Below are 57,671 nucleotides of genomic sequence, written 5' to 3' on the forward strand. Positions count from 1 at the left end.
ACCCACCGCCGTTTCCTGCTCCCGGACAGGCTGATGGGCCTGATGGTAGCTCAAATTCGGGGGATTCTTCGAGGGAACGGGAGACCAATGGCCAAGACCGCCTCTTTTTTTCCACTCCTCCGTCAAAAAAGAAGGCTCCGCTCCCCGCTGGTCAATAAAATATTGAGCCAGCTTCAGGTATTTCTCCACACCTGTGGCCTGATAAAGCTTCACCAGCGCCAGCTCGATCTCCTGGTGCCCGTCATAGCCGGGAAGCTGTCCCTCTCCGGTACCGAATACCTCCGCAATATGATCGGCAAAACGGCACATCGCGTCCAGCAGCTTGCGTTTGCCAGTGGCCCGGTAATAGGCGGCAGCCGCCTCCATCATGTGCCCAGCGCAGTATAGCTCATGGCAATCCGTCAGATTGGTCCAGCGTTTGCCCGGCTCCTTCACCGTGAAGAAGGTGTTCAAATACCCGTCCGGCTGCTGCGCCCGGACAACCAGGTCGATCACCTCATCGGCCCTTTTCTCCAGCCCCGGATCAGGGTGCACCGCCAGAGAATACCCTACCGCCTCCAGCCATTTGGCCACATCGCTATCCTGAAAAACAAAGCCGTAAAACTCCCCCTGCTCCTCACCCGCCGCAATCCGGAAGTTGCGGATGGCATGGCTGGGCTCCACTCCCGGTACCCGGTCATGGAGCGTCTCGTACTGGTAAGGGATGACGACCTCCCTGACCAGCTTTACATAATCCGACCAAAACTCGTCGGTGATCTTCACATGTTCCAATTGAACCGGCTTACCCGTTGTTTGAATACCTGCTTTCATTCTTGCACAGCCTCCCCTTTGACCTAAAATGACCTTCATATAGTGATTTTTCCTCGACTTTCTTCATTTTAAGGGGTAAAATGACAGGCAGCTATAGCGAGATTCCCTGAGTTTTTTATACAATTTCACACAACGAAGGAGACATTCTTCATGGCTTCCCCCACCGAAATCCTGAGCCTGCCCTCCACTCCGCTGCCTTTTTATTTGGAGAGCGGCATTTCCCTCTATAACCCCGGGGATCATCATCCCAACCGCCGCAGCTTGGGCATGTATGACCTGATTGTGGTTACGGAAGGTGCGCTGTTAATGGGGGAGGAGGACCGAGAATGGACGGTGGAGCCCGGTCAGATGCTGCTGCTGCATCCGCAGCGCTACCATTATTCCAGAGGACCGTGCCAGACGGAAACCCGGTTTCACTGGCTGCACTTCGGCACAACCCGCCTCTCCTCCGACCTGCTTCGGCAGCCCTATGAAATCCATCTCCCCCAATATTGGAACCTGCCTTCCCCTGCAGGAATCGTTCAGCTGTTGGAAGGTCTGCTGAAGCTTTCCGCCGCTCCCCGGTCCGGGGCTTTTTGGCAGGAGCAGACACTGTTTCTGGAACTGTTGAAGCAGTTGGACGAATCCCGCTTCCAGCGGGAGGGCTCCCAGGCGCTGGTTGTAGCCGAGGCTACAGAGGCCTTCATCCGTGCCCGCTACCAGGAGCCGCTCACCAATGGGCGGCTGGAGGAGGAGCTGCACTATCACCACAACTATCTGGCGCGCTGTCTGAAGGAAATTCGGGGAATCACGCCGATGGAATATGTGATGCAATACCGTCTGGAGCAGGCCAGGCTGCTGCTGCTCAAAACCGACTGGTCCATGGCCCGCATTGCGGAGGAGGTAGGCTTCGTCTACGCCTCCTACTTCTCCCGCTGCTTCACCGCCCGCAATGGCATCACCCCGCTACAGTACCGCAAGCAATACTCGCAATAGCCTAGGCGGCCAGCTGCGAGGAGTTTAGTTGACGGAGAGGTGACGTTTAGCCAGTGTGGATGGAGTGCCGAAACACCGCAATATGGACGAATTCACTCAAAATGGACGTTTTTTTAAATATGGATGGATTTCCGCATGGATGGAACGCCACAAGGTTCACAACCACTGGAACCCTCCAGCCCAACGGACTGACGATCCGTTATTTGGGCGTTTTGCTCGTTTTGGTTGGTGTCACGGACAGAGGGGACGCTATTCTCCGTTTGGGGCTTCCCAACCCCCACTTTTCGTGCAAATAAGGGATCTGCGGTCCGTTCAAAAGGAAAAACGCCGGTTTTGCCTCCAATAGCGGATCCATGGTCCGTTAGGGACCCACCGCGCCTTATCCGGCGGCATAGGTTAGGCGAGATGGGGAATGAGACGGCATAGGTTTGGCGGGATGGGCATAGGTGGGATGGGAGGAGGCGGCGGGATGGATTAGCCGGCATGGGCAAACGCTCCCCGCAACAAAAAAAACCGTCAGGAAGACATTCCCCTGACGGTTGAGGCCGTTTAAACACTATTCGTCTTCTCGCTGGAAACCTTGGAAAATCTGCTGTGGGTGCTGCTTGTCCGACAGAGAAACCCATTCGCTTCCCTCGGCCACCTCACCGGCTATTCCAACACTACCCCCGCAACTTTTCCGCTCACTTCACCTGCTCTTCGCTCACTTCACCTGCTCCTTCGCTCACTTCAACTGCTCCTTCGGCCTCTTCCCCAGTTCCTCCGGTTCTGGCAGCTTCTACGGTTTTCCTGTTCCGGCCAGGCGTTTCCCCGCCCGGCCCGGTGTATGAGACAGTCCCCAGAGTTGTGATGTTGCCGCCCACATTAGCGCATTCTACATGGCCCATGGCGCTGACGCTGCCGCCCACTTCGGCGCAGGTTATATTGCGCCCGGCCCCCGCATCACCGCTTACGTTGCCGCACCTAACATCCTGGCCGGCGGTCACACTGCCGTCCACATCCGAGCACTGCACATCGCGCCCTGCTCCAGCATCCCCCTGTACGTCGAAGCACAATACATCCCGCCCGGCGTTAGCACCTCCGCCCACTTCGCCGCACCGGATATCCTGGCCCGCATGAACATTGCCCTCCACATTGCCGCACTCTACGGATACCCGGCTTTCCACATTCAGCGCCGCCCCTTCATAACGGAACACCATCTTAGGCGCCTCCGCATCATCGGACTGAAGCAGCGTCCTCCCTTTATACAGCACCACCCGGAGGTTACCGTCGTCCTGCCAAGGCAGCTCCTGCAGGCTTATCTCTATTGCAGCAGTTGCAGACTCCACCGCCTGAAGCGACCGCTCCTTCTCCGCCGGTTCCGGCTTCTCCAGACCAAACAAGCGGTCCACCGATACCTGAAAAATCTCCGCCAAACGGGGCAGCAGCTGGATATCCGGACTGGACTGGAAATTCTCCCACTTGCTCACCGCCTGAAAGGTCAACCCTAACTGTTCGGCCAAAGCCTCCTGAGTCAATCCAGACTGCTTGCGGAGGCTGCAAATATTTAACGCCAAATTCTGAAGATGGCCCGTCTCACCCACATGGACTCCTCCTTCCAAAAGATACAGCCATTATAGCCTGCACGACCGGGGCGGTGTAATAACCTGTCCGTTGAGAATAATGAACTGTACTCAACCAACAGTTGAATGCCCTTATTTTCTTATCTGCGCCTCTCTACCGCTCACTCCGCCACTCACTGTCCCTCCAGCAAAACCAGCAGCCGCTCTCCATGTTTCTCCACCTGTCCCAACCGGGCAGCGGTATCGGGAATTTGCCGCAGCAGCATGGAGGCGTCGTCCACTCCATCCCGGTACCGGCCGAGAAAATGCAGGAACACATCCAGGCTGCGCAGCTGCATCAGCTCCGGAATCACCCGGCATTCCGCCGCCGAAAGCGGGCGCACCTCGATAAAGCCCCGCCAGAATGCCTCCAGGCTAACCCATGCCCGAGCTTCCGCCTGCTCATCCGCACCGGCCTCCGGCAGCAGCCCCCACAGACAAACAGACGGCTCCATGGCCTTCAGGTCCCGGGTAACAAACTCAAAATCCAGCAGCGCAGCGATCTCTCCTGACGGGGTCACCAGCGCATTGGAGGCATTCAAATCCCCATGAATCAGCTGGTGCGGCAAAAGGGCCAGCTTGTCCAATACGGGGATTACCTTCTCCAATTGTCGTCCCAGCACATCAAGCGCTTCCATACAGCCTGCAAACTCATCCGAAGGCTCCCAGCAAAACCGGAGCACCTCATACAGCGGGCAGGAGGGGTGAGCCGCTGCCAAGGCGTAATAAGGCGGGTACGCAGGCAGATCCAGCCCGGCCTCCTGCTGCTCCACCTGCTCCAGCGCTCCGGATAATTGACCTGCCGCCCTGCCGAAGGCCTCAGCTTGTGCAGGCAGGCCAAAGTCCGGCGCCGCCCCGTCCAGATACCGGAACATGGCGGCCAGCTTACCGTTCTCCAACCGTATAAGCCCCACTCCGGCCGCTCCCATCTCAGGCTGAGGAATCCCAAACGGCAGCCCTGGCATAAGCCTCCTCAATGCTATCAGGAGCTGGTGCTCGAAGGCTGCCTTTTCCCATTCCTCATGGGTATTATATAACCGAAGCATATAGGCCTGGCCTGCATAGGCCAGATGTCTGGTCGTATTGTTGGTTCCTCCGCCGCAAACCTCGAGACGGTAATCCGCCGAACCGCAGAAACGCAGCGCCGCCTCATTCGCCAACGTATCCTCGTTAGAATGTTCCACTATTATTTCCTCCTTACATAAAGGTAAGCAAGGCAACCTTTTTTCAGTCCTTTTCCTGTCCTTCCCTTTTGTTTATAATAGCCTCGTACCCTATTACTCTGCAATCCATGAGTATGAATCAACAACAGATGCCTACGAAGCCGGTTTTTCGGATTGGCCACAACAGTGGCAACCCAACTCAAACCTTTTAGGAGGATACTTGCATGCGCTATCAAGCGGCAACAGAACGGTACGGCTCGATGAAATACAACCGGTGCGGACGCTCCGGCCTGAAGCTGCCCGCCATTTCCCTGGGGCTGTGGCATAACTTCGGCGGTACGGACACCTTTGAGAACGGACGGGCGATGATCCGCAGGGCCTTTGACCTGGGCATCACCCATTTTGACCTGGCCAACAATTACGGGCCGCCTCCCGGCTCGGCGGAGCTGATGTTCGGACAGCTGCTGAAGACGGACCTCGCCCCTTACCGGGATGAACTGATCATCTCCACCAAAGCCGGCTACCACATGTGGGAGGGTCCTTACGGCGACTGGGGCTCCCGCAAATATCTCCTGTCCAGTCTGGACCAAAGCTTGAAGCGGATGGGCCTGGACTACGTGGATATTTTCTATTCCCACCGTCCCGATCCCGAGACTCCTATTGAAGAAACCATGATGGCGCTGGACCATGCGGTCCGTTCCGGCAAGGCGCTGTATGTGGGCATCTCCAACTATACTGCGGAGCAAACCGCCGTAGCCGCCAAGGTGCTGAAGGAGCTGGGCACGCCGCTGTTGATCCACCAGCCCAAATATTCCATGCTGAACCGCTGGATTGAAAACGGTCTCCAGGATGTCCTGGAGGAGAATGGCGTAGGCAGCATCGCCTTCTGCCCCCTGGCACAAGGATTGCTTACCAACAAATATGTGGCCGGGATTCCGACCGATTCCAGAGCGGCCCGCAACGGCTTCCTGAAGGAGCGCGACATTACCGAGGAAACCATCACCAAGGTGAACAAGCTGATCCAGGTGGCGGCAGCCCGGGGACAATCCCTGGCCCAAATGGCCTTGGTCTGGGCGCTCCGCGGCGGCAGACTGACCTCCGCTCTTATCGGCGCCAGCCGCGTCAGCCAGATTGAGGAGAATGTGGCTGCCCTGGCCAATTCTGATTTTACCCAAGAGGAGCTTGACCTGATCGAGGAAATACTGAAATAAAAGCGGATCTTCCACCGCAAGCGACAAAAACACCGCCTTAGCCGCAAGGGAAACCTTCCCCCGGTAAAGACGGTGTTTTTTCTCTGCAAGCTGTTATTTCTCCTTGCTGTTCATGGGCAAACTGGAACCCGACTGCTCCTTTAGCTGGGGCAGGGACACGCTGGGCGGCAGAGCTGACGATCCGCCCACAGGATTGCCCTTGTTGTCCATATAATACATGGGTGTTCCGCCCACCACCAGCACGTAAGTCACCGGAATTTCCGTTTCCACCACCTCGGGTTTGGAGTCGAAAGGAATAATGACGGATACCTCGGCGATAATGCGGATGTACACCTCCACCAGAATCATGTTGATGCCGGCATTTTCGTAGCGGGTGTTCAGCGATACCTGGGCGCTGCCCATGGGAACCAGCCGCACCGGCACCTTCGGGCCGAAGGAGGCCAACAGCGCGCTGCCCATAGCCTGCCCCAATGGGATATGCTCCGGCATGGACTTCAACTGCAGCAATTGGTTCTGGACGGTGGACACCGTATCGGCGGTAATCCGCATATGCTCCGCATAATTCAGCACGAAGCTGGAAACATTGCCATTGTTATCCCGCTGCCATTCGATCAGCTTGTCGTAGTTGGCCCCCTGGGACAGGCGGTCGGTAATGGCGCTGTTGATGGCCTGGGTGGCAATCTGCTTTACCCGCACCTTGGCCAGGTTCATCAGCGGCGGCTTCAGGTTTTTCTCCACAAAAATAAAGGACTGCAGCGCAAACGCCATCGTGATCAGAAGAAGGAGAAAAACCACCCGCCTCCGCCGTTTTCTCCTGGGGGGACGGCCGTAAAATCCGCGTTTTTGCATAGGCTTGCCTCCTGCGGCTTGATCCGTTGGAAGATCTGTCGGAACGGCCAACCCGTCCTGTGGGGGACGGCCGGTACACATTCTCGTATAAGCCTATGCGCGGGAAACGGAAAATATTGCCCTGTGTTATTCCTCTCTCTGCCCTTCTCCCGGATGGCCGGTACGGTAAATAGAGGGGGAGAGCCCCCGAATTTTCTTGAAGCTTTTGCTGAAATGGAACTCGTCATAAAAGCCGCAGGCCGCAGCAATCCGCTTCAGAGGCTCATCCGTATGCTCCAGAAGCCGCAGGGCATGCTCATAACGAACCTTGTCCAGATATTCCTTGGGGCCAGCACCCAGCTCCTCCAGAAAACGCCGCCTTAGCTGACGCAGGCTGATGCCGCAATCCTCCGCCACTTGTGAGAGCCGGATATCCGCATAATAGTGGGTATCCAGATAACGTTTGGCCGCCTCCCAAGGCGGCGGTCCGCCCGTGGCACCGTTTCCTGCTCCAAGGATAGTGCGCTCCTGCCCTCCACGGCCTGCCCGGTGTCCGGAGAGGGACCGGATCAGTCTCATAAGCAGGTTATTCGCCGCCGCTTCACGGCCGTCGTCGCCCGGAGCCCAGGCTGTCCGCAAGGCCTTGATTCGGGCCTCACAATCCTCTTGGCCGGGACCGCGCAGGTTTTGGACCTCCGCTGTTTCCAGTGCAGCCAGCTCCTTTGCCTCCCATACGCCATTCCGGTGGGTGACCGCCGCTGCCTGGAACAGGATCATGGTCATGTGCAGCGGATTAGCCGTATCCGAGGTCATCCACAGCTCACGCCCCGGACGCAGATACAGGAGGCTGCCTGGACCCACAGCTATCTCCGGCCCGTCCAGCGTAAACCTGCCTGTTCCTTCGTGCACCCAATAGATGCTGTGGAGATGGACACTCCGCCGTGTATCCTGCCAGCCCGGCAGCGGGGGTTTGTCATAAATCAGCTCGATTTTGAGCATCAGCTCGGAAAAACGGATGGCCATCCTGTCATCTCCTGTTCGGTGTGCCTGTTTTGTACATGTACACTATCCCAATTGTACATGATCTCTGTCCCTTTTTTACATGTAGAATCAAAGAACCGGGTGATATGCTTTCTATAGAAAACAAAGGAGGCAAAATCAATGAATCGCGCATTTATGGATCATGCCGTACGGCAGTGCAGAAATTTGGACGGACTGTGGGATTTCGCCACAGATCCGGAGGATATCGGGCTTTCGCAAGATTGGCAAAAGCAGTTTCCGGACGACCACGGACAGATGTATGTACCTGCCTGTTGGAACAATGAGCTGGGACTGTACGATTACCGGGGCGCTGCCTGGTACCGCACTCAAGTGAACCTTTTGGAGGAACAAAATCTGCAGATAACCTTCCACGCTGTGCAGGGATTTGCCGAGGTATTTTGGGATGGGGAGCAGGTGGCAAGTCACTTCGGAGGGTTTACGCCCTTCTCCTTTATCGTGCCCCATGCTGTCCCCGGTGTACATGAGCTGGTAGTCCGCACCGATAACCGGCTGGGTGAGGATACGATCCCTTATCATGTGGTGGACTGGTTCCATTACGGCGGCATTATCCGCCCAGTGGAGGTGCAGGTACTGCCTGATGTATTTATTGAAGAGTTAAAGATGGACTATAGCCAAGGGGAAGGCGGACAGCTGGAAACCTCCTGCAGGGTAACACTGCGTTCCTTGGGGGTGACGGCGCTGGTGCCGGTGTCCTTGACTCTGGAGGAGGAGACCATCGGCAGTCAAACGGTGGAGGTGCCTGCCAACGGCTCGGTCAGTCTGAGCTTCTCCCATACGGTGAAAAACCCCCGACTGTGGGACGTGGGCAAGCCGGAGCTGTATCTGATCCGTGCCGCAACACCAGAGGATGATCTGGCAGACCGCATCGGCTTCCGGTTCATCCGGGCGGCGGAGGGCAAAATTTATTTGAACGATAAGGAAGTTAGCTTCCAGGGAGTCAACCGCCATGAGGAGCATCCCGAATGGGGCTTCGCCTTCCCTCCCAAGCTGATGATGAAGGAAATCGGCATCCTGAAGGACCTGGGCTGCAATTCCGTCCGGGGCAGCCACTATCCCCAATCTCCTTACTGGATTGATCTCTTGGATGAAAACGGGCTGCTTTACTGGAGCGAAATTCCCATCTGGGGGGCGCTGCTGCCGGTGCCGGTGATCGGCAATCCGGTGGTGGAGGAACGGGCCAAAACCATGATCACCGAAATGATCCAACGGGATTTCCATCATCCGTGCATCCTGTTCTGGTCCGTCCACAACGAAATCGACACCCGCAGCCAGGAAGCCTATCATTTAAGCCGGTCCTTGTCCGGTCTCGTCCGGGAGCTGGACACAAGCCGTCTGGTGGCGTATGCCACGATGCATCCGCTGGATGATATTGTGATGGGCTTCTTTGATGTTATCGGCATCAATTATTATCACGGCTGGTATAACGGCAAGGTGGAGCAGTTCGAGGATATGCTGCAGGGTTTCCACAAACAAGCCGCCTCCTTGGGCTGCGCCGACAAACCGGTGCTGATGACGGAATTCGGGGGAGCGGGCATTCACGGGGATACCGGCTGGGAGCCGCGGCTGTTCAGCGAGGATTACCAGGCGGAGATTCTGGCAACGGCCCTGCGTATTTTCCGGACAGACCCCAAAATAAGCGGCACCTTCATCTGGCAGTTCGCGGACATCCGGGGTGACCTGCGCAGTGAACGCGGCTTCTTCCGGGACCGGGCCAGAAGCTTCAATAATAAGGGGCTTCTGAACGAATACCGCAAGCCCAAGCTGGCTTACCGAGTGGTGCGGGATATTTACCGGGCGGACCGGTATCCGCTGTCCTGACCGAAGGAGCGAATGTAAATCCCGGGCAAGGAAATGATACACCGCCATAAAAAGCTATGCTATAATCGCTTCAGAGGCTTGTACGACCATGGAGCGTGATGAATGTGGAAGAACTGATGAAGCAGATCCTGCTTGAGATGCAGCAGCTTAAAGCTGAGGTGCAGGGAGTCAAATCCGAGGTGCAGGAAGTCAAATCCGAGGTGCGGATGTTAAGTGCCAAGGTGGACCGGATCGAGACGAAGCTGGATGCCACTTTTGGAAAAGTAAGATATGTGAACCGCCGGATTGCTGATGTGGAGCTGGAGTTTTACGGCCAGAAGGATCAGCAGTAAATTCTTATATAGAGTAGACCATTATCCTTTGCGGGAGATGGTCTATTTTTTGTTATGGCTGTAACTTCCCGTATTTGGATGAAGGACTCTTTTTGTTGATTACCGCTCCACTGTGGTATAATGAAATATCTGGCCCGTCTATACTTGAACGGCCGGGTTACAATTGAATAGCAAATCTGCACCGCTAAGTATGCGTATAGCGCTTAAGCTGCAGGAGAGGTTCGCGAACTCCCTCTAAAAAAAACTACAGACACCTTCGGGCCGGCTTTTTCGCCGCGTACCCTGAGGCTTGTTTTTTGCGGATATCCGGTCCTCTCGTTTTTCCAACATTATTTGGAGAAGGAGAGATTTTTTTATGCTTAAAAATGAAAAGGCCTTTGTTGTTTTCAGCGGCGGTCAGGACAGCACCACCTGCTTGTTCTGGGCCAAGTCCATGTTTGCCGAGGTGGAGGCCGTCACCTTCGATTATGGCCAGCGCCATAAGGCGGAGATCCAGTGCGCTACAGAGATTGCCAAGGAGCTGGGCATCCGCCAGACCATCCTGGATATGTCTCTGCTGAACCAGCTGGCTCCCAATGCGCTGACCCGCCAGGATATCGACATTGACCAGAAGGAAGGCGAGCTGCCTACCACCTTCGTGGATGGACGAAACCTGCTGTTCCTCAGCTTCGCCGCCATCGCTGCCAAACAGGCCGGCGCCCGGCATCTGGTCACCGGCGTATGCGAAACGGACTTCAGCGGATATCCCGATTGCCGGGATTCCTTCATTAAGTCACTGAATGTGACCTTGAATCTGTCCATGGACTACCCCTTCGTGATCCATACGCCCCTGATGTGGCTGGACAAGGCCGAAACCTGGCGTCTTGCAGATGAACTGGGAGCCTTCCAATTTGTCCGCGAAAAAACACTCACCTGCTACAACGGCATCCCCGGGGACGGCTGCGGGGAATGTCCCGCCTGCAAGCTGCGCCGCGCGGGGCTGGAGAAGTATCTGCAGGAAAAAGGAGGCACACAATGACCCACAACAATCATACCTGCGGTCCGGGAGCCTTTGCCATTCCGGAGCGTGTCCAACGCCTGGGCGAGGATATCCGCCGGGACCAGCTGCAATATCACCAGCGCCGGGTCATGGTGGTGAAGGAGTTCACCTTTGATGCCGCCCATCACCTTCACGCTTACGAGGGCAAGTGCATGAACCTGCACGGCCATACCTACAGGGCTGTGTTCGGGATTAGCGCGATTCCCGGAGAGACGGGGCTGGCGATGGATTTTGGGGATATTAAGGATATCTGGAAAAGCTCCATCGAAGGTTGGCTGGACCACCGTTATCTGAACGAAAGCCTGCCTCCCATGAACACCACTGCCGAAAATATGGTGGTTTGGCTGTTCAATAAGATGGAGGAGGCCCTGCACTCGGAGCCCTACCGCGGGCAAATCCGGGAGGGACGGACGGAATTCGTCCGCCTGTTCGAAACCCCTACCAGCTATGCCGAGGCCAGACGGGAGTGGATGGTGGATGAGTAGCATTTACATGGAGACCACCAACACCGGAGCCACAGCCAAAGCAGCTATCCCGGTTCTGGAGATTTTCGGTCCGACGGTGCAAGGTGAGGGGATGTCCATCGGTCGGCGCACTATGTTCGTGCGGACGGCTGGCTGCGACTACCGCTGCTCCTGGTGCGACTCGGCCTTCACCTGGGACGGCAGCGCCCGGGAGGAGCTTAAGAAGCTTAGTGCGGAGAATGTCTGGACGGAGCTTACAGCCCTGGCAGAGGGCGGCTTCGACCATGTAACCCTGTCCGGGGGCAATCCCCTGCTTCTGCCGCAGTTGGGCAGTCTGGTGGAGCTTCTGCGGGCCAAGGACATCCGCATCGCGGTGGAAACACAAGGCTCCGTCTGGCAGGATTGGGTCCTGCTGACGGATGAGGTGACCCTTTCGCCCAAACCCCCCAGCTCCGGCATGAACACGGATCTGGCGCAGCTGGACAACTGGGTGTCCCGGCTTAAAGAGGGCCGTCCGCCAGTCAACGCGGGATCAAATGCCAACCCCCCCCGCACGGGACCGGCCTACACACTGAAAATTGTGATTTTTAACCGGGAGGACTTGGACTATGCCGCCAGGCTGCATGCCCGGTACCCGGAGGTTCCCCTGATCCTGCAAACCGGCAATCCCGAACCCGTCGGCGGCGAAACGGGAGATACCGCTCTGCGGCTTTTGGCAGCCTATGAGAACCTGTTGGGTCTCGTCATGGAACGCAAGGAATTGAAGGACGTGCGAGTGCTTCCGCAGCTGCACGCTCTGGTTTGGGGCAACAAACGCGGGGTATAGCTTTACACAAGGAGGATCATACAATGGCAGGAAGACAATCGGATGAACTGCAGGATTTGACTCTGCTCGGCAATCAGGGGACCCGTTACCCCCAAGACTACGATCCCTCCGTATTGGAGAGCTTCGATAATAAACATCCCAACCGGGATTACTTCGTGAAATTCAACTGTCCCGAATTCACCAGTTTGTGCCCCATCACCGGTCAGCCGGACTTCGCCACCATCTACATCAGCTACATTCCCGATATCAAAATGGTGGAAAGCAAGTCGCTGAAGCTGTATCTGTTCAGCTTCCGCAACCACGGGGATTTTCACGAGGACTGCATGAACATCATCATGAACGATTTGATTGCCCTTATGCAGCCGAGGTATATTGAGGTATGGGGCAAATTTACGCCGCGCGGCGGCATTTCCATCGATCCTTATTGCAACTATGGCAAACCCGGCACTCCCTTCGAGGAAATGGCCCGCCACCGGCTGATGAATCATGATCTGTACCCCGAAAAGGTGGACAACCGATAATGGAATCCAAAACACGCAGGATTGCCGGCATATCCTTATTTGTGATGGGAGCCGGCTTTGTGGCTATGCTCCCGTTTCAGGAATATGCCGCTGCCCGGCTTCTGGCAGGGGCTTTTGAGGCAGGGCTGGTGGGCGGCCTGGCCGACTGGTTTGCAGTAACAGCCCTGTTCCGACATCCGCTGGGCATCCCCATTCCGCACACGGCCTTGCTGCCCCGGAACCGGGAGAAGATGACCCAGGCACTGGTCACCATCGTGCAGAATAATCTGCTCAATAAAGAAAGCCTGGTGGACAAGCTCCGGGAGCTGGAGGTGGCGGAGCGCCTGATGGGCGCAGCCCGGAAGGGACTTTCCTCCCCCCGCTTCAAGGACACCGCCAAAGCCTGGGTGCTCTCCCTGCTGTCACGCCCTTTGGACAAGGCATGGGGCGCTGCACTGCCCCAGCTTTCCCGCTTCGTCCGGTCCCGGGATTGGGCCGACGGACTCCTCTCGGTGGCCGGAGGCGAACCTGCCGTACGGCAGGCAACTGAGAAGCTGCTGGACCTGGCCGTGGACAAAGGAACCCACTGGGTGGTTACCGATGACGCCCGGCGGATGATGGGGAAGCTGGCCATCACCGCCATCGGCGGCCTCAAGATGAACGGCCTGATGCAATTTGCCGTGAATGCGGCGTTGAATTATTTTGACGAAGACCAGATCGGCAGCGCTATTCAGCTTGCTCTGGTCACCAAGCTCCGGGAGATTAGCCTGGAGGGCCATCCTACGAGGGAATCCATTCTGGCCTACCTGAAGAAGGAATGGGATGTCCATGTGCAGTCGCCGGACAACCGGGACAAGTGGAATGCCAAGCTTCAGGAGCTGCTCGGCAGCTGGGTGGAAAGCGACAAACCGCTTGCTCTTCTGGAGGAGCTGCGGGCCAAGCTGCATGATCAGGTGGAAAACGGCGGGCTGCTGGAGAAGCGGGTGTTCCCCTTTGTGGAAGACACCGCGGAGAAGCTCAGCCGCAACGATCGCCTGTTGGGCAACGTGAACAGCTTTCTGCAGGACACGACAGTCCGGTTCCTGGAAGCTAATCATTCCCGCATCGGCGGCCTGGTTCGCGAGAACATCGAGAAGATGGACAATGACACTCTGATTGCTCTCGTGGAGGACAAGGCCGGCAAGGATTTGCAGTGGATCCGGGTAAACGGCGCCGTCTGCGGCTTTTTCCTGGGGCTGGTGTTCACCACCGTGCGGATGCTGCTGGCGTAGGGCAGGAGTTACTCTTGTTGTCCTGCTGCTCAGGAGGCTTATATGGTTGGCCTGCCAACAGCCGTGATAGCGGACCACAAATGTCTGCTAATCGGAGATTTTTCATATTTTGGCTTCAATAGCAGATATAAAATGTCTGCTATTTTTGTTTTCAGATCCCTTTTTGAACAACATCAGGCCATTAGCAGACATTTGATGTCGCTATTTCCAAAAAAATAACCACCTCAGCGTAATAGCAGACATTTTCTGCCGCTTACATGTCCCCTCTCTCCGCCGGGCAGCTGGGTTTACTGCTCATCGCACCAACACAAAAAGACCATTCCATAAGTTGCCCCGAGGCAGCTCACAAAATGGTCTCCCTTGCCATTAGATTCTTTACTTGTTCAAGTGGTACGGCACGGTGGAGATGGTGACATCCTTATATTTGAACAGGTAATAACGAATCAGCAGGCTGGTTTGATTATGCAGGATATTCTGCCACCAGTGTTTAGGAATAAACTGCGGGATCAAGATGGTGATGTGCCCCGTCTCCGAGTTTTTCCATTCCACCGTTTCGATGAATTTCACCAGGGGTTTTATGATGCTTCTATAGCGGGAACGCAGCACGATAAGACGCACGCCGCAATCCCATTCCTCCCACTTCTTTTCCATCTTCTCGATATCCTCATCGTCAAAGCCAATGTATACCGCTATCACATTGTCAGTCATGGACTTGGCATAGCTGATGGTATTCATGACCACCCGTGTAATGCCCGCCACCGGAATGACAATTGTGTTGCCCTTGGCTTCCGGCTTGTCGGTAGCCAGATCAATCCGCAGCTCATCCGCAACTGCCATGTAGTGGCGGTGAATCTGCTGGAACATAACGTACACCACCGGCAGGAAGATAAACACCATCCACACCTGGCTGAACTTGGTGAACAAGAAAATCAGTGTTATCGACAGTGTGGTCACCATGCCGACTCCGTTAACCAAGAACCGGATTAGCCAGCCCTGAGGCTTTAACCGGTACCATCTGCGCATCATTCCCAGCTGCGAAAGCGTAAAGGGAATGAACACCCCGATAGCGTAGAGGGGGATCAGGTTCTCCGTGTACCCGTTGGAAACAATGGCAAGAACCCCTGCCAGGAGGCCCAGCACGATAATGCCGTTGGAGAAACCCAGCCGGTCGCCGCGGATCATAAAAGCGTGAGGCATGAACTTATCCTTGGCCAGCATAAAAGCCAGCAGCGGAAACGCAGCATAAGCGGTATTGGCTGCCAGGAACAGGATCAGGGCAGTGGTGCCCTGAATGAAGAAGTAGATCGGTCCCCGTCCGAATGCCGCTTCGGCAATCTGTGAAACCACCGTGACATCCTTCATGGGAGAGATGCCGTAGAAATAAGCCAGCAAGCTGATCCCCAGGAACATGGAGCCGAGGATAATCCCCATCAGCGCCAGTGTGGACGCCGCATTCTTCTCGGAAGGAGCCTTGAAGCTGGGGATGGCATTGGATACTGCCTCTACCCCGGTAAGGGCCGAGCAGCCGGAGCTGAAGGCCTTCAGCAGCAGGAACAGGGAGATGCCGGAAACATCCAGACCAAACTCCGCAGGAGTGGCCTGCACATCCCCTGTAGCCACCCGGAAGAGGCCTACAATAATCATCAGGAAAATACCCGCAACAAACAGGTACACGGGGTAGGCTAACACCTGGGCGGACTCCGTAATGCCGCGCAGGTTCATAATCGTAAGGAATAATATCATCACCAACGCAATTTCAATCCGGTACGGATGCAGATTCGGGAACGCCGAGGTCACCGCATCGGTAGCCGCAGAGGTGCTTACCGCCACCGTCAGGATATAGTCCACCAGAAGCGATCCGCCTGCTACCAGGCCGGTCCGGACGCCCAGGTTATCCTTGGCCACAATATAAGCGCCGCCGCCGGTGGGATAAGAGAATATGGTCTGCCGGTAGGACAGCACCAGTATCGTAAGCAGAGCCAGTACCGCAATGGATATCGGGATGGAATACCATAAGGCCGCAAAGCCCAGCGTAATCAGCACGATCAGTATTTGCTCCGTACCGTACGCTACCGAAGATAAGGCATCCGAGGACAGGATAGCCAGTGCCTTCAGCTTGCTGAGCTTTTCGTCTCCCAGCTCATGGGATTTCATAGGTCTGCCGATCAAAAACCGTTTTAAGCGCAATAACATCGTTTTTCCCCGCCTGTGCTGTTTAATAGGTATCAATAAGCTGTTTGTAAACGGGAAATCAGGAAGTGAACCATTCATCTTGGTTAGAATTTGTTCTACCGCCGCATCATATCCTCTTCCGCTGTCCAAAGTTCCTTCCATTTTCAGACAGCAAAAAAACACCACGAAGAGCCGTTCTCCGTAGTGCCGACGCACCAAGAGCCCCCTTCCCCTTATCAACGCTTGCGAGGTTAGCTGCCGGATTCGGACGGCAAGAGTCGCCCTACCCGTACGTCTGGACAAGCCCGCACAGGATTCACCCCGTTGTTCCCGTCAGGCCGTTAAGCCCTCATAAGAACAGTTGGTTCCCCCGTATCCCGCCAGCCGCGGGACTTCAGCGATACACCAGGAACATCCATTTGTGATTCCTCAGTTACAGAACGTATGTTACTCGTTTCGGCCTTCCTTGTAAAGGTTCGGATTCAAAGGGAAAGGGGCCAGATTTCGCTTACCGGTGTGGTTGGAAGCGATTTCTGTCCCCTAATTCAGCCATTCTCTTCATTGTTCTGGCTGTATCTCCGTTTATCGTTAAGGAAGAATTTCGAATACGTTGTTCAGACGGGTCAGTTGAAACACCTTCAGCACATTCGGCGCCAAAGCCTGCAGTCTGATCTTGCCGCCGGCCTCTACGCACTTCTTGTAGGCACTGACAATTACCCCTAACCCCGTACTGTCAATAAACCGGCAATCGCTGAAATCCAGAAGAAAATGTGTTGTCCCGTTGCTCACATATTCCCGCATACTCTCTCTGAACAGGGACGCTTCCTCAATGGAGAAGGTGGGAGGAATACGTATGACCTTTTCCTGCTGCATGTTAGTCACCTCTTAATTTGATATTCTCAACCATACCCTCCAGCTCATTGGCCATCGCACTGATCTCTTGCGCGGACGAAGCAAGGTTGCTGACCGTGGAGGACTGCTCTTCGATGGCGCTGGACACACTTTCGCTATTGGACGCGGTTTGCTCGGATATGCTTCCCATGGAATCAATAAGGCCGATAATCTGGTCGGAGGTGGCCACCTCGTCCCGGGTAATCTCTTCAATTTCCTTCACATTATGGGTGATCACCTGAACAGTGTCAATAATATGCATGAAGGCCCGGTCCGTTTCCTGGACAATGTCCACGCCTTGGGTAACCGCGGAGGAGGCTCCCTTCATAGCACCCACGGCTTTGCCGATCTGATCCACCATCCGTTCCACCAGCTCCGATATTTCATTGGCCCGTTTGTTGGATTCCTCGGACAGCTTGCGGACCTCTCCGGCCACCACTGCAAAGCCTCTGCCGTTTTCCCCGGCACGGGCGGCTTCGATCGCGGCATTAAGCGCAAGCAGATTGGTCTGCTGGGCGATGGCGTTAATTACAGCCACAATTTCCGTCACGGTGGCGGATTGGGTATTCAGGGAGGCCAGAATGGCTTCGGTTTCGCCGGTGCTAATGCTGATGGTCTCCATGGCTTTCACCGTTTCCTGGACGCGTACGCGGCCGTCCTGGGCGGCTTTGTCGGAGATGTCCGCATTTTCGCTGGCAGTAGAGGCTTTGTTCAGGGCCAGCTGCACCAGACTGGACAGCTGCACCAGCACCTGCGACGCATTAACAACAGAATCGTTATTGTTCTCCGCCCCTGCTGCAATCTCCTGCATGTTGGCGCTGATCTCCTCGATGGAGGCGTTGATTTCCTCCGAGGAGGCGGCCATTTCCTGGGACATATTCATCAGCAATTCGGAGCCATCGCGGATTTTGCGGATCATCAGATCCTGCTTGTGGATCATCAGGTTGAAGGATTCGCTCAGCTCCTGGAACTCATCCTTGGAGCGGATGGACGTATGGGCCGTCAGATCCCCGTCCCCTGCCTGCGCCATAGCCTTCTGGAGCTTCCGGATTGGCCGGATGACACCCATTTCGCTCATGAGATACCCGAGAAGCAGAGCGGCCAGGATACACACCAGGGTAATGACGATGGTATCGTTGCGGATGCTGAAGGCAGGCGCCATGTAGTCGTCGTAATTGGCCGTAGTGGCGACAATCCAATTGCCGGCTGGCTGGAATACAACATATTTATAAATGCCTTCAAAGGTGTAAAATCCGGCTTTTTTCTTGCCGGCCAGGACATCCTTCACCAGATTATTCAGCTCGGGAAAACCATTGTCAGCAGCATTCTCCTTCAGCACCTTGTCTTTGATGGGATGGGACACCAAAAGACCGGTTTTATCCACCATGTAGGCGTACCCGCTTTCACCGATTTTGACGTCGGCTACGGCTCCCGTAAGGGCCGGGAAGGAAACGGTGGCCAGAAGCACACCAGAGGTTTTCCCTCCGCTGGACAACGGCAGGGCGATGACAACGACAGGCTGGTTGCTGTCCTTGGAAATCAGCACCTCGCTGGTGACTGCAGTGCCGCCCAGAGCCTGCTTGAAATAATCACGGTCAGACACATTCAAATCCGGCGCTGCCGAGGAACTGGTTACAATGGCCTTGCCTTGTGCATCCGCAACAGCCAGCAGCTCGGTGAGTCCGCCGTTGTCCTTGTGCACGTTGACCAGATATTGATACGCCTCTGTCTTCAGCGGGGCATCCGCGGGCTTCAGAGGCAATTGGGACAGCGCCGTATTGCGCGCGGCAATCTGGAGGCTTTGGTGGACCTGCGTCAGCCTGCCCTCCACCTCCTTGGAGGTGGAAGCGGTAGTGGCCGCCAGCTGCTCCTCTATCGTGGACTGGAGGGCATCAGACGACAGGTTATAGGACAGGGTACCGGACAAGACCAGCGGGATACAGATCAGCAGGAACAAGAGCGTACTTATTTTGACACGTAAACTCAACTTCATTTCGTTCTCCTCCATCTCCACGGGACATTCAAATTGGGTCTATTGGCATTCCAGGATTTTCACAATGTTAATCGTATTGTCCACCATCTCCACATGATCGGAGAAACTGCGGATCAGATACAAACCTCTGCCTCCTTCATCCAATAGCCGGCTTTCGTCAATATCCAGCGGAATGTCCCGGTAACCCGACTTTCCCCCCGTGTCCTCCACCTGCAGATTCAGATGGGAGCCGTCCAAGGAATAGCGGATATAGATGGGTTTGGTGCAATCCTCGCTGTTTCCGTGAAAATAAGCGTTGGTCACGGCTTCGGCCAGAATCAGCTTCACATCAAAGGCCACCTGCTCCACTTCGGGACCCAGGTCACGGATAATCCCGTCGATCAGGCCCTGATGGTGATCCAAACCGAATAAAACCACTTCTTTTACACAAACTTCCATCCGTATCTCCCTGCCTTCACCTGATTGTCAACTCCAGCCATGTGCAGTCATCCTGCAGGATGGAGTCCTGTGTCGAGCGCTTCAGCGCTTCATATTCCCAATACGCAGTCTCCCCGCCTTCAAGCAGCTCCAAACCGTCCGTGTAAAAACAAAACCGGTCACCGGAGGAAAAGGGAATCTGTACAGAATCAAATCTGCTGTTCTCAAACATTCCGACGGGGGCACCCTTCACCTGCAGCCTGGTCCATTGCCCGTCCGCCCTGCAGTGGTCAAATTCGTTGATGCCCGCCGCCGCTGCAGTCAGCAGCCCTTCTTCAAAGTCAAGCAGGAAGCAGCAGACCGCTATATAGTCCTCGTCCAGATGCCGGACAATTTTGAGATTCAAATCCCGCAGGACCTCCTGGGGATGGGCATGCTCCTGCACGCTGTCGAAGAATAGCAGGCGCATGGCGGAGATATTCAACGCCGCCGTTAACCCCTTGCCGGTTACATCGCCGATGATGCCAATGACCTTGTCCGAACTGATCCGGTGAAAAAAATAAAAATCGCCGCTTAGGGTTCCGGCAGGGACATAGAGCTTCTGGAAGCCCGCCCGTTCCGGCAGGGGGAAATCCGCAGCCAGCCGGCGCTCCTGGAGCTGCACCGCACGCTTAATTTCCTTCTTGCTGTCGGTCACATCCCGCAGCAGCAGCTGGGTAGCGCTGACTCCGGCGAAGCTTACGGGAGCGCAGACAATGTCCAGATCGGCAGCCCGCCCGTCGTTCAGCACCGCCTTGATCTCCACCCGCATATTCTCTGTGGACTGGTCCAGATAGTTCAGAACTTTATTTTCCTTGCTTTTGAGAAACCCCCGATGAAAGAAGCTCTGCAGGCTGCAGCCTACCATCTGCTCCCGGTCCAGGCCAAACAGCACCTCCGATTGTTTATTGGCGAACAGCACCATGTCCTCCCGGAAGACAATAATCGCATCGGGACACAGCTCCACCAGATTCCGGTACCGCTCCTCGCTTTCCTTCAGAAGCAGGTCCGCCCGGACCCGTTCGGTGACGTCATGGACAACGGAATAGATGCAGTTGACTCCAAGCATGGTGATCATGCCGGTATGTATCTCCACGTACATGGTGGCGCCGTCGGCTCTTTTGTGACGGTCCATCAGGATCTGGTTAAGCTCCGTCCCTTCCTTCACTCTGTCCACGAAGGTTTTGTCCAGCGGGATGCCCGCCATCCGGGCTATACCGTCCTGGTCCTTAGCCTTCAAATCCTCAATGCTCAACGCCCGCAGCTCCGCCAGTCGGTACCCGTAGAAGTCCAAAGCGGCTTTGTTGGCGTCCACTATATTCCCGTTAGCGGGGTCGACCAGAAGCGTAACCAGATGGTTATTGTCGTAGATGCAGCCGTAATGCTCCATACAGGTTTGGGCTGAGGGATTGTTTTGCAGATTCTTGCATGAATGGTGGTTATTCATCGGGGGCCACACTTTCCCTGAATAGGTTATTTTAATCAGTATAACATATTTTTTATTTCATATGTCGTCCTAAATCGACATCCGATGACAGTGCTTTTTACTGGAAATAGTTCAAACAGCGGTCTACGGACAGCAAAAAACCGGCATTCGCATGCCGGTTTGTCCCGCGTTTAATAGGTATGGACGAACTCTCTGAAGCGGCTTCTGGAGGAGGCGTAAATGGCGTCCAGAAGTCCCATGGAGGCTGCCGCATCGCTTAATTCCGTATACTCCTTAACGCCTGTTTGTCTGCTCCTGTAGTACAATGCCACCAGCTTGGCATGGCCTTTGCCCCAGTAGGATTTGCCCAGCTCGGCCGCCGTATCGCTGGCCAGCACCTCCTCGGTGCCATCCCGGATCAAGAGCAGGCGGTTATCCGTGTAGCGCAGAAGCCCCTTCTCCATATGCATCTCCACAAAAAACGGGCTGTTGCCGGAATAACCGTTGGTGGCATAGAAGAAGCCCTTCTTCCCATCCTTGTAATACAGAGTGGCCTCCGCCGTATCCTCCACCTCAATCACATCCTGAAGCACCCGGGTATCGGTGGTTCCTTTGACCGATTCCACCTGGCCGCCCAGATGATAGAGCATATCCAGCATATGCACTGCCTGGTTGATCAGGAGCCCGCCGCCTTCGGTGGCCCACTTGCCGCGCCATTCCTCGGAGCGGTAATATTCCGGTGTCCGGTGCCAGGTGAGAATGCAGCGCAGACCCAGCATCCGGCCAAGCTCTCCTTTATCAATCCACTCCTTGGCCTTCTCCACGGAAGGGTTGAAGCGGTTCTGGAGGATGACACAGCAGGTGACACCTGCCTTCTCCACCGCACGGACGATGCCTGCAGCTTCCGCTGCATTCAGGGCCACCGGCTTTTCCAGGACGATGTGTTTGCCCGCCTCCGCGGCCCGGATGGCCATGGGCGCATGGAGATAATGGGGAAGGCAGATATGGACGGTGTCCACTTCGGGGTCTGCCAATACCTCATCCGCACTTGTAAAGCTCTTGCAGCCATATTGCCCTGCCAAAGCGGCACTCCGCTCCGGCACGATATCGCAGACGCCGTAGAGCCTGGCATCCGGCGCCTCCGCTATAGCTGCGGCATGCACCGGTCCGATGGCTCCGCAGCCAAGAATGACGGCATTCTTCGCATCCATGTTATGCGAAACCTTCCTTCTTCAGGTTGTTGTAGCTGATGGTCAGGCTGTCGAAGGCTTCGGTAGGACCGGCATCCCGTTCGATGAGGTACCACTTGACCTTGGCTTCCTCAGAGGCCTTGAAGATTTCCGGCCAGCTCAGGTTGCCCTCCATCACCTCGGACATAATCTGCTTGTCGTCGATAATCGCCAGATCCTTAAAGTGGATAGCATCCACCCGTCCGGCCAGCTTGCGGATCCATTGCACCGGATCTACGCCGCCGTATTGCAGCCAATAGGTATCCAGGGTGAACATGAAGGTTTCCGGATTGGTTTCCTCCACAAGAACATCCATACCAAATTTGCCGTTAAACTTTTGGAATTCAAAATGATGGTTATGGTAGCTGAACTTCAAGCCGTTTTTACCCAATTCATCGGCAATGGCGGAGAATTTCCGCGCGAAGGCGGGATACCCCTCCGCGCTGCGGAATTCGGTGGGCAGGCCGCCCAATCCGGCGATGCCGCAGCCCAAGGTATGGTGATCCTTAATCAGGGTGTCCAGCTCATCCACGAATTTGGAATAAGGCGTATGGGTAATCACAATCTTCAGGCCGTGGGAATCAGCGATGGCCTTCAGCTCCTCCGCCGGCAAGGCAACCTTGATGCCCGAGGCCTGGATGGTAGTGTAGCCGATCTCGCGGACTTTCTTCAGCGTCGCATCCAATTCCTCTGCGGTATTGGTGTAATCACGCAGGGTGTACATTTGGGCGCCCAAAATTTTGGTCATGGGGATCGTCTCCTTTATTAGTGGGTTCCGGCTACATCGGCCACGTTCTGAACAACATCAGGCTTGACGTATGTGGAGGTTTTGATTTTGTCCTGAAGCAGGTTATAGAACCCGTCATGGTCAAAATTCTCCAGATCCGCCCAGCTGTCAGTCCAGGCCGAATAGTGGATGCCGTTGGAGATGAGCAGGCCGAGAACTCCTTCTTCCCCGGGGGCCAGCAGCTTCTCGCCCTTCAGGATGGCGTTGGTGAAGTTCTTCATGATGCCCACATGCTGCTCCCCGCCATTGGTATCTGCAGGAACCTCGCACTTCCAGGCCTCAGGACGGCCGAAGGGAGCGGTGTTAGTCTTGTTAAATTCCCGTTCCGACACACGATTGCGGTGGAAAGTAATCACATTCTTCTCTACGACAATCTTGCCCATGTCGCCGGAGATTTCCAGGCGGTTGGTGCCCGGAGACTCCGCGGTAGAGGTAATATATACGCCGCTGGCGCCGTTTTCGAATTCCATGTAGGCGGTGACATCGTCCTCCACCTCAATATTGTAAAACTTGCCGAAGCCGCAGAAGGAACGCACCCGTTTGGGCATGCCGAGAATCCACTGGAACAGGTCCAGGTTATGCGGGTTCTGGTTAATCAGGGTGCCGCCGCCTTCCCCCTCCCAAGTGGAGCGCCAGGTGCCGGAATCGTGGTAGCATTGGGGACGGTACCAGTCGGTGATGATCCAGACGGCGCGTTTGATGCCGCCCAGTTCCCCGCTTTTCACCAGGTCCCGGACCTTCTGGTACACGGGGTTGGTGCGCTGGTTGTACATGATGCAGAACAGCTTGTCGGACTTTTGGGCAGCTTCGTTCATTTCCAGAACCTGCTTGGTATGCACACCCGCCGGCTTCTCCACCAGCACATGCAGCCCATGCTCGAAACCTTGGATAGCGAGAACCGGATGGTCGTAATGGGGCACCGCGATAAGCACCGCGTCGATCAGGCCGCTTTTGTACATGGACAGGGCGTCCTCGAATACAGGGACCTCCGGCAGCGTGTTCCGCGCCCATTCCCTTCTTTCCTCACTGATGTCGCATACGGCGCCGAGAACAAGATTGGGCACCCGCTTCTCCAAATGAATATGCTTGGTATGGGATGAGCCCATGTTGCCCAGGCCGATTACACCAATTCTGACTTTATCCATAAGCTGACGCTTCCTCCTTGGGATTAAAACGGTTTCAATTTTCCCTTTCACTGTACCATTTATGGGTTCCGCGATCTATACAATCCTTGTTTGATACTATGCAAATCTTGCGGTAATATGGGGAGGGGTGAAACATGTGAAAACAGAACACGGCAGAATCCGGTACGGGGCCGCAGACGGCTCCTTTTCGTTCCATCATACCCGTGACGAATCGCCCAATCCGGAGCATTTTAAGCTGCATTATGAAGTGGGCTATGAAATTTTCCTGTTCCTGGAGGGGAACGGAACCTATATTATTGAGGGCAACCGGTATGAATTGTCCCCCAATTCTCTTCTGATTATGAACTCCAATGAGCTTCACGTCTTGTCCATTTCGCCGGATCACCCGTATGAGCGCATTGTGCTGACGCTGAAGAAGGATTTTCTGCCTCCCTTTTTGTCACACGGGGTGGACTTCCTGCGTTCTATTAAATACCGGAAGCTGGGGCACGGCAACCTGATCCAGGGGGAGCTGGTGGTGAAAAACGGTCTGCTGGACTATTATCATAAGCTGCGGCGCTTGCTTGCCCGTCCCGGTCCGGAAGAGGAGTTTATGGCCAAATGTGTCATTGTGGAGCTCCTGGCCGCTATCAACAGCATCAAGGAAAAGGAGCTGCTGGATGCCCAGCTGCATAAGCCGGCCATGACCAAGGTAAGCGAGCTGCTGGAGTACATCAACGGGAATCTGAATGAAGCGCTGACCCTGGACGCCCTGGCAGAGCGGTTTTTCCTGACCAAGTATCATCTGTGCCATATTTTCAAGGAAGCCACCGGTTATTCCATTAACCAATATATCTCGTACAAGCGGATTCATATGGCGGATGCGCTGATGCTGGAGGGCTACACCCCTACCCAGGCCTGCTTTATGTCCGGCTTCAACAGCTACTCCAATTTCTATAAATCCTACCGCAAGCTCACCGGACGTTCGCCCCGGCATACCAAGGAGGAATGATTTTTTTTAGTAAGCATGCCAAAAAGCTCTTGAACTCTATCAAGAGCTATAGTAGTTTTATAGATGTAAACCCATTTCCAATTGAAGGGAGGCGACGGCATGGAGAAGATGATGAACATGATGATGTGTATGTGTATGGACGACATGATGTGCAAGATGCGTTCCATGAAGATGATGATGGAAGAAATGAAGGGTATGGACATGAAGGACTGCGGAATGGACATGGATATGATGATGGCCAAAATGCAGGAATGCGACGAAATGACCACCATGATGATGGACATGATGCGCGACATGAAGAAGGTTTCCATGTAATTGGCTTCAGGTTTGCGGGAATCTGACCATTCCGGCAAACAGCACGACTATTGTCGGGCAAGCGGACAGCCGCGGTACCCGGCAGGTTGATAAGGCCCAGCAGACCGCTGCACGGCCATTCATATTTTCCCGGTTAGCGGACAGCCGCATTCCCGGGGACCCATTGGAACGTTTCGGTTAAGCAGACAGCTGCAGACCGGCGTTTTTTTATTTGGGGCGGATTTATCCCAGGGTGTGTTTGAAAACTCCGAGGGGAGCAAATTTTAGCGAATTTTCGTTCATGGCAAGGCAGTTACACGCAGGCGTACCGGGGGTACGTCAAGGGGAAGTAACGAAGTCAGGGACGAAAAGGCGTGAAAAGGTGCCCTCAAGCGAGTTTTCAAACACACCCTAGCTGCCGGAGCCGGATGCCAATCCGCGTACGCTGCCGCTTCAGCTCCAGCGCCTCTTCACGCAGCGCCTGCTCCGTGCCGTAGTGGCCGATGGAGCCTATTTCCCGGTACAAGGCCAGCATTCTGCCGTTGATCTCGTCGAACCGGCGCCACAACTCCTCACGGGTCCGGAGCTCCGTTTCCTGCCGGACCAGCCGTTCCCCGTCCAGAAGTTTCGCAAGAACCTCCCGCTGCCATGCCATATCCCCCAGACTGACTGCCAAATTGTACAAATCCAGCTGATCGTTCACCCATGTTTCGGCAATTGCCTGTGCAGATATCATGACCAACAACTCCGCTCTTTTCCGATTTCAAGCTTTATACCTAGTATTATACTAGGTTTTTAAGGTTTTGCAACAATAAATCCACACTGAGCGTTGGGTCCTGCGCCGGGGTTGTGTGAAGCTTGCTGCGGAATAAGGGGGGTTGTTCCGAAAGCTACCCTTATATGAGGAAAAAGGATGGAATAGCGGAAAAATGCTTCCGTTATTCCATCCTTATGGTGAGTTAGCGGTGGAATAGCGGACATCATGTTCCGCTATCCTGCTAACCCAACTCCAACACCGGCCGGGCAGGCTGTGTTATTCCTCCAGCCAAAGAATCGAGGTTACGCCCCGGGGATAATACTTGCTGCCTTTGGCGAACCCGGACAGTATCTGGTCGCTCCAGCTCCAGATGCCGTTCCGGGGATCGGTCAGCCAGGCCGCATGTGCAGCGTCCGCCCTCCGGCCTGCCTCATCCCGAGGCAAACCCAGGATATGCCGCGCAATAAATTGGCACAGGTAAATTTTGCTGAGCCAGGAGTTATTGCTGGTGGATGAAAGCTTCCAGCCGCCGTCTTCGAAGAGGCATACCCTCTCCACCAATACCGTCCGCAGATGGCGGTCCAGCGCATCCAGATATGCCTTATACGGCCCTTCGCGATCCAGGGCCAAGGTGCAGCCCGCCGCATAGGGAAAGACCAGCCCCTCTATGGCGGGGATAATCCGTGAGTCATTGTCTTCATGAATGACCGCCGGGATATATCCGCCCTCCGTCATTTGGGCAGTCAGCGTGCCCGCACAGCGTCCTGCCTGAAGCTCTGCCAGGGCAGCCGCTTCGGCCAAGCCGTTAGAGCGGAAAATCTGCTCCAATACCACATAAGCCGCCCAACATTTGCCCGCCAAATAGATATTGTTCCGCGCTTGTCCCAGGGATACATCCAGACTGTCGTAGGTGGTAATTTCCGCGCCGCTTCCGCAGCGGGAGCTGTCCAGGCCCATGATGCCGTTGCGCTGCTCCGGATCGGGATGATCCCGGTTGGCCATGCTGACCAGGCATTGCTCCAGCAAGGGCAGCTTCCCTTCCAGCCAGGCGTTATCCCCTGACTGGTGGGCATAGACGGCGGCGCACAGCACCCAATTGACCAACTGCTCATGGGTCATATACGAGAAGCATCCGGTCAGGTCCGGCTGTTCATAGGTGGAATACCCCGGCACCGAAAATGCATTGGCTACCCCCATATCATGGGTGAAGCTGATGCCGCCGGGATAAAGCCGCTCCTCCCCGGGGAAACGGACCTTATCGGTATAGCTGAACCGTTCGGCGAATACGTCCAGCTCATTTTTTACCGTCCAGGGATTCATCCGCATCTCAAAAAACAGCTGGTCCACGGTCAGGTCAAAGGTATTCATCATCCGGTATTGGCCTTCGTTCACCACCCAGAAGGGGCGTCCCGCCCAATCCAGCAGCTGGGTATTGCCGTAATAGCTGCGGATGGAATGGATCAGCATAAACCGCTGGTCGTCCGACAGTTTGCCGTCGTTAAGCAGGACATCCGCATCGGTGCAGCTTTTGCTGATGGCTTGGTAATGGTCCAGCGCATAGTGGGCCACCTGCTCGATATCGGCGAAATAGCGGGTATACCAATAGCTCATGTCTTCTCCGGCGGTAACATAACCGCCCCTGTAAAAGCAGAGGGCAAACCGGAAGGTCCGGACTTCCCCTGCCGGGGTTTCCATTATAAAAGCGGCGACGCGGCCCAGGCCGTTTTGGGCGGGATGCCCGGCTGCGCTTTGCAGGATGATCTTCTCAATGGTGTTGTGCTGGGTGGAATGGACATTACCGTCCAGCGTGGCGATAGCCGTATGGCGTCCCTGTCCGATCCCCTTCATCCCGGACCCGGTCTCGAAACGCCGCATATTGGAGTAGGGGTCCGTCCCCTGATAGCCCAATATAGCCTTGCGCGGGCGGCTGCGTTGGCGGTTGTCCACGGTAATCTCGGCTAATACCGCCGGCACCAAGGCTTCCCGGAGCTCCGCTTCTTCGGCGGTTTCAGGATTGGGCAACGGGCGAACCTGGGACAGGATGCGGAGGGTCAGATCCCCCGCCTGCCAGGTATCCGTCCCCAGCCGGAGCTCCCGGCGGATTTCGTCCTGCCGGAACGGGCGGAGCAGCGTTTTGCTCTCCTCCTCCGTGTTTGACGCGTTCTCCGCCAGCGTAAACCATTTGCTTTCGTCAAAGTTGTCGCCGAAGAAAGGAAGGCCTTCATAGCCTTCACCCTCGGGGCATTCCAAAATGGCATAGACATGCTCCCGGGGCGGCTTAGCCTGCTCCAGGTCGAAGCCTCCCGCAGCTCCCGGATAACCCAGGGTAAAGCTGGCATAAGCCCCTATTGGGGAGTGATGGGCGTTGAAAAACTGGTTTTGCGGCATTGGACAGTCTCCTTCCAAACATCTGATGCCCTCATCCTACCCCATTCCGCCGCCGGTGCCCATGGACAGAACCAGCCGGGATTTGTACAAATCCGAAGTAAAGGGAGTGTGAGTTCAGCTGTCTATCGGGGGCGACTGTAATTAGGAGGGAGAAGCGGAATGATAGCGGACCGCAAATGTCTGCTATTTTAGAAATTCCTCTTCATTCAGCAAAATAACGACATGAAATGTCTGCTATTCCTTCTATCCCCCCGATTTCCAGGCGAATTGAATCGAATAACATACTTTTTTTGTCGTTATTTTGGCTAAATGCGGATTTGGGAGCAAATAGCAGACAATGTTTGCCGCTTACATTCCCTCCGGATGATGTTCACCTAGAAATCACACCGCCAGAACTCGAGAGGGTGGTGCTCACCAGTGCCTGGGGGCTGTTACCCGGGGGGCTCCCCCAAAAGTAATCGGACTATGCTGCGGAAGTTCTGCTTCACTTTTGGGGGTCCATTAATGCATGTGCCGGTATTCCGACGGCGACAGCTTCGTCCAGCGTTTGAACTGCTTGCTGAAGTGGGCGGCATCCCGGAAGCCCAGCCGCTCCGCAACCTGCTCCATGGTTAGCTCCCGGTTCAAAAGCAGCAGCTGGGCTTCCCGCAGCTTAACGGTGGAGAGGTACTGGCGGGGGGAAACGCCATATACGCTTTTGAACAGCCTGGCGCAATACGCCGGGCTGTAGCCCAGCTCCCGGGCGATGCCAGCGATGCCCTGCTTCATCAGCTCCTCCCCGTCGAGACGAGGCTGCTCGGACGCAAAGCTGCCGATTCGATCGGCGATGTCCATAGCCAGCCGGTCCCACCGCCCCGTCTCCCGCAGGAAACCCTCCGGCGGATCGGCCAGCAGCCGGCTCAAGGCGGAGACCAGCTCCAGACACAAGGACAGGCTTTTCATCTTGTTCCCGCCAATCTCCCGCTCCATCATCCCCGGAGCCCCCAAATGGGCCAGCAGCGGGTAAAGCATCTCCCACAGAGGGCTTCCCGGTCCATGCAGGGAATGGCCGATCCGCCCCAGCTGCAGCTTTAGCTCCGGCTCATCCACCCCGAAATGGATGCATAGATAGGTCATGCCCTGTCCGGGTTTGGTGTAGCAGCTGTGGGACTCCCCAGGCTTCAATAGCAGGATGTCTCCGGCGCCCACCGTAATGTCCCTGCCATCCACCAGAAAATGCTGCTCCCCTTCCAGCGCCATATTCAATTCAAACAAGGGATGGTCGTGAAGCGGATACGTCCAGCCTCCCTCCACCTCCCGGCGGTGAACCGAATAAAAATCCATGGCCATGCGGAAGCCTGCAATAGAGGTGTGGCGGAGGCTCTTCTCCTGGTGGCGGGGCAGCTTTTTCATGTCCGTCTCCTTCCTTTCTTTCTCTGGTCTGTGCCGGAACAGCGTTGGAAAACAGAGCCAGGAACCGCCTCTCCCGGCTGCTACAAGCCGGAAAGGCGGTTCCTGTCGTTACTGGTTATGCTGCTTCCTTCGTTTATGCCGCTATGCTTTATTTCTTGCTCTTCAGGTAAGAGGCTTTATATTCCTCCATCATCTTTTCCCCGCCGTTTTTCTTCCACTTCTCCACTTCCGCCTTCCAGCCGGCTTCATCAATTTTGCCCATGATGAACTTGGTTTCGGCGTCGGTGATCTGCAGCTCCAGCTCGCTGCCCCGCTCCGTGTAGGTGACGGAGGCAAGGGTCAAAGCCGGGTTCGGTACGGCATACTTGTCATTGTCGGAGACAATCTTGTTATTTTTCAGGAACAAATCCGTTTGCTTCATCGGCTTATCCATGTTGTAAGCTTCGCCGCGCTGGAGCAGGGTATCCCGGTACGGCTTCACTTCCTTGGCGTCGGCGTCCTTATCCAATTGGACGGTAAATTCGCCTTCCACCTTGTAGTGCTTGCCTTCGATGCCCTTGTTCAGCAGATTCACCATTTCCTTGTCCAGCAGCTGGTCCAGGAAGGTCAGGATCCGCTTCATCTCGGCTTCAGTTTTAACGGAGGATTTCGGGATGGCCAGAATACCGGCGTTGCCGCTTTCGCCAGGCACCCGGATGCCGCCTGCCCCTTCCATCGGAACCGCATCCATAGCTGCTGTCGGGACCACCTTGACCAGGTTGGTCAGCATGGATTGGGCGTTACCGCCGGAGATCCGCAGCGCCACACGGCCGGATTCATAGGTTTTGTCGATGGTCAGCGCATCGGTAACGGCAAAATCCTGATTGATCAGCTTTTCATCATACAGACGTTTGAACAGCTTCAAGGTGTTGGTAAATTCATCCGTCATAAATTCCGGGGTGAAATTGCCCTGAGCATCTACCTTCCACTTGTTCGGGCCGCCTTGGGCCACACTCAGACGGGTCAGGGTGGAGGCAACCCCTTGGTTGTAGTTCTTATCAAGCATCAGACCGTAGGTATCCTTCTTGCCGTTTTTGTCCGGGTCGGTGTCTGCTACCGTTTTCAAAACATTATACCACTCATCCAGAGTTTTCGGGACCTTCAGGCCCATAGCGTCAAACCAGTCCTTACGGTAATGGAGCACGGCACGGCCAATGCCGCGGTAAACCGGAATGCCGTACAGCTTGCCGTCTACTCTAATGTTGTCGTAGTAGATTTCCGATTGGGCAGCCAGGTTTTTATAATCCTTCAGGTACGGCCCCACTTCCCAGAACACACCGGATTGCATGGCACTGACAATGGTAGGCACGTAGCTGACCTTCACCAGCTTGGGAAGCTCGCCGGAGGCGATCATAACATTAATTTTCTCGTCATAGCCGGAGGTGGGGATCCATTGGAAGCTCAGATTGGTGTTGGTATATTTGGCAATACCCAGCTCCATGGGATTTCCCTTTGCCGGAATTTCGCCGGGCTGGTGGACGGCAATGGTAAGGTCAAGGGGCTTCAGTTCCTCCTTAGCTGCTTGGCTGGCAGCAGGACTGGCGCTGCCCGCCGGGCTTGCAGTGCCTGAACCTTGCCCTTCGTCGGAACCGCAGGCTGTTAATACAGTGGTGGCCAGCATAACGCCGCCCACAAGACATGCCGTTTTTTTCATCATTTTTTCTACCCCTCCGGTATTTGGTGGTTTTGGACCTATGGGAAACCCGGGCCGGTCCCGCCGCTATAAGCAGGCCGGCCGGATAATCATAGCGGCTATCTGCTGCCGGGCGGCCTCAGCCTTTGACCGAGCCCAGCATAACTCCTTTGGCAAAATGCTTTTGCAGGAACGGATACACCAGCAAAATCGGCACCGTTGCAAACACGATTACCGCCATGCGGATGGTAAGCGGCTGGATCTCCGTGGTATCGATGGAGGTGTCGCCGATGCTGCTTTGGGACAGGATGACAATCTGGCGGAGCAGCACCTGAATGGGATACAGGTGGCTGTCGTTAATGTAGAGAATGGCGTTAAAGAACTGGTTCCAGTGGCCCACGGCATAAAATAGCCCGAAGGTTGCCATGGCCGGCAGGGACAGCGGCAGCACAATGCGGAAGAGCACACCCACATCCGTACAGCCGTCGATCCGCCCGGAATCCTCCAGCCCGTCGGGAATCTGCTGGAAGAAGTTCTTCAATACGATCAGGTTGAATGCGCTGATGGCCCCGGGAATCATCAAGGACCACAGGGAGTTGGTCAGATGCAGTCCCTTTACTACAAAATAGGTGGGGATCATACCGCCGCCGAACAGCATGGTGAACAGCACACCCAGAAGAATCAGCTGGCGGCCCCGCAAGCGGGTTTTGGCAAGGGGATACGCCATCAGAGAGGTAAAGAACAGGTTGATGATGGTGCCCACCACCGTTATATAGATGGAGACCAGCATGCTCCGGAACAGAGTGTCCGTGGAGAAAATATAACGGTAGGACGCCAGGGACCATTCCTTGGGCCAAAGAATCAACCCGCCCTTGGCTACCTCCGCCGGGCTGGTAAACGAAACGGCCAATACATAAACAAAAGGCAAAACACAGACGGCCGCGATCAGAATCAGGAGCAGCGCGTTGACAATATCGAAAATCCGGTTGCCCAGTGTCTTATCATGATGCATTAGTAAATCCCCTCCTCACCGAATTTCTTGGCCAGCCAGTTGGACCCGAGGACCAGCACTAGGCCTACGGCGGATTTGAACAGCCCTACCGCTGCGCTGTAGCTGTATTGGGCCTGAGTCATGCCCTTGGTGTACACATAGGTGTCGAAGACCTCCCCGACCTCCCGGTTGGTGGGGGTCAGCATGAGGAAGATATGCTCGAAGCCGGAATCCAGGAAGTTCCCCAGACGCAGAATAAACAGGATGACGATGGTGCTGCGGATTGCGGGAAGCGTAATATGCCATAGCTGGCGCCAGCGCCCTGCCCCGTCGATCCGGGCTGCCTCATACAGCTGGAGATCCACGCCGGCCAGTGCGGCCAGGAAGATAACCGTGCCCCAGCCCACCTCTTTCCAGATGGATTGAGTGATAATCATGGTTCGGAACCATTCCGCTTCCAGCAGGAAGGCAATTTTCTTCCCGGTAATCTGGTAAAGAAGCTCGTTCAACACCCCGTTCTCTGTAGTCAGTAGGATATAGAAAATCCCGACCACCACCACCCAGGACACGAAATGGGGAATATACACCAGGGTTTGGATGAAGTTTTTAAATTTGGCCTGCCGCACCTCATTCAGCATCAGGGACAGGATAATAGGCATGGGAAAAAAGAAAACAAGGTTATACACCGCCAGAATAACGGTGTTGCGGAACAGCATGCCGAACTGCGGCTCCGAGAAAAACCGTTCGAAGTGTTTAAGACCGACCCACGGACTGCCCAAAAATCCGGTATAGGGCTTGTAATCCTGGAAGGCCATGGTTACCCCGTACATGGGCACATATTTGAATACAATAAAGTAGATAATGCCGGGGAGCAGCATCAGATACAGCCATTTGTCCCTGACGATGTCCCGCAGCAGGATGCCCAGCTTGCCCTTTTTGGCCTGCAGGCCAGGAGCCCCCGCCGGAGCAGCCATTTCCTGTTTCATCTTCGCAACCTCCTATGTGATCTCTTTATGTTCTGATCCCCATCTTGAAGGAAGACGCCATGACAGGCTATAGGGCTGACAAAACCATGTTGCCGACGGTGGCAGATTCCGCAGCAATATGCAGGTCATAACCTTAGGCATACACAAGATAAAACCATAGAAGAGCCAGCCCACACGCATAAAAAGAGCCGGAAGCAGCAAAAAGGCCCCGCCGCTGCAACATGCAGGACGGAGCCGCAAAGCCAACAAGCTGTATAGATGACATCTTATTTCCTGTTCTGCCTGCTGTAGGACTCCTCATATTCACGAATCACCCGGTCGCCGCCGGCATGCCTCCATTTGGCCAGCTCAGCCTCCCAACCCGCTTCATCGATCAGACCCATAATAAATTTGGTTTCGGCATCCGTGATCAGAGTATCCAGCTCCTTGCCCAGCTCGGCAAAGGTATCCGATTCCAGAGTCAGTGCCGGATTCTCCACAATATAATCCCGGTTCTCTCTGTTGATCTGCTGGCTTTTCCGGTAGAGCTCCGGCTGGGAGCTGGGTTTCACGGTTTCCGGCTCCTCCACCTGACGAAGGAGCATATCCCGGTAGGGTTTTACTTCCTTCAAGTCCAGGGTGCGGTCCAGCACCTCCGTAAACTCCCCCGTGTCCTTCCAATGGCGGTTCTCCACTCCTTTGGAAATGACCGTTTGCATAGGAGGCTCCAGCAGCTTGTCCAGAAACTCCAGGATCCTTTTGGCCTCCTCCACCGTTTTAACGGAATCCTTCGGCAGAGCAAAAAATCCGGAATTCCCCGCTTCCCCCGGCAAACGAATGCCCCCGGGACCCCGGAGGGGAGCCACATCCACCTCCGCCTGCGGAACGGTCTTGCCCAGCTTATCCATCCAGGTCTGGGCGTTGCCGCCGTTAATCTGGATGCCGGCGCGGCCGGAATCATAAATTTTCGCCGTTTCGTTGGTATCCACCACAGCAAAATCCGAATTGATCAGCTTCTCCTGATACAACCGCCGGAACAGCTTCATGGTCTCCAAAAAAGGCTCCGTCATAAATTCCGGGGTAAACCGCCCGTTTTGCTCCAGCCACTTGTTGGGGCCGCCCTGGGATACGGAGATCCGGGTCAGCAGGGAGCTGACATCCTGATTGTACTTTTTTTCCAGAGCCATGCCGTAGGTGTCCTGCTTGCCATTGCCGTCGGGGTCCTCCATGGTCATGGCCCGCACTACCTTGTACCAATCCTCCAGGGTAACCGGCAGCTGCAGGCCCAGCTTGTCCAGCCAGTCCTTGCGGTATTGAATCACCGCACGGCCCAGCTCCCGGGCAATGGGGATGCCATATATTTTGCCGTCCACCGCGATGTTGTCATAATACTGCCGGTCCACCGCAGACAAGGAGGGGTAATCCTTCAAGAGCGGGCCCAACTCCCAGAACTGCCCCGCCTTCATGGTGGCAATGTACGTAGGGGAATAGCTGATTTTGATCAGCTTGGGCATTTCGCCGGAAGCGATCATCAGGCGGAGCTTATCATCGTAGGCGGACAAGGGAATCCACTGGATTTGCAGATCGGTATGGGTATAGGCTTCAATGGCTTGCTCCACTTCATTGTTCTTCGGAGGCAGTTCTCCGATCAGCGGAGCGCCGATGGATAGATAGAACATGTCCTTCTTTTCGGAGCCTCCGCCGTTTTTTGCCCACGGGCCGCAGCCCGCCAGCATCACCGCCACAATCAGAACCACACAAACCGCAGATCCCCCTCTTTTCATCCGGCCCCACCTTTTCCCTTTAGGATTGGTTTGTTTTGTTATAATGCCATACATTCATCTCGTACACAGTCAATTTCCGGGGTTCCTCGGTGCCTGTGAATACCACCTTCACATAACGCGCCGTCTGCTCCGGGAAAACCGCCCTGGTTCCAGCGCTGTCCGCCTCTCCCCGGCCCGATGCCACAGCCGCACCGAAGTCCGTACCGTCATCCGATACATAAACCTCGAAAACACCGGGTCCCTCCTCCAATTGATGCTGAAGCGTAATGCCGTTGAAGCATTGCCGGTCCTGCATATCGATCAGAATATGGGCCCCCTCCGAACGGAAGGTAATGCCCCAGGCCGTGGAAGTGTTCCCGTCCAACAGGGTGTGCGCATTCAGGCCGTTCCGGGAGGTTCTGGCGGTCCAGCCCGTCCGGTCCAATCTTCCGTCATCCTGCAAAAATTTGAATTTATCCAGGTTCAGCAGATTATCCTCGGAATTGCCGTAGAATTTAAGAACCACGTGGTGCCTGCCTGTGGTACGGGCAATAGGACAGGTGACGGTTTTCCATTGTTCATGGCCCACGGTATGGGGCACCGAACATTCTCCCACCACCCGGCCGCCTACACTGTCCAGCACAATCTCCATTCTGGACCCTTCCGCCGTACTGGCCACCTTGGCAATAAAGGCTGCGGAGCCGACCTCCCCGAACTCCACATTGTTTAGCTTGATATAGTCGAAATTATGGCAGTCCGTTACGTACCAGGTGCCTCCAACAGGAGTCACCAGAGTCACACCCGCCGTTTCATCGGCGCTCTCCGCTTCCATATAACCGTAAGCATCCCGCAAGGCAGAAGGCTTCGCCCCGTCCGCTCCGGTAGCCGGTTTGGCCGGCAGCGGCGGGGAGGCCGGACCGGTATCGCCACAGACTACGATTCGGATGCCGCTGCTGTCAACAATTCCTTCCCAGGTCACGGTCAATTCCCGGGCATAACCCGTTCCGGTGCGCAAACAGGGGCAGGGTTGGCCGTTCACCGTGACTGTAACCTCCGCTCCATAACAATCCGTCAGATGAAGGGTTCCAATCTCCAGAGGGAAGTCCGTGTGGAAGAGTATTTCCCGGTTCTGGCGGGCATCCCCGCTTAGGAAGCAGCTAATGGTGCCGTATCCCTCAGGCATCATCACCGCAGCCTCCGTCAGCTTATGGTTCATTTCCTCCAGGATAATGGGTTGGAGCCAAATTTCCTTCCGGTTTTTATTCCGTTGAAAGCCGATGATATCATAATAATTCCGCCACAGCCCCGGCATGCTGATATATTGCTTGTCCCCCGAGATTTCGGTGGCCAAATAATGGGGCTCTCCCGCGGCCGGAAGTATATCCAGGGGATGGTTGAACACATAGTCTCTGTTGCTGTACTGCCGGGTGTAAGCATCCTTTTGCATGGCAAGCCATTGATTGGCCCTCCGGGTAAGCAGCAGCAGTCCGCCGTAGTGGGTCAGCAGATAAGGCGTCCACTCGTTGTAGGTCCCCCCGAGATTGCCCATCCCCCAATAATACGGGTGATAATAGCTGTCCAGCTGCTCCAGCACCCGGTCTGTTTCTTCGGCGCTCCATATTTCCCCCAGACGCAGATGCAGGGAAAGCCACTGTCCGGCAAAATAGGATTCACAGCCCCTTCCCGTTGGAATGCCCTTCTCCAAATAACGCTGCCTGTAGGAGGACACCACCGTGGCATAGGCTGTTTCATAAGCTTCAATGAAGTCTTCGTTTTCCCCGAATTCACCGCCCAGAAGCAGCATAATCCGGTACGCTACCGCCGACAGACTGGCGTTGAAGGGATTGGGATCGCCGCCCGCATCATAGGAATTCTCCGAATCCTCGAAGGTATACGGATATTCAGCGCTGCCGTACAGCTCCACCTGTTCCAAAATCCGCTGCCCCGCTTTTTTCAGATACGGCCAAAAGTAGTGAAGCTGCTCCCCGTTTCCCGTAGCCAGATAGGTCTCATAAACAGAGATGATAAGGCCGCAGTTCAGATCCACCCACTTGTCGATGTTCCGGTAATCGGCATGCTCCCGGTCATCCCAGTCCACCAGCACGGATTTATCCGGTCCGCTGCTGTTGAAGTCATGATGGATCTGACCGTTCCCCTTCTGGGTCCTGGCCCAATACTGCAGCTCCTGCCAGGCGAAGGACGGAATCAGCTGGTTAATGATCTGCCTGGCATGCCACATTTGGTCCATGGTGCCGAAGCAGGTCCACTCTCCTTCGGCGAAGGCGAGTCTGCCGTCTTTTTTGTAGAGGGAATTATTGGTCAGATTGACCAATGTGTTCAGGGTATGGGTCACCAGCCACTCCGGCAGGTTGGAGCTCCTCATCCGGTCCACCAGCTTAACAGCCTTTTCCTTCAATGTGTCAAAATGCTCCAGGCCCAGCCCGGCAATGGCGGCGGAGCTGTCATAACGGCCCAGATAATAATGCCGCTCCGGATCAGTGTCGTCATACCAGGCCAGCACAAAACGGATGGTTTTCGTCTCGCGGGAAGCCAGCTTCACCTTCACCGCCACCCGGTTCAGCGTATCTGCCAGAGGCTGGCTGCATAATCCATCCTCCAGAAATCCTTCGCCGCCGCCCACCGTCAGAACCGCACCGGGATCACTGCTTCCGGCCAAAACCGTCCAGCCCCGGGAGGCAAACCCTCTGCCGACGGCAGAATAGGCCGAGTCCATCTTCATATCCAATTGGAAAGCGCAGGCCGCCTCAGCAGCTCTGTCCGCTTCATTGGTAAGCTCCAGCTCATAAAAAGCGCAGGGCAGAGACATCAGCTCCACATTAGCCGGGTCAAAAGGGGCAAAAGCCAGCATGTGGATCCGGATATCCTGAACGGTCCCGAAATAAGCACGGTGCAGCGGCCATATGGCATCATCGGCAGAACGGCCGTTGGCCACCTCCGACTTCAGGGTTGACACATTTGCCTTAAGGCCGTTCCGGCTGGTATAGAACTGGAGCCGGGTCTCTCCCATGGGCATATAATCATTTTGATCCGCAGGCGCTTGCGTCACCGCAGCGAAGGTGCCGGTATGGGCGCAGAATTTCACCGCTCCCGTCCCAAATCCCCCCAGCGGTGTTCCGGTTGTGCCGTCAACAGCCGCATCGGAGGCTGCTTTGGTTTTGAACATCCTTCCACATCCTTGTATAATCAGATTGATCTGCAGCGCGCATACAGAAGTGATTCCCATTATAGCCTTCGCCTGCAAAGCCAGACAGTAATTAATTGCCCGGCACTGGACAAAAATTGCTCCGTTTCCCCTCTGCCGCTGACTGCCGGCGAGCCCGCACAAAGGAGGACTGCCCGATGAAGGCCTATTACGAAAAACGCTCCTATCCCCCCGAATTGCCCTTGCGGATTTACAGGCATGAGCGCAACTCCTTCTCCTTCCATGCCCATTGGCATCCGGATGTGGAGCTTGTGCTGGTCCGGGAGGGCACCCTGCGCTTCGGCATCAACCGGGAAATCCAAACCCTGCAGAAGGGCGAGGTAGCCGTTTGCTGCAGCGGCGATATCCACTTTTATGACAGTGTGGACAAAAACTCCACAATCGATATTCTGATTTTCCAGCCCAGCCTCATCGGCTGCCACGGGAACTGGCCGCAGCATCTCCGCTTCGATCATTCCTTCATAACAGGCTCCATGCTGCGGGAGCAGGGGCTTCCCCTCTCGCTGCTGGACGGGATTCGGGATATCTTCCAGGACGTCCACCGGGAAATGGCGGAGCGCAAGCCGTATTACTCTATGTTTGTTACCGGCAAAATGCTGGAGCTATGCGGCCTTTTCCAGCGCACTCTGCCCGCATCCCCCTTGGACCCCCGGCAGGAAAACAAACGGATTACGGGACTTAAAACCATGCAAGATATTATCCAGTATTTGGAGGAGCATTACAGAGAAGCGCTGACCCTTCCGGAAACCGCCGCCCATTTTAACATGAGCGAGTTTCATTTTTGCCGGCTATTCCAAAGCCTCGTAGGCACCAACTTCAAGGACTACCTGAACGCCATCCGGGCGGATGCCGCCGAGGAGCTGATTCTCTCGGGAGGACAATCCATCACCACCGTGGCTATGGAATGCGGCTTCAATAATATCCGCACCTTCAACCGGGTGTTCAAAGCCGTCAAGGGATATACCCCATCAAGCCTCCGGGCTTAGGGCCTGTCTTCAAACCCACTTAAGGGGCTTTCACCCTCTTTTTGCCCTTTTACTCCAGCTTCTCCTTGAGAATTTTGTCCCGGTACTGTCCGGGTGTGAGATGATACATTTTCTTGTAGCTCCGGATAAAGGAGCTGACGTTATTGTAATGCAGCCGTTCGCTGATCTCGGAAATCTTCAGGTCCGTGGTTTCCAGCATGGCTTTGGCCATTTTCATCCGGTAATCGGTGAGATATTCACTGAAGGGAATGCCGATCTCCTGCTTGAAAATCCGGCTCAGATAAACAGGATGGTAATTGAGAATCTGCGAGCAGGATTCCAGGGTAATATCCCGGTCATATTGTTCCTGGATCATCTGCACCAGCTTGTCTGCGATCTTGATATATTGGCTCTCCGATTTTTCGGATAAGGCCTTGATCATCGGACCGAACAGCTTGAAATCGAACCAATGGATAATTTCCTCCCGGGTCTGCAGGTGGAACAGCCTCTCCATCACCCCTTCATCCCCCCACACCTTCTGCAGGGAAATTCCCTGCTCCTGCACCAGCTGGATCAGCCGGGAAGCCAGCTGGACAAGCAGGATTTGATGCTTCTCCAGATGCCCCTCCTTGTACAAAAGCGCATTCAAATATTGCTGGAAAACCGTAGACGCACTTTTGGGCTGCAATTCCTTAATGGCATACACCAGCCGTTCCTCCAGCACCTTCAGATGGGAATTTTCGTAATGGTCCGTCCCCGGATTGTTCTCGATATCCCCGTAATGCACAATGATCTCCGGACCCAGGTTGATCCGTGCCTTCAAGGCGGTGAGACTTTCGCCGAATGCCTTAACCGTATCGGTCAGCTGCCCGTACGGATTGCTGATGCCGATGCTCACCTTCAGCTGCAGCACCTGGTCGGCATACCGCTTGATGCCTTCCGCCGCTTCATAGAACAGGCGCCGGACCTCCTCCCGGTCCTCCTGTTCCGCAGCCAGCAGCGTCACTTGGGACTGGTTGATGGTAATCGGGGGAAAACGCATGGAGGCCGGAAGCACCTCCTGGGCAATGTTGCTTATGGCATACAGCAGCAGCTCCCGGTCCTCCTCGCTGTAGCGGGTTTCCTGGAGATTGTCGATCTGGAGCGCCAGCACCCCCAGCCACCTCCAGCCTGTGGGGAAACCCTCCCGGGAGGAACGGAACAGGTAATCGTTCTCCGTCATCTGGCCGGTAAACAGCTTCAGCACAAAAAACTCCTTTAGATGGCTGGCCTGCCCCAGCATCTGCTGCTCCACCCGGTCCCGTGACACAGCCAGAGATTGCATGCTGTTCTTGATATACTCCAGCTCGTCCTTCTTGGGCTGGCCCTGATGCTCCTGGCCGGATGAACCCAGCCTGCTGGCTACCTCCAGCAAGTTGCCGATGGGCTTATACATCCGCCTGCTGCCATACAGCGCCGCGGCAACCACGATCAGGAGAATGAAGGCGCAGACCAGGAAGGTCAGCTGGGCGATTTTGGCCGTTTCCTTCTTCAGCTCACCAATGGATACCACCGACACATACGTCCAGCTGTTGTAGGTGGAGGTACGGTACAGCACAGCTATTTCCTCACCGTCCAGCTTCGTATTGAAGAGTCCCTGGCCCTGGCGTTCATCCTGGGCGGTCTTGAGACGCTGCTCCACGGCCAGGCTCACGGCGGCATAACGGTTCTCCTCCGTCCCGGAAGCTAACACATCGGCTCCATTCCGGTCGAGGATATAGTTGCGGTTGGATATATTGGACGAGGCTAACGCCTCATTGATTTCCGATGCAACGATCCGGATCACCAACAACCCCTGGGGTTTGTCGGTCTGGGGCAGGATGGGGATTTTGTGCACCAGGGTAATGGATTCCACCGAATCGGCAAACTCGTCCCCATTGGAGGGAGCCATCCCCGTATACCACAGAATACTCTTTGGCTCCTTGGCATACCGGGCGAATTCCTGATTATCCTCAAAGTGCTCCAGCGGCTTCAGGACATTGAGGTTCAGTACCCAGTTGCGGTTAAAATTCACCAGATACGCCTGGGTAATGACCGCGTCGCCGGATTGCAGATTGTAAAGCTCCTTGGAGAGCTCCCGGACCGATTCAAAATCTGAATTGCTGTACGCTGTGTTCATGGATGCTTTGACCAAAGAGGAGTTGGCGAATTGGGTGGCGGACTTTTCGATGGACTTGAGCATCTGCTCCACCCGCATCTGGGTTTGCGCCAGCCACTCCATATTCACCTCTTTTACCTTTTTCTCAATATCCCCGGAAGCCATGGAATGGGAAACGAAACCGATCAGCACCGCGGGGAGCATGCCTAAAACCAGACTGTACGAAAGTAAACGCAGCGAATATTTGCTCAATCGGATTCCTCCTGAATCTGTAATCACATAGTCGTTGCCGATAAAGCCATATGGAGGTTAGGCTTGGTATACGAATTCACTTCAGACAACCTGAACAGGCCGTTTGCGGCCATAAATCTTTCATCAGGCTTATATAAGCATCATCTCCCGCCGGGAAATTGCACGCAATATACCTGATATAACTTTTTCCGGCGCAAAATCCGTTCCTAATGAAATGATTGGCGTATTATTCTCCGCCGGCAGCATAAAAGCCTGCAGGAAATTCCTGCAGGCTAAAGTGGATAACCTTTAGACGGATGGAAGCTTGGAGAAATGCCGCTGCCGCACTGCCTCGTACAGTAGAATGCCTGTAGCCATAGCTACATTAAGAGACTCCGCCTGGCCGGGCATCGGGATGATGATGTCTTCGTTGACGTATGGGGCAAGCTCCGGTGACAACCCGCTGCCTTCATTGCCCACCAGAAACCAGACTGCCTGGGTCAAATCCAAGTCGTAACAATGCTGCCGCGCATCAAGCCGGGTACCCACCAGCCGGATTCCTTTTTGGCCTGCAGAAGGCAGCAGCTCCTTCAGGTCGCATTCTGCAATGGGCAGATGAAATAGGGAGCCCATGGTGGAGCGGACTGTTTTGGGGTTGTACAAATCCACCGTGCCCCGGCCCAGCAGCACGCCGGTTGCTCCCGCGGCATCGGCCGTGCGAATGATAGTCCCCAGATTGCCGGGGTCTTGGACACCGTCCACCGCTACCACAAGGGCTAGTTTGTGCTCCAGGAAAGCCGCGGCGTCATACTCCGGTTTGGCGCAAACCGCAACAACACCCTGGGGGGTTTTGGTTTCCGTACATTTAGCCAGTACCGCTTCACTTACCCCTACCCATTCGATATTCTTACCCTGCTCCGCCCTGGAATGGCCAGAACGGTAGTCGTCCAGTTCAACAGGCAGCTCCCGGTCCATATTGTACAGGATGGTCCTTACCTTCGCTTGGGAACGGAGTGCCTCCTCGATCAGATGCACACCCTCCAGAAGGAAAGCGCCCTGCTCATCCCGGCCCCGTTTGGTCAGAAGAGCGCTCCAGCCCTTTACACGGGGATTGGCCGCCGAAGTAATCATCATGCTTAGTTCCACCTTTATGTCATTGTTTTTTCAAACCGGTTCAGGTTAGCGTTCTCCCCGATAATCACCAGAATGTCCTGCTCCTGCAGCTTTTCATCGGCGTTGGGGGCAATATTAAGCTTGTCTCCCCTGCGGATGCCCATCACATTGCAGTTGTACCTGGCCCGTATATCCAGCTCCCGCAGGGATTGTCCCGCCATTGCCTGTCCGGCCCGGATCTCCACAATACTATGCTCCTCCGACAGCTCGATGTAATCGAGGATATGCGGCGAAATCAGATGATGCGCCACCCGTTTACCCATATCCCGCTCGGGAAAAATGACTTTGTCGGCGCCGATTTTGGCCAGCACCTTACCCTGGAGCTCGCTTGTTGCTTTGACGATAATGTTGGGAATATTCATTTCCTTCAGAATCAAAGTGGTCATGATACTGGCCTGGACATCCTGCCCGATGGCCACCACCACCACATCAAAATTGCGAAGCCCCAAGCTGCGCAGAGCATCCTCATCGGTAGAATCCGTCTGGACGGCGTGGGTCACCCGGTCGCTGATCTCCTGGATTCTGGCTTCATTTTCGTCAATGGCCAGCACCTCATACCCCAGCTTGTTCAGATATTCCGCCACACTGGAGCCGAAACGCCCCATTCCGATCACCGCAAACTGTTTTTTCATCCTCCTGGCTCCCTTCGCCGCGGTATGCTTTATCTCTTCATTGTAGCATAACCCGGACCCTGCCGCTGGAACCACCTGTAAACCTTCAGGTAGCATGAACCCCGGCCGGGTTGCGCATATTAGTAAAGGAATATCAGTTTCTTGAAACGGGGGATCAGGCAAATGAATCTGGATTTGCGTCAGGCGATTGTCCGCCGGGTGGAGGATAAAAGCAATGAAGAGCTGCGCGAGGTCATTGAAGGCTCCATCGGTGGAGATGACCGTGCTCTGCCCGGCTTGGGTGTGCTATTCGAAATCATCTGGACCCATACGGATGAACAGATTCAGCAGGAACTTGTAAATACACTTAAGCAAAATCTGCAGCATTAACCTAGGGCCTGTCTGAAAATCCTCCTGGTGTTTTCAGACATACCCTAAAAAACCGGCGCAACCGTCCTGAAGGATGGTCCGCCGGTTATTATTTTATCCTTTAGCTGCCAAATCCCGGGGTTTGGCTGGAGGTTTTACCTTGGCCGGAGCCGAAACCGCTTCATCGCGGTGGCCATAGGTTTTGCTTAAGAAATGAGCATAGGTGGAGGCTAGAATCTGCTGGAACAGTGTACCCACCATAACCGGGAAAACCACTGGAGCAGGGAAATAAGTGGCCGCGATAACAGCTCCTGCGCTGATGTTGCGCATGCCGCTGTTGAAGGTCATCGCCACAATAACCCCCTTATCCCCCTTAAGACGTTTGCCGGTCAGCCAGCCCCATACATAGCCCGAGGCTGCAATAACCAGAATGGTGGAGGCTACTGCCAGGAATTTACCATCAATATGCTTAAAGTTGGGAGCAACCACGGAAGCGTTGATGGCCACAACCAGAATCAATCCGATTTTGCTGAAGGGAGCCAGCTTGGGGGCCAAGGTTGTTTTGACGCCGCCTTTGGTCCAGTGGTTCAAGGTCATTCCCGCCAACGACGGCAGCACCACCATCCAGATAAGCCCCTGCATCATACCCCAGATATCGATGGACACATTAGCTCCTACCAGAAGCCGCAGGGTAAAAGGCACCACAAACGGGGCCAGAAAGGTGTCTACCAGAATAATAGACAGGGTAAGAGCGATATTGCCCTGGTAAAGACTGACCCACATAAAGCTGACAATCCCTGTGGGAATGGCAAAGGCCAGTACAATTCCGGTAATGGTGTACGGATCACTGGAGAAGAACAGATGCCCGGAACCCCAGGCGATGAGCGGCATCCAGATATGCAGGATCAGCATACAGGCCAAAAGCGGGGCTGGGTGCTGCATCACCTTTTTCATGTCCTTAAAGCCTGATCCCAGCCCTCCGGCAAAGGTCATAAAGGCGAAGATCCAGGGGACAAGGAAAGAATACGAGGTGAGCCAGGTGGAAAACAAGACGCCAAGCAGCAGGCTGCATGGCGTTACAAACGGCATCCATTTTTCAATAAAACGGTTAAAGCGGTACATCACTTGCATGGCTTGCTGCTCCTTTCAACGCGGCTCTTGGTGCATGAGTCCCTTATCATGCTTGCTTTCTCTACTATACACCAAAATGAAAGGAGAGCAGCAGGAAGTTTTTACGAAAATGCTACAATATGAAGGTTACCTGGATTTAATCCGTCCGTAGGCTTTGGCATAACGAATGACCCTGCGGAAAATCTCCTTATCCTTTAAGATACGGAAGATATACGGATCCGGGCAGGTGTTTACCTCCAAAATCCAGCTTTTGTGGCTTCGGTCCACCGCAATGTCAATACCGATCTCCTTGATGCCGGGATAGGCCGTCTCCAGCTGCTTGGCAACGGACACTCCCAGCCGTTGCAGCCCACCTGTAAAGGCTGTCAGCTCCTCCGGCCCCATATGGGCCTGCAGCAAGGCGGGCACCGACATGAGCGTACCGCCACTGTGGTAATTGGTGACGATTTTCCCCGGGTAGGCCACACGGCCGACCATAGCGGTAGATTCCCAACGCCCCGCCGGGCTCTTCTGCACCATAACCCGGAGGTCAAACCGCCTGCCGCCGTGCTTCAGCAGATGGATCCCCTTTTGAACCAGATACAGCCGTTTTCCTGTTTGCTGCTTGAGGCCATCATACAGGCCGTCATACGAGGTAAAGGTCCGGATTGTCGTACCCGATTGAAACTTGAAGCCGGCGCCGTCCTGTTCAACCCGGATGACACCCTTGCCAAAGGTGCCTTTGTCGGGTTTAACATACACCATGCCATATTCGGAGAGCATCGATTGCAGGGTAGCCCTCCCTAACTGCCGGGTATCGGGAATATGCTCCCGCACCACAGGATTCACCTTGATGGCCTCCGTCTTCCTCCACTTGCTGTGAACAAACCTCTGCACGTGTCCGTCCCCTCTTTTCCCGTCAAATGCGTGATGCCCATCATCCATATCCTATGTGCAGATCTGCCGGTTGGAGCAGGCGAAGTGCAGCCCCGTACAAAATTGTGCGTCAGCCTCTTCAGCAGAACCGGCAGGATCAGCCTCCCGTCTGAAGACGGCCTCACCAAAAAAAGCCCCTTATCCGGCAGCTAAACCGGGTAAGGGGCTTTTGATCATGAAACACGGCGTCTCTTTAGGGCGCTGTTTCCAGGAACTTGGCTGTGGGATTCTTTTCCGTAGAGGTACGCAGGGCGTATTCATTTTCGAACAATGCCACGTAATTCCCGCTTTTATCCTTCACCAGCTGGGAGTTGACGCGGAACTTGCCCGGGTCCACCTTCTCATCCACAATCCAGCGGGCAAATTGGAACGGCAGCCGCTGCAGCAGTACATCGACGCCGTATTCGTTTTTCATCCGGTACTCGAAGACCTCGAATTGCAGCTGGCCGACTACACCGAGAATCATATCCTCGAAGCCGATGGATTTGAACACCTGAATGGTGCCTTCCTCCGTCAGTTGGTCTATGCCCTTCAGGAATTGCTTCTGCTTCAAGGCGTTTTTGATGGATACCTTGGCGAAAATTTCCGGAGAGAAAACCGGCAGCTCGTCAAAGGTCCTCTGGCTGCCCTGGCACAGGGAATCCCCAATGCGGAAGATGCCCGGATCGAACAAACCAATGATATCTCCCGGGTACGCCGTATCCACAATATCCCGGTCTTGGGCCAGAAATTGCTGCGGCTGCGCCAGCTTAATGTCCTTGCCGGCACGCACATGCTTCACGGTCATCCCCCGCTCGAACTTGCCGGAGACAATCCGCAGGAATGCCACCCGGTCTCGGTGGGCAGGGTTCATATTGGCTTGGATCTTGAATACATAACCGCTGAATTTCTCCTCCGAAGGCGGCACCACACCATCGCTGCTGGAGCGGGGCTGGGGCTTCGGCGCCAGAGACAGGAAGTTGTCCAGGAAGGTCTGGACACCGAAGTTGTTAATGGCCGAGCCGAAGAATACCGGCGTCAGCTCACCTGTCCACACCTTCTCATAATCGAAAGCGTCACCGGCAATTTCCAGCAGCGCCAGCTGCTCCTGCAGCTGCTCATACAGATAGTCCGCTCCGGCCACTTCCTTCACCAGAGGATCGTCATAACCGCTGACTTCCCGCACGCTGATATTGTGGTGCTCGTGATCGTCACCCTGGAACAGCTCCAGGCGGGTTTTCTCCCGATCATAGACGCCGCGGAACTGCTTGCCCGAGCCGATAGGCCAGTTCATCGGATAGGATCGGATCCCCAGCAGGTTTTCAATCTCCTCCAGGAGCTCGAAAGGGTCTCTGCCCTCCCGGTCCAGCTTGTTGATAAAGGTAAAAATCGGGATGCCCCGCTTGCGGCATACCTGGAACAGCTTCTTCGTCTGAGCCTCGACGCCCTTGGCGGAGTCGATGAGCATCACGGCGCTGTCCGCAGCCGTCAGGGTCCGGTAGGTGTCTTCGCTGAAGTCCTGGTGACCCGGGGTATCCAGGATATTGATGCGGTGACCCTCGTAATCGAACTGCATAACGGAGGAGGTAACGGAGATCCCCCGCTGCTTTTCGATTTCCATCCAGTCCGAGGTGGCATGGCGGTTGGCTTTGCGTCCCTTTACCGTACCGGCAAGCCGGATGGCGCCTCCGAACAGAAGCAGCTTTTCCGTCAATGTGGTTTTACCTGCGTCAGGGTGGGAAATAATGGCGAATGTGCGCCGCTTATCGATTTCTTTCAACAGTTCCTGTGGTAAGGATGTGCTCATGCTTTTTTTAATTCCTCTCTTACACCTGTCCGCAAGAACATACGGAGCCAGGCATGTGTCGTCAATGTTTATACTTTAACAGATTGCAGCTTGACCTTCCAGTCCGCCTCCGGAATCCATTCCCCGGTGCTGAACTCTCTTCCCTTCAGCTCCACCCGGTCGGAGAAAACCTGCACATACAGTCCCTGTGCGGCATCCTGCCGGACATGCTCATACTTGGCATTTAATACCCGTCCAACGGAGGAATTGACGAACCAATGGAAGCTTTCCTTCAAATAATGGGCGGTTCCGTTGGTGAAGTCCTGATGCCCATGGCCCGAGAATACAAACACATTGGGGTATGGCTTCAGAATTTCCCGGAACTTCTTCGCGGGAATCACCCGGTGGGAGCCGCCATCCTGCCCCGCCGCGGGCAGCGGCTGGTGAATCATCACAAATACCGGCCTGCCGGACGGATTGGCCGCCAGCCTGCTCTTCAGCCAGTTCAGTTGCTCATCCGAATACCAAGCACCTTCCCCCACATCCGTTCGGGTTTGCTGGTACACCTCTTGGGACATCATCAGGATCAGATGGCCGTTCACCTCCACCTCATAATACGGCTTCTCCAGCTTAAAAAACTCCAAAAACGCTGTTTTCGACTGCTCATCCGTTTGTCCGTTGGGAAAGCCCTTCTGGTTCCAATTGCCATCCTTATCGATCCACACCCGGTAATAATCATGATTACCCATGTTGGCATAATATGGCGGAAGCTTGTATTTGGACAATACGGAGCGCAGCTCCTTATAGTCCTTATCGGTCCCCGATTCCGTCACATCGCCGGTAAAAATAATACAATCCGTTGCGGACTGATGCTTCTTCGTAATTTCGTCCAGCGTTTTCTTCAAATGCTCCGAAGGATAAGCCACCCCCGAATTTACATGCAAGTCGCTCAGGATAAAAAAGGAAAGCAGCGGTCCCTCCGGACCTGCTGTTGGCGTCGCCGACGGAGCAGCAGCTGAAGGTGCGGGCGTAGGACTTCCCGTTACCCCGGGGATGTCTTCTCCCGTTCCCGGCCGCCACCGGACAAGCCCTGCAGCTACTGCAGCACCGCCCAGGGCAAGGGCAGCCAGCCATTGGAGAAATCCTCTTCGGTTCATGTAACAGACCCCTTATCGATCATTTTTATATAGTACTCCTGCATGTTATTATACGATTTTCACCGGGTCCCTGTACATCTTAAGCTTTACCAGTCTGCCCGGAATAACGGGCTTCACATAACCCTTGCGAAAATCGACAAAAAATCAGCCTAGATTCCCATTTTCGAGCTGGTATTCATGTAGATTTTTGACGAAAAAGCTCAAGTTTTCGAATAATAAACGTTATAATTAGTAAAATGTTCGTTCTAAAGCCTCAATTGGTATAACTTGTATAATAATCATTGAAAATCTAGAATAAAGATGGTAGAATGTTGCATAAATCGACAAATTATTCCGAAAGTTGCTATGAAAATGAGCGAAATGAGCTAAAACGTACATCCACCGGGAGGCTAGAGGAATGATCTACTATGTTTTACCTTGGACAATTTGCTTAGGATTGTTAGCCTACATTGTGTATACCAAACGCACAGCAGTTCATACCACTTCTTTGCAGCCAGCGGATGGGGATGCACCGGACACGTCCGCCGCATTGCTTTCCGACAGCGGTGTGAAGGATCTCCTCAATCAAGCCACCGAATCCATTATTGAATTGAGTACCTCCAGCAATACTCTTGTAAGCCATGCGGACAAGATCCGGTGTGATATGGAAATCGTATCAGCCATCACCGAGGAGCTTTCCGCCGCCATTCAGGAAACGGCAGCCGCCTCAGAGGAGATTGCCGCCTCCGTTACCGAAATGGAGAATATGATGACCGTCATCTCCACAGAAACCAGCGTCGCCGGCGCGACAGCAGATGAGATCCGGGAACGGGCCAATGAGCTCCGGGAGAGCTCCATAAGCTCCAAATCGGAGACGGAGAGGATGTACTCGGACGTCAAGGACGCACTGGTGACTGCTCTGGAGCGGTCCAAGGCCGTAGCGGAGATTTATATCTTCGCCGAAAAAATCATGGAGATCGCCAGCCAAACCAAGCTGCTTTCCTTAAATGCCAATATTGAAGCTGCACGGTCGGGTGAGCATGGAAGAGGCTTTGCCGTGGTGGCTACGGAGATCAATAAGCTGGCCGCCTTATCCTCCGACACCGCCTCCAGCATCAAAAAATATATCGATGAGGTCAGACTATCCGTTAATGACCTCTCCACTAGTTCCAAAACCATGGTGGATTTTATCGACAGCAACATTCTCAACGACTATGACAATCTGATCGAGCAAAGCCAGCAATATTATGAGGATTCCGCCAAGTTTAACACTTCCATCGGCAAGATCAACGAGATGGTAGATCAGCTGTGCAGTACCGGGGCAGGCATCTCCATTGCCGTAAGCCAGCTGACGCAGAATAACATCGAAGGTGCCGCCGGAACACAGGAAATCACCGCCTCCATTAATGAGGTGATGGAAAGCTGCCATCTGGTTTTCCGCAACGCCTCCGACAATACCAAAAATGTGGACAAGCTTGCCGAAACCATCATGGGTGCAGGCTGATAACCATATAACCCCATTCACAGAAAGGATCGGTATCCATGAGTAAACCACTGGAGAATCAGGTTGCAATCGTAACAGGCGGGGGAACAGGCATCGGCAGAGGCATCTGCATCGATTTGGCCAATAGAGGCGCGAAGGTTATCATTACCGGTAGAAGACTGTCCATGCTGGACGAAACTAAGACCATCATTGAGCAAAATGGCGGTTGGGCCCAAAGCGTAGTGCTGGATGTGGCCAACAAAGATAATATTAATGAGGTTATTGACCAAGTTTACGCCGAACATGGGCGGATCGATATCTTCGTCAACAATGCCGGGAACTTAAGTGAACCCGCTTTTGTCTACAACATGAAGGATGAGGATTGGGATGCCGTCCTCAAAACTCATCTGTACGGCTCCTTCTATTGCCTAAAGGCTGTCTCCAAAAAAATGAAGGAAGCCAACTACGGCAGAATCCTGAATATTTCCTCTGTTGCAGCTATCAACGGCTTTAACGGCAGCGTCAACTACGCCGCAGCCAAGGGCGGAATTGAAGCGATGACCAAATCCCTGGCCAAGGAGCTGGGGGTTCATGGGATTACCGTCAACGCCATTCAGCCGGGTATTATCGAAACCCCGATGGCTACGGATTTCGTAGCGGCCATGGGTGAAACCTTCATCAAGGACACTCCAGTAAGAAGATTGGGCCAGCCCCAAGACGTGGCTGTTGCCGCAGCCTTCTACTGCTCTCCGGAAGCCGGCTTCATTACCGGCACCATTCTGAAGGTGGATGGCGGTTACATGCTGCAGTCCAGTATGGACCAGTTTGTGTTTAGTGTTTGCTAGTAAGTTTTTTTATTGGTATAATATTACATAATTAAACAATAAAGAACCGCCGGTTTGTTCTCCGGCGGTTTTCCTATTTATTCCTGCCCCTTCACCCACAGCACATCGCTTTCCTCTTGACCGTTAATCGGCCACCAATGGAAACCGTCCTCCGCCAGCAGCTTATCCATCGCCTCCGGTCCCCAGGACCCGGCCGGGTACAGATTCAGGTCGCGGGAATCCTTGCTCCAGGCTTGGACGATCCGGTCCACGAAGCGCCATTGCAGAGACACCTCATCCCAACGGGTAAAGTACGTGGATTCCCCACGGGCTGCATCATATAAAAGCCGTTCGTAAGCTTCCGGTGTATTTAAGCCGACCTGGCAGCTTTGGCAGAAGTCCATGGCTACGGGAATAATCATGGAGTCGGAGCCCGGCTGTTTAGCATTGATTTTGATGTAAATACCCTCCAGCGGATTCACCCGGAACACCAGCAGATTGGGCTGAAGCTTGGTCCGTTTGGCCAGATAGACATTATCCGGCATGTTCTTGAACTCCACCACCACCTCGGTGGTTTTTACCGGCAGCCGTTTGCCTGTCCGGATATAGAAAGGAACCCCTGCCCAGCGGAAATTATCCACGTACAGACGTGCGCCAAAATAGGTTTCCGTCACCGAATCCGGCGACACGGCATCCTCGGAGCGGTAGCCGGGCAGCGCCTTGCCCCGGAGCACTCCGTCGGTATATTGGCCGCGCACCACATTGGCCCGCACATCCTCCGCTGTTTCGTGGATGCGCAGGGAACGGAGCACCTTCACCTTCTCATCCCGGATATCCTCTGGATTCAGTCTGGAGGGCGGCTCCATAGCCATCATGGTCACCATTTGGAGCATATGGTTTTGACCCATATCCCGGATAGCGCCGGAATGGTCGTAATACCCTCCGCGCTCCTCCACCCCAACAGTTTCGCTCAGGGTAATCTGGATATTGGCAATATATTTGTTGTTCCACAGCGGCTCAAAAAAAGCATTGGCAAACCGGATGATCTCAATATTCTGGACCATCTCCTTGCCCAGGTAGTGGTCGATCCGGAAGATTTCCTCCTCGCGGAATACCTCGCCGATCTGGCGGTTCAGCTTTTCCGCCGATTCCAGGTCATAGCCGAAGGGCTTCTCAATAACCAGACGGTTCCAGCCGCTGCCTTCCAAGAGGCCGCCCAGCTTCAAATTATTGGCTACTCCGGCGAACAGCTCCGGCGCCAGAGCCAGATAAAACAGCCGATTCCCCTTGATGTCGAACTTGTCCTCCAGCCGCTCGGACGCGTCCTTCAGAGCCTTGTAGCCCTCCACATTGTGAATGTCCAGGGACAAATATTCGAAGTGCTCCACAAAGCGCTGCCAGATTTCATCCTCGGCATTCAGCTTGTAGCGGGCGAACTCGGTAATGGACTGGAGAAGATCCGCCTTGAATTGCTCCTTGGTCCGGGCTCTGCGTGCCAGCCCGATCACCGCAAACCGTTCGGGGAGCTTGCCCTCTTTGTAGAGGCTGAAAAAAGCGGGGAACAGCTTCCGCTTCGCCAAGTCTCCCGTTGCTCCAAAGATAAAAAACACCGCACCGTTGTCTTTAAACGCGTCTAAGCGCGAATCGCTCATGGACTTGGCCTTCTTCCCTCGTGTAGTAAAAATTATTAAGTAAAGTGTAGCATACCTTCGCGCCATTCCCAAACCTAACAACCGCTTTCACATAAATTAATCGATATTCGAAAGGATGTCCCGCGTATCCCCGCAAAAAAACAGGGGCTGCACGCTGCGCCCCTGTGCTGTCCGATATCCTTCTATCTCACCATTCTGGATAAAATCAGCATCCGGTGCTCAGGCAAATAGCTTTCCACCCGGAAACCCTTCCTTTCATAAAACTGCCTGGCGTGATAATTGGGCTCATCGACGCCTAACTGCATGTAATGCGCCCCCTGCCTCCGTCCGTAGCGCTCCGCCGTTTCAATCAGCGCACTGCCGATGCCGCGGCCCTCCGCCGACTTGGATACCGCCAGCATGTCGATGGATAACGTGGTCCCCTCCGTTTTGCAGCTGATGAAACCGGCAGGCTTGCCGCCGCTCCCCTCCGCCACATATACCCTGCATTTACGCCATCTGCTGATAATTTCGCTGCGTCTGAATTTGACTGACGGTCTTGCCTGCCGGGCAAAAGGCATCAGCCGGGTCAAAATCAGCTGAAACAGCTCCTTGTCATCCTGCTCCGGAATCCGGGTCCGTATCTTGATCATGCCGTATCGCGCTCCCTTTTGAAGCCCTTGTTGCTACATCTTACGGCTTCTGCCCGTATTCGGTCATAGGCGAACAGGCAATTCTCCATACCATGAATGGGCCTGGCAGGATAAGGCCTCATAATCATGCCAGGCCTGATGGAGGATGCTATAATAGGGATAAATCCGGCCTTACCAAAAGGAGGTTGCCCATGCTGCCCATCCGACCTGTACGCAGGCTGCAATCCTACGAGGAGCATCTCGACTTTTACCGGTACAGCGCCACGGCCATTACCCGCAGAGCCCAATCCCCTTATGCGCATATGCGGCGGAAAGCAGCCTCTTTTCCCTATGCCAAGGAAGCGGATATTGAAGCGGCGGAGCGGTTTGCCGTTGCATTGGCCATGGTATTGGCGGGATCAGCCACGCTGAAGGGGCTCGCCGAGCAGCTGGCGGACCCGACGGCAAGCCAGGCACTGAACCGGCGCGCAGTGGAAAACGGCAATCCGGAGGCGGTTCACGTAAAGGCGGAGCCAGGGGCCCCTGTAGCGGAGTATACCTTGGAGATCAGGCGCCTGGCCGCCCCTCAGATCAGCCGCACTGCCTACTTCACACCTGATGCACCCACCACCATCCGGCATGGCCTGAACAGATTGGTGCTTGCTACCCGTCAGGATAACAAGGAGCTGCAATGGCTGTCGGGAGAGAACATGTCCCATAAAACCGCCTTAACTTGGCTCAAAAACAGCATCAACGCCGCCGACCGTAAGGTCCGCGCATCCTTGGAGAAGGATCCGGAAACCGGCCGGATCAGGCTGGTGCTGGAGGCCGCGGCAAGCGGTGCCGACGGCGCCTTTTTCCTGCAGGATCTGGAGGGCAATATGGCATCGGCCACAGGATTGCTTATTAAGGACCAGACTGCAGCCGATGCCCAATTCCGGATCAATGGGGGAGACTGGCAGTTTGTGAACGATAACCGCGTCATACTCCTGCCCGCCCTCGGGCTGCAGCTTCAGCTGCTCTCCGCTACAACCAGTCCTGCCGTTTTCAGCGTGGCCCCCGACTGGGACCACATCCGGGAAAAGCTGCTGCAGCTAAACACGGCGATGGACGTGCTGGAGCAGCGCCTGGCCCAGTCTGCAGACTATCTTAACCCCCGCTTCCACCGGGAATTGCTCCGCCTCCGGGAAACCTTCCCTCCCGAGGAGGAGCTGCGGGACTCTGGACAATTAGCCGAACTTGCCGCTCTCCTTACTGGTGGACACGGCCTGATTCCCGGCCTGTTAGCCCTGATCAGGGAGATGGAATCGGTGCCTGCGGAGGAGCTGCTGAACCGGGATAACAGTCGTTACAAGCGCTACGCCAATTATTTGGCCTCCCGGGAGTGGTATTCCCAGCTGCCCCATCAGGGCTTGTTATTGAACCGTTTCCTGTAAATCTCCAACCTTGCCCAAAACAAAAAGCCTCCGCTTTCCCTAATGGGAATCCGGAGGCTTATTCCTAACGGCCCGTACTACTGGGCCAAGCCGTGTTTATGGGCGTATATGGCTGCCTGAGTGCGGTCATCCACACCCAATTTAGCGAGAATGTTGGTGACATGGAACTTAACCGTTTTGATGCCGATAAACAGCGCATCCGCCACCTCCTGATTGGACTTGCCTCCGGCGATAAGCTGGAGCACCTCCATCTCCCGGTCCGTCAGGTCCTCATGTGGAGCATGGGCAGGTTTGGGCTGGCGGAAGCGGTTCATGATTTTGGAGGCCACCTGGGATTCCAGAATGGACTGCCCCCGCGCCGCAGCACGGATGGCCGCTGCAATTTCCGTCGCTCTGGAGGTTTTGAGCAGATAGCTGAAGGCGCCGGCTTCAATAACCGGATACATCTTCTCATCATCCAGATAGCTGGTCAGAACGATCACCCGGCAATCGGGCACCAGCTGCAACAGCCGCCGCGTGGTTTCAATGCCGTCCATCCCATCCATCACCAGATCCATCAGTACCACATCCGGCTTGTATTCCTGGGCCAGACGGATGCCGTCCGTGCCGTTGCTGGCTTCGCCCACAACCTCGATCCCGTCCTCCGTGCCCAGCACGGCGGCCAGCCCGATACGCACCATCTCGTGGTCGTCCACCAGCAGTACCTTAATGGACTCTTCCGCTTGTTCTTCCATTAACCAGCTCTCCTTCCTCTTCACTCATCACCGGCGCGCGGATTTCGATCCGTGTTCCTTTGCCCGGAGCGGAAACAATGTTCAGCGAACCGCCGATTTCAGTGACTCTCTCCCGCATGGACATCAGCCCGTAGGAGGCATGTTTCTCCTCATCCGGGGAGAATCCGACACCGTTGTCCCGCACAGATAACCGGACAAGGTCAGCGGGACACTGCAGCTTAATCTCCATCTGGGTTGCCTTGGAATGGCGCAGGGTATTGGACAACGCCTCCTGCACAATCCGGAATAGCTGATCCTCAATCCCCTTGGGCAGCTGGAGCTCCTCATCCATTTCATATGTAATATCTATGGGCACCTTGGCCTGAAGCTCCGCCAGCAGCTCCCGCAGTCCTTGGGCAAGCCGCTTGCCCTCCAGATGCACAGGCCGCAGATGAAGCAACAAAGCCCTCATTTCCGATTGGGCCACAGAGGACATTTCCTCAATCAGGTGAATCTGCCGTTTCGCTTTTTCAAAATCCTTCTCCAGTGTTCGCCCCACCGCCGTAGCCGTCATGGAAATGGCAAACAGCTGCTGGCTGACCGCATCATGAAGATCCCGGGCCAGACGCTGCCGTTCCTCCACCACTGCAGAATACCGCGCTTTTTCCGCCAGCTCCGCATTGTTGGTGGACAACCGCTGGAGGGAAGACACCTGCTCCTCCCACTTCCGGGACATCCGGTTCAGCTGTTGACCCAAACGGCCAATCTCATCCTCACCCAGATACGGCACCGCACGGGAAAGATTCCCCTTCTCCAGGAGCATCATCACGTCCTGAAGCTGCTCCAGCCGGGCAGAATTACGATGGCTGGACCAAAAGCCGTACGCCCCGCCGACCAGCACGGAGGCGCCCGCCATTCCCAAAAACAGCTTCACCGCCTCTCCCCACGAGGAGAAATCCTTCAGAAACCCGTATATATAAAGAAAGTACAGCGCAAGCCCCAACAACGCCAGACTGAATACAATGGATTCGCCCATGCTGCGCCAAATCATATTGGTCAGTCGTTTGCCCACGGGCGTCCCCTCCTGAACATTACCGAATGTTAGGCCGTGTCTGAAAACTCGTTGCGGCATCTTTCACTGCCTTTTCGCCCCTTGCTTCGTCACTTCCGCTTGACGTACCCCCGGTACGCCTTCGCGAAAGTTCCTTGCTATGGACGAAAATTCCGTAAAATCTGCTCCCCTCGGAGTTTTCAGACACGCCCTATTCAATTACAACACCTTAATGTCAATATCTCCTACGAGATAGGAAACAATTAGTTTCACCTTCGTATCCGCCGTATCATAATGCGGTGACTGCCAATAAATCTTGTTCATTGTGCCGGACTCCCGTTGACTGCCCACCCGCATCTGTCCGAACAGCACCGAGCTTTCTATGGAAACAGCCATATCCTCGGGGAAATACAGATCAATATCGCCGATCATCCCCTGCAGGACCAGGGTGGTTTCCGGTTCCTCCGGAATAGCCAGGGTGAAGTCCAGACTCAGCTCGCCGATCACACACCATAAGCTGAGGCTCCGGAGAATCCAGGCTTCCTTGTTGCGCTTCTGGCTTTCAATCAGCCGGGTCCGTTGAATGGCCCCTGTTTCACCGTGCATTTCCTTGCTTTTGATATAAAAATACCCCAGGGAGATCAAAATCAGAGCCATAATTACGACAAAATGGCTGCCCACCAGAATAAAGCCGCCGATACAAAGCAGCACATACCCCTTCCGGCGGATACCGTGGCGGATGCAGTAGACACCCAGTAACACCATAAACAGGGAGATCACAGTTGCAGGAGTGGCGACAACTTTGCTGAGGAGCACAAAAACACCTGCTCCGATTAATAAGAGATAGGTATTCCGGCCCTTGTTATAGTTTGGCTGCCTGCTGTCCATAAGTGTCGCACCTCCCTGCGGCCCGCCCTGTAGTCAATGGCCCCCCCGAAGAAAAAAGCCATGGGCTTGGCAGTTGGCCCTATGGCTTTTCCTTGAATTAGAATATCATATTTCGTGGGGGCAAGAATAGCTGATTTTTTAAGAA

General features: G+C 54.9%; 49 protein-coding genes and 2 riboswitches (1 of these 51 only partly in view). Of the genes, 16 read left to right on the forward strand and 33 right to left on the reverse strand.

Annotated elements, in window-relative coordinates; all coding sequences use genetic code 11:
* Positions 1-810: the start of a glycoside hydrolase family 127 protein gene (locus ACI1P1_RS06040; protein WP_416215473.1), read on the reverse strand. Its footprint begins 1,161 nt before the window's first position; only the first 810 of its 1,971 coding nucleotides appear in the window; its start codon is at positions 808-810; the stop codon falls past the left edge of the window.
* Positions 811-960: 150 nt separating this feature from the next.
* On the opposite strand from ACI1P1_RS06040, the gene ACI1P1_RS06045 reads away from it, so the two are divergent.
* Positions 961-1,785: a helix-turn-helix transcriptional regulator gene (locus ACI1P1_RS06045; RefSeq protein ID WP_416215474.1), complete on the forward strand. Its 825-nt coding sequence runs from the start codon at positions 961-963 to the stop codon at positions 1,783-1,785.
* A gap of 683 nt (positions 1,786-2,468) precedes the next feature.
* Here the strand turns inward: ACI1P1_RS06045 and ACI1P1_RS06050 are convergent.
* Complete coding sequence (locus tag ACI1P1_RS06050; RefSeq protein ID WP_416215475.1) at positions 2,469-3,368, reverse strand: helix-turn-helix domain-containing protein; 900 nt, start codon at positions 3,366-3,368, stop codon at positions 2,469-2,471.
* Between the two features lie 152 nt (positions 3,369-3,520).
* Positions 3,521-4,570 carry a phosphotransferase gene (locus tag ACI1P1_RS06055; protein WP_416215476.1) on the reverse strand — a complete coding sequence of 350 codons (1,050 nt, stop codon included), beginning with the start codon at positions 4,568-4,570 and terminating at the stop codon, positions 3,521-3,523.
* 203 nt (positions 4,571-4,773) lie between these two features.
* Here ACI1P1_RS06055 and mgrA point away from each other — a divergent pair, with 203 nt between their 5' ends.
* Complete coding sequence (gene mgrA / locus ACI1P1_RS06060) at positions 4,774-5,760, forward strand: L-glyceraldehyde 3-phosphate reductase (protein ID WP_416215477.1); 987 nt, start codon at positions 4,774-4,776, stop codon at positions 5,758-5,760.
* A 93-nt stretch (positions 5,761-5,853) separates the two neighbouring features.
* Here mgrA and yunB read toward each other — a convergent pair whose 3' ends face one another.
* Together yunB and ACI1P1_RS06070 are read right to left on the reverse strand one after the other, a co-directional pair.
* Entirely contained in the window at positions 5,854-6,609 is a 756-nt protein-coding gene (yunB, locus tag ACI1P1_RS06065) for a sporulation protein YunB (protein WP_416215478.1), read from the reverse strand.
* A gap of 126 nt (positions 6,610-6,735) precedes the next feature.
* Positions 6,736-7,611: an AraC family transcriptional regulator gene (locus tag ACI1P1_RS06070; RefSeq protein ID WP_416215479.1), complete on the reverse strand. Its 876-nt coding sequence runs from the start codon at positions 7,609-7,611 to the stop codon at positions 6,736-6,738.
* Between the two features lie 138 nt (positions 7,612-7,749).
* On the opposite strand from ACI1P1_RS06070, the gene ACI1P1_RS06075 reads away from it, so the two are divergent.
* The 7 genes from ACI1P1_RS06075 (at position 7,750) to ACI1P1_RS06105 (ending at position 13,900) form a co-directional block, all read left to right on the forward strand.
* On the forward strand, positions 7,750-9,468 hold the full coding sequence (locus ACI1P1_RS06075) for a glycoside hydrolase family 2 protein (protein WP_416215480.1): 1,719 nt from the start codon (positions 7,750-7,752) through the stop codon (positions 9,466-9,468).
* Positions 9,469-9,572: 104 nt separating this feature from the next.
* On the forward strand, positions 9,573-9,800 hold the full coding sequence (locus tag ACI1P1_RS06080) for a hypothetical protein (protein ID WP_416215481.1): 228 nt from the start codon (positions 9,573-9,575) through the stop codon (positions 9,798-9,800).
* A 210-nt stretch (positions 9,801-10,010) separates the two neighbouring features.
* Positions 10,011-10,054: riboswitch (PreQ1 riboswitch) on the forward strand.
* A gap of 101 nt (positions 10,055-10,155) precedes the next feature.
* Complete coding sequence (gene queC, locus ACI1P1_RS06085; RefSeq protein ID WP_416215482.1) at positions 10,156-10,818, forward strand: 7-cyano-7-deazaguanine synthase QueC; 663 nt, start codon at positions 10,156-10,158, stop codon at positions 10,816-10,818.
* The gene (locus ACI1P1_RS06090) at positions 10,815-11,324 is read left to right on the forward strand and encodes a 6-pyruvoyl trahydropterin synthase family protein (protein ID WP_416215483.1); all 510 of its coding nucleotides are present in this window, start codon (positions 10,815-10,817) and stop codon (positions 11,322-11,324) included. Before queC ends, ACI1P1_RS06090 begins: the two co-directional genes overlap by 4 nt.
* Positions 11,317-12,129 carry a 7-carboxy-7-deazaguanine synthase QueE gene (gene queE, locus ACI1P1_RS06095; RefSeq protein WP_416215484.1) on the forward strand — a complete coding sequence of 271 codons (813 nt, stop codon included), beginning with the start codon at positions 11,317-11,319 and terminating at the stop codon, positions 12,127-12,129. The genes ACI1P1_RS06090 and queE overlap by 8 nt, the downstream gene beginning before the upstream one ends.
* 23 nt (positions 12,130-12,152) lie before the next feature.
* Complete coding sequence (queF, locus tag ACI1P1_RS06100; protein ID WP_416215485.1) at positions 12,153-12,650, forward strand: preQ(1) synthase; 498 nt, start codon at positions 12,153-12,155, stop codon at positions 12,648-12,650.
* Positions 12,650-13,900 (forward strand): DUF445 domain-containing protein, encoded by a 1,251-nt coding sequence (locus ACI1P1_RS06105; RefSeq protein ID WP_416215486.1) that lies wholly within the window; start codon positions 12,650-12,652, stop codon positions 13,898-13,900. Before queF ends, ACI1P1_RS06105 begins: the two co-directional genes overlap by 1 nt.
* A 375-nt stretch (positions 13,901-14,275) precedes the next feature.
* Here the strand turns inward: ACI1P1_RS06105 and ACI1P1_RS06110 are convergent, their stop codons facing one another.
* The 8 genes from ACI1P1_RS06110 to ACI1P1_RS06145 form a co-directional block, all read right to left on the reverse strand.
* Positions 14,276-16,093, reverse strand: coding sequence for an APC family permease (locus ACI1P1_RS06110; protein WP_416215487.1), 1,818 nt, complete (start codon positions 16,091-16,093; stop codon positions 14,276-14,278).
* Between the two features lie 204 nt (positions 16,094-16,297).
* Positions 16,298-16,482, reverse strand: a riboswitch (cyclic di-AMP (ydaO/yuaA leader).
* 178 nt (positions 16,483-16,660) lie between these two features.
* The gene (locus ACI1P1_RS06115; RefSeq protein ID WP_416215488.1) at positions 16,661-16,945 is read right to left on the reverse strand and encodes an STAS domain-containing protein; all 285 of its coding nucleotides are present in this window, start codon (positions 16,943-16,945) and stop codon (positions 16,661-16,663) included.
* A 1-nt stretch (position 16,946) separates the two neighbouring features.
* Positions 16,947-18,956, reverse strand: coding sequence for a methyl-accepting chemotaxis protein (locus ACI1P1_RS06120; protein ID WP_416215490.1), 2,010 nt, complete (start codon positions 18,954-18,956; stop codon positions 16,947-16,949).
* 39 nt (positions 18,957-18,995) lie between these two features.
* Complete coding sequence (locus ACI1P1_RS06125; RefSeq protein ID WP_416215491.1) at positions 18,996-19,394, reverse strand: ATP-binding protein; 399 nt, start codon at positions 19,392-19,394, stop codon at positions 18,996-18,998.
* A gap of 16 nt (positions 19,395-19,410) precedes the next feature.
* Positions 19,411-20,859, reverse strand: a complete 1,449-nt coding sequence (locus tag ACI1P1_RS06130; RefSeq protein WP_416215492.1) for a SpoIIE family protein phosphatase — start codon at positions 20,857-20,859, stop codon at positions 19,411-19,413.
* Between the two features lie 170 nt (positions 20,860-21,029).
* Complete coding sequence (locus tag ACI1P1_RS06135) at positions 21,030-22,049, reverse strand: Gfo/Idh/MocA family protein (protein WP_416215493.1); 1,020 nt, start codon at positions 22,047-22,049, stop codon at positions 21,030-21,032.
* A gap of 1 nt (position 22,050) precedes the next feature.
* Positions 22,051-22,815, reverse strand: coding sequence for a sugar phosphate isomerase/epimerase family protein (locus ACI1P1_RS06140; protein ID WP_416215494.1), 765 nt, complete (start codon positions 22,813-22,815; stop codon positions 22,051-22,053).
* 17 nt (positions 22,816-22,832) lie between these two features.
* A complete protein-coding gene (locus ACI1P1_RS06145; protein WP_416215495.1) occupies positions 22,833-23,999 on the reverse strand; it encodes a Gfo/Idh/MocA family protein in 1,167 nt (388 codons plus the stop codon).
* Positions 24,000-24,135: 136 nt separating this feature from the next.
* Here ACI1P1_RS06145 and ACI1P1_RS06150 point away from each other — a divergent pair, with 136 nt between their 5' ends.
* The gene (locus tag ACI1P1_RS06150) at positions 24,136-24,990 is read left to right on the forward strand and encodes a helix-turn-helix domain-containing protein (protein WP_416215496.1); all 855 of its coding nucleotides are present in this window, start codon (positions 24,136-24,138) and stop codon (positions 24,988-24,990) included.
* Between the two features lie 99 nt (positions 24,991-25,089).
* Positions 25,090-25,305 (forward strand): hypothetical protein, encoded by a 216-nt coding sequence (locus tag ACI1P1_RS06155; RefSeq protein ID WP_416215497.1) that lies wholly within the window; start codon positions 25,090-25,092, stop codon positions 25,303-25,305.
* A gap of 379 nt (positions 25,306-25,684) precedes the next feature.
* On the opposite strand, the gene ACI1P1_RS06160 is transcribed toward ACI1P1_RS06155, so the two are convergent.
* The 8 genes from ACI1P1_RS06160 to ACI1P1_RS06195 all read right to left on the reverse strand — a co-directional run bounded on the left by ACI1P1_RS06160 (position 25,685) and on the right by ACI1P1_RS06195 (position 38,396).
* Positions 25,685-26,020, reverse strand: a complete 336-nt coding sequence (locus ACI1P1_RS06160; RefSeq protein WP_416215498.1) for a hypothetical protein — start codon at positions 26,018-26,020, stop codon at positions 25,685-25,687.
* A gap of 297 nt (positions 26,021-26,317) precedes the next feature.
* Positions 26,318-28,429 carry a glycoside hydrolase family 52 protein gene (locus ACI1P1_RS06165; protein ID WP_416215499.1) on the reverse strand — a complete coding sequence of 704 codons (2,112 nt, stop codon included), beginning with the start codon at positions 28,427-28,429 and terminating at the stop codon, positions 26,318-26,320.
* A gap of 501 nt (positions 28,430-28,930) precedes the next feature.
* On the reverse strand, positions 28,931-29,821 hold the full coding sequence (locus ACI1P1_RS06170) for a helix-turn-helix transcriptional regulator (protein ID WP_416215500.1): 891 nt from the start codon (positions 29,819-29,821) through the stop codon (positions 28,931-28,933).
* A gap of 148 nt (positions 29,822-29,969) precedes the next feature.
* Complete coding sequence (locus ACI1P1_RS06175) at positions 29,970-31,514, reverse strand: extracellular solute-binding protein (protein ID WP_416215595.1); 1,545 nt, start codon at positions 31,512-31,514, stop codon at positions 29,970-29,972.
* A 118-nt stretch (positions 31,515-31,632) separates the two neighbouring features.
* Positions 31,633-32,505 (reverse strand): carbohydrate ABC transporter permease, encoded by an 873-nt coding sequence (locus tag ACI1P1_RS06180; protein ID WP_416215501.1) that lies wholly within the window; start codon positions 32,503-32,505, stop codon positions 31,633-31,635.
* Positions 32,505-33,458 carry an ABC transporter permease gene (locus ACI1P1_RS06185; protein WP_416215596.1) on the reverse strand — a complete coding sequence of 318 codons (954 nt, stop codon included), beginning with the start codon at positions 33,456-33,458 and terminating at the stop codon, positions 32,505-32,507. Before ACI1P1_RS06185 ends, ACI1P1_RS06180 begins: the two co-directional genes overlap by 1 nt.
* Positions 33,459-33,736: 278 nt before the next feature.
* Complete coding sequence (locus ACI1P1_RS06190; protein ID WP_416215502.1) at positions 33,737-35,233, reverse strand: extracellular solute-binding protein; 1,497 nt, start codon at positions 35,231-35,233, stop codon at positions 33,737-33,739.
* Between the two features lie 19 nt (positions 35,234-35,252).
* On the reverse strand, positions 35,253-38,396 hold the full coding sequence (locus ACI1P1_RS06195) for a carbohydrate-binding protein (protein WP_416215503.1): 3,144 nt from the start codon (positions 38,394-38,396) through the stop codon (positions 35,253-35,255).
* 176 nt (positions 38,397-38,572) lie between these two features.
* Here ACI1P1_RS06195 and ACI1P1_RS06200 point away from each other — a divergent pair, with 176 nt between their 5' ends.
* Positions 38,573-39,421: an AraC family transcriptional regulator gene (locus ACI1P1_RS06200; RefSeq protein ID WP_416215504.1), complete on the forward strand. Its 849-nt coding sequence runs from the start codon at positions 38,573-38,575 to the stop codon at positions 39,419-39,421.
* Positions 39,422-39,470: 49 nt separating this feature from the next.
* Here the strand turns inward: ACI1P1_RS06200 and ACI1P1_RS06205 are convergent, their stop codons facing one another.
* From ACI1P1_RS06205 to ACI1P1_RS06215, 3 genes are all read right to left on the reverse strand, one after another.
* The gene (locus ACI1P1_RS06205; RefSeq protein WP_416215505.1) at positions 39,471-41,789 is read right to left on the reverse strand and encodes an AraC family transcriptional regulator; all 2,319 of its coding nucleotides are present in this window, start codon (positions 41,787-41,789) and stop codon (positions 39,471-39,473) included.
* Positions 41,790-42,077: 288 nt separating this feature from the next.
* On the reverse strand, positions 42,078-42,902 hold the full coding sequence (locus ACI1P1_RS06210) for a TrmH family RNA methyltransferase (RefSeq protein ID WP_416215506.1): 825 nt from the start codon (positions 42,900-42,902) through the stop codon (positions 42,078-42,080).
* Positions 42,903-42,916: 14 nt separating this feature from the next.
* On the reverse strand, positions 42,917-43,669 hold the full coding sequence (locus tag ACI1P1_RS06215; RefSeq protein ID WP_416215507.1) for a potassium channel family protein: 753 nt from the start codon (positions 43,667-43,669) through the stop codon (positions 42,917-42,919).
* A gap of 66 nt (positions 43,670-43,735) precedes the next feature.
* Between ACI1P1_RS06215 and sspI the strand changes: the two genes are divergently transcribed.
* The gene (gene sspI / locus ACI1P1_RS06220; RefSeq protein WP_416215508.1) at positions 43,736-43,942 is read left to right on the forward strand and encodes a small acid-soluble spore protein SspI; all 207 of its coding nucleotides are present in this window, start codon (positions 43,736-43,738) and stop codon (positions 43,940-43,942) included.
* Positions 43,943-44,035: 93 nt separating this feature from the next.
* On the opposite strand, the gene ACI1P1_RS06225 is transcribed toward sspI, so the two are convergent.
* From ACI1P1_RS06225 to ACI1P1_RS06240, 4 genes are all read right to left on the reverse strand, one after another.
* Positions 44,036-45,052 carry a bile acid:sodium symporter family protein gene (locus tag ACI1P1_RS06225; protein ID WP_416215509.1) on the reverse strand — a complete coding sequence of 339 codons (1,017 nt, stop codon included), beginning with the start codon at positions 45,050-45,052 and terminating at the stop codon, positions 44,036-44,038.
* 126 nt (positions 45,053-45,178) lie between these two features.
* Positions 45,179-45,928, reverse strand: coding sequence for a YheC/YheD family protein (locus tag ACI1P1_RS06230; RefSeq protein ID WP_416215510.1), 750 nt, complete (start codon positions 45,926-45,928; stop codon positions 45,179-45,181).
* 232 nt (positions 45,929-46,160) lie between these two features.
* The gene (locus tag ACI1P1_RS06235; protein WP_416215511.1) at positions 46,161-47,753 is read right to left on the reverse strand and encodes a peptide chain release factor 3; all 1,593 of its coding nucleotides are present in this window, start codon (positions 47,751-47,753) and stop codon (positions 46,161-46,163) included.
* Between the two features lie 68 nt (positions 47,754-47,821).
* Positions 47,822-48,889, reverse strand: a complete 1,068-nt coding sequence (locus ACI1P1_RS06240; RefSeq protein ID WP_416215512.1) for a metallophosphoesterase family protein — start codon at positions 48,887-48,889, stop codon at positions 47,822-47,824.
* Positions 48,890-49,286: 397 nt separating this feature from the next.
* On the opposite strand from ACI1P1_RS06240, the gene ACI1P1_RS06245 reads away from it, so the two are divergent.
* Positions 49,287-50,372 (forward strand): methyl-accepting chemotaxis protein, encoded by a 1,086-nt coding sequence (locus tag ACI1P1_RS06245; protein WP_416215513.1) that lies wholly within the window; start codon positions 49,287-49,289, stop codon positions 50,370-50,372.
* Between the two features lie 38 nt (positions 50,373-50,410).
* Positions 50,411-51,196, forward strand: a complete 786-nt coding sequence (locus tag ACI1P1_RS06250) for an SDR family NAD(P)-dependent oxidoreductase (RefSeq protein ID WP_416215514.1) — start codon at positions 50,411-50,413, stop codon at positions 51,194-51,196.
* 77 nt (positions 51,197-51,273) lie between these two features.
* Here ACI1P1_RS06250 and zwf read toward each other — a convergent pair whose 3' ends face one another.
* Together zwf and ACI1P1_RS06260 are read right to left on the reverse strand one after the other, a co-directional pair.
* A complete protein-coding gene (zwf, locus tag ACI1P1_RS06255; protein WP_416215515.1) occupies positions 51,274-52,827 on the reverse strand; it encodes a glucose-6-phosphate dehydrogenase in 1,554 nt (517 codons plus the stop codon).
* Positions 52,828-53,009: 182 nt separating this feature from the next.
* Positions 53,010-53,459, reverse strand: a complete 450-nt coding sequence (locus ACI1P1_RS06260; protein ID WP_416215516.1) for a GNAT family N-acetyltransferase — start codon at positions 53,457-53,459, stop codon at positions 53,010-53,012.
* A gap of 191 nt (positions 53,460-53,650) precedes the next feature.
* Here ACI1P1_RS06260 and ACI1P1_RS06265 point away from each other — a divergent pair, with 191 nt between their 5' ends.
* A complete protein-coding gene (locus ACI1P1_RS06265; protein WP_416215517.1) occupies positions 53,651-54,874 on the forward strand; it encodes a hypothetical protein in 1,224 nt (407 codons plus the stop codon).
* A gap of 77 nt (positions 54,875-54,951) precedes the next feature.
* Here ACI1P1_RS06265 and ACI1P1_RS06270 read toward each other — a convergent pair whose 3' ends face one another.
* The 3 genes from ACI1P1_RS06270 to liaF form a co-directional block, all read right to left on the reverse strand.
* Entirely contained in the window at positions 54,952-55,608 is a 657-nt protein-coding gene (locus ACI1P1_RS06270) for a response regulator transcription factor (protein ID WP_416215518.1), read from the reverse strand.
* Complete coding sequence (locus tag ACI1P1_RS06275; RefSeq protein WP_416215597.1) at positions 55,580-56,638, reverse strand: sensor histidine kinase; 1,059 nt, start codon at positions 56,636-56,638, stop codon at positions 55,580-55,582. The genes ACI1P1_RS06270 and ACI1P1_RS06275 overlap by 29 nt, the downstream gene beginning before the upstream one ends.
* A 219-nt stretch (positions 56,639-56,857) precedes the next feature.
* Complete coding sequence (liaF, locus tag ACI1P1_RS06280; RefSeq protein WP_416215519.1) at positions 56,858-57,526, reverse strand: cell wall-active antibiotics response protein LiaF; 669 nt, start codon at positions 57,524-57,526, stop codon at positions 56,858-56,860.
* Positions 57,527-57,671: the final 145 nt, after the last annotated feature.

The sequence above is a fragment of the Paenibacillus mesotrionivorans genome (assembly GCF_046098205.1).
Taxonomy (GTDB): domain Bacteria; phylum Bacillota; class Bacilli; order Paenibacillales; family NBRC-103111; genus Paenibacillus_AR; species Paenibacillus_AR mesotrionivorans.

What these genes read in the sequence shown, in the direction of transcription:
- ACI1P1_RS06045 (WP_416215474.1), top strand. Translation starts at nt 961, where the DNA reads ATGGCTTCCCCCACCGAAATCCTGAGCCTGCCCTCCACTCCGCTGCCT.
- mgrA (WP_416215477.1), top strand. Translation starts at nt 4,774, where the DNA reads ATGCGCTATCAAGCGGCAACAGAACGGTACGGCTCGATGAAATACAAC.
- yunB (WP_416215478.1), bottom strand. Translation starts at nt 6,609, where the DNA reads ATGCAAAAACGCGGATTTTACGGCCGTCCCCCCAGGAGAAAACGGCGG.
- ACI1P1_RS06070 (WP_416215479.1), bottom strand. Translation starts at nt 7,611, where the DNA reads ATGGCCATCCGTTTTTCCGAGCTGATGCTCAAAATCGAGCTGATTTAT.
- ACI1P1_RS06075 (WP_416215480.1), top strand. Translation starts at nt 7,750, where the DNA reads ATGAATCGCGCATTTATGGATCATGCCGTACGGCAGTGCAGAAATTTG.
- queC (WP_416215482.1), top strand. Translation starts at nt 10,156, where the DNA reads ATGCTTAAAAATGAAAAGGCCTTTGTTGTTTTCAGCGGCGGTCAGGAC.
- ACI1P1_RS06090 (WP_416215483.1), top strand. Translation starts at nt 10,815, where the DNA reads ATGACCCACAACAATCATACCTGCGGTCCGGGAGCCTTTGCCATTCCG.
- queE (WP_416215484.1), top strand. Translation starts at nt 11,317, where the DNA reads ATGAGTAGCATTTACATGGAGACCACCAACACCGGAGCCACAGCCAAA.
- queF (WP_416215485.1), top strand. Translation starts at nt 12,153, where the DNA reads ATGGCAGGAAGACAATCGGATGAACTGCAGGATTTGACTCTGCTCGGC.
- ACI1P1_RS06105 (WP_416215486.1), top strand. Translation starts at nt 12,650, where the DNA reads ATGGAATCCAAAACACGCAGGATTGCCGGCATATCCTTATTTGTGATG.
- ACI1P1_RS06110 (WP_416215487.1), bottom strand. Translation starts at nt 16,093, where the DNA reads ATGTTATTGCGCTTAAAACGGTTTTTGATCGGCAGACCTATGAAATCC.
- ACI1P1_RS06115 (WP_416215488.1), bottom strand. Translation starts at nt 16,945, where the DNA reads ATGCAGCAGGAAAAGGTCATACGTATTCCTCCCACCTTCTCCATTGAG.
- ACI1P1_RS06120 (WP_416215490.1), bottom strand. Translation starts at nt 18,956, where the DNA reads ATGAAGTTGAGTTTACGTGTCAAAATAAGTACGCTCTTGTTCCTGCTG.
- ACI1P1_RS06125 (WP_416215491.1), bottom strand. Translation starts at nt 19,394, where the DNA reads ATGGAAGTTTGTGTAAAAGAAGTGGTTTTATTCGGTTTGGATCACCAT.
- ACI1P1_RS06130 (WP_416215492.1), bottom strand. Translation starts at nt 20,859, where the DNA reads ATGAATAACCACCATTCATGCAAGAATCTGCAAAACAATCCCTCAGCC.
- ACI1P1_RS06135 (WP_416215493.1), bottom strand. Translation starts at nt 22,049, where the DNA reads ATGGATGCGAAGAATGCCGTCATTCTTGGCTGCGGAGCCATCGGACCG.
- ACI1P1_RS06140 (WP_416215494.1), bottom strand. Translation starts at nt 22,815, where the DNA reads ATGACCAAAATTTTGGGCGCCCAAATGTACACCCTGCGTGATTACACC.
- ACI1P1_RS06145 (WP_416215495.1), bottom strand. Translation starts at nt 23,999, where the DNA reads ATGGATAAAGTCAGAATTGGTGTAATCGGCCTGGGCAACATGGGCTCA.
- ACI1P1_RS06155 (WP_416215497.1), top strand. Translation starts at nt 25,090, where the DNA reads ATGGAGAAGATGATGAACATGATGATGTGTATGTGTATGGACGACATG.
- ACI1P1_RS06160 (WP_416215498.1), bottom strand. Translation starts at nt 26,020, where the DNA reads ATGATATCTGCACAGGCAATTGCCGAAACATGGGTGAACGATCAGCTG.
- ACI1P1_RS06165 (WP_416215499.1), bottom strand. Translation starts at nt 28,429, where the DNA reads ATGCCGCAAAACCAGTTTTTCAACGCCCATCACTCCCCAATAGGGGCT.
- ACI1P1_RS06170 (WP_416215500.1), bottom strand. Translation starts at nt 29,821, where the DNA reads ATGAAAAAGCTGCCCCGCCACCAGGAGAAGAGCCTCCGCCACACCTCT.
- ACI1P1_RS06175 (WP_416215595.1), bottom strand. Translation starts at nt 31,514, where the DNA reads ATGAAAAAAACGGCATGTCTTGTGGGCGGCGTTATGCTGGCCACCACT.
- ACI1P1_RS06180 (WP_416215501.1), bottom strand. Translation starts at nt 32,505, where the DNA reads ATGCATCATGATAAGACACTGGGCAACCGGATTTTCGATATTGTCAAC.
- ACI1P1_RS06185 (WP_416215596.1), bottom strand. Translation starts at nt 33,458, where the DNA reads ATGGCTGCTCCGGCGGGGGCTCCTGGCCTGCAGGCCAAAAAGGGCAAG.
- ACI1P1_RS06190 (WP_416215502.1), bottom strand. Translation starts at nt 35,233, where the DNA reads ATGAAAAGAGGGGGATCTGCGGTTTGTGTGGTTCTGATTGTGGCGGTG.
- ACI1P1_RS06195 (WP_416215503.1), bottom strand. Translation starts at nt 38,396, where the DNA reads ATGTTCAAAACCAAAGCAGCCTCCGATGCGGCTGTTGACGGCACAACC.
- ACI1P1_RS06200 (WP_416215504.1), top strand. Translation starts at nt 38,573, where the DNA reads ATGAAGGCCTATTACGAAAAACGCTCCTATCCCCCCGAATTGCCCTTG.
- ACI1P1_RS06210 (WP_416215506.1), bottom strand. Translation starts at nt 42,902, where the DNA reads ATGATGATTACTTCGGCGGCCAATCCCCGTGTAAAGGGCTGGAGCGCT.
- ACI1P1_RS06215 (WP_416215507.1), bottom strand. Translation starts at nt 43,669, where the DNA reads ATGCTACCTGAAGGTTTACAGGTGGTTCCAGCGGCAGGGTCCGGGTTA.
- sspI (WP_416215508.1), top strand. Translation starts at nt 43,736, where the DNA reads ATGAATCTGGATTTGCGTCAGGCGATTGTCCGCCGGGTGGAGGATAAA.
- ACI1P1_RS06225 (WP_416215509.1), bottom strand. Translation starts at nt 45,052, where the DNA reads ATGCAAGTGATGTACCGCTTTAACCGTTTTATTGAAAAATGGATGCCG.
- ACI1P1_RS06235 (WP_416215511.1), bottom strand. Translation starts at nt 47,753, where the DNA reads ATGAGCACATCCTTACCACAGGAACTGTTGAAAGAAATCGATAAGCGG.
- ACI1P1_RS06240 (WP_416215512.1), bottom strand. Translation starts at nt 48,889, where the DNA reads ATGAACCGAAGAGGATTTCTCCAATGGCTGGCTGCCCTTGCCCTGGGC.
- ACI1P1_RS06245 (WP_416215513.1), top strand. Translation starts at nt 49,287, where the DNA reads ATGATCTACTATGTTTTACCTTGGACAATTTGCTTAGGATTGTTAGCC.
- ACI1P1_RS06250 (WP_416215514.1), top strand. Translation starts at nt 50,411, where the DNA reads ATGAGTAAACCACTGGAGAATCAGGTTGCAATCGTAACAGGCGGGGGA.
- zwf (WP_416215515.1), bottom strand. Translation starts at nt 52,827, where the DNA reads ATGAGCGATTCGCGCTTAGACGCGTTTAAAGACAACGGTGCGGTGTTT.
- ACI1P1_RS06260 (WP_416215516.1), bottom strand. Translation starts at nt 53,459, where the DNA reads ATGATCAAGATACGGACCCGGATTCCGGAGCAGGATGACAAGGAGCTG.
- ACI1P1_RS06265 (WP_416215517.1), top strand. Translation starts at nt 53,651, where the DNA reads ATGCTGCCCATCCGACCTGTACGCAGGCTGCAATCCTACGAGGAGCAT.
- ACI1P1_RS06270 (WP_416215518.1), bottom strand. Translation starts at nt 55,608, where the DNA reads ATGGAAGAACAAGCGGAAGAGTCCATTAAGGTACTGCTGGTGGACGAC.
- ACI1P1_RS06275 (WP_416215597.1), bottom strand. Translation starts at nt 56,638, where the DNA reads ATGATTTGGCGCAGCATGGGCGAATCCATTGTATTCAGTCTGGCGTTG.
- liaF (WP_416215519.1), bottom strand. Translation starts at nt 57,526, where the DNA reads ATGGACAGCAGGCAGCCAAACTATAACAAGGGCCGGAATACCTATCTC.